Origin of the sequence: Thermus sp. 2.9 (assembly GCF_000794385.1) — a bacterium.
Classification (GTDB): domain Bacteria; phylum Deinococcota; class Deinococci; order Deinococcales; family Thermaceae; genus Thermus; species Thermus thalpophilus.
The window spans coordinates 1-57252 of record NZ_JTJB01000043.1 but is presented as its reverse complement, the minus strand read 5'-3'; the positions used below and the strand labels follow the sequence as shown (position 1 = coordinate 57252).

Below are 57252 nucleotides of genomic sequence, written 5' to 3'. Positions count from 1 at the left end.
CCAGGCAAGGACGTCCTCGGGGCGGATGCTGTCCGCCAGGGAGCAGCCCGCCTCGAGGTCGGGGAGGAGCACGGTCTTTTCGGGGTTCAGGATGGCGGCGGTTTCCGCCATGAAGTGCACCCCGGCGAAGACGATGACCTTGGCCGGAGTGCGGGCGGCCTCCCGGGCGAGGCCCAAGGAGTCCCCCACGAAGTCCGCCACTTCCTGCACCTCGGGGAGTTGGTAGGAGTGGGCCAGGATCACCGCTTCCCGCTTTGCCTTAAGCCTTTGGATCTCTTGGATGAGCGCTTCCTTTCCCATGGTTTCCGCGAAAAGAGCCCTTCCTACCCCCATGGTAGCCCTAGGGCCGCACCACCAGGAGGGAGAGGTCCAGCGCCTTGGCGGAGTGGGTGAGGGCCCCCACGCTCACGTAGTCCACCCCCGCCTCAGCCGCCATGCGGGCTTTTTCTGGGGTCATGTTCCCGCTCGCCTCCAGGGGTACTCGGCCCGCCACGCGGCGCACCGCCTCGAGGATGGCCTCCGGGGAAAAGTTGTCCAGGAGGATGACGTCGGCCCCCGCCGCCAGGGCCTCCTCCAGCTCGGCGAGGTTCGTCACCTCCACCTCCACCTTGAGGTAGTGGGGTGCTCCCGCCTTGGCCCGCCGCACCGCCTCCCCCACACCGCCTGCCGCCCGGATGTGGTTCTCCTTGAGGAGGATGCCGTCAAAGAGGCCAAAGCGGTGGTTCCTCCCCCCGCCCACCCGCACCGCGTACTTCTCCAGGTCCCTAAGACCTGGGGTGGTCTTGCGCGTGTCCAGGACCTGGGCCTTGGTGCCCCGCAGCGCCTCCACGTAGGCCCGGGTCAGGGTGGCGATGCCGGAAAGCCTTTGCAGGAGGTTGAGGGCCAGGCGCTCCCCCGCCAGGATGCCCCGCAAGGGGCCCTCGAGGCGGGCCACCTCCACCCCGGGGGCCACGGGGCTTCCCTCGGCCACCTGAGGTGCAAAGTGCACCCGGGCGTCGGCCAGGTGAAAAACCCGTTCCGCCACGGGAAGTCCAGCGATGACCCCTTCCGCCTTGCTCACGATGACCGCCTCGCCCCAAAGGGCCTCGTCCACCAGCAGGCCGCTCGTGAGGTCCCCATGCCCCAGGTCCTCGGCAAGCCAGGCCCGAAGGCGCTCGTCCAGGTCCTTGGCCACGCCCAACACGCTCCCATTGTAAGGAAGGCCCAGGGGCGCCCTTGGCCCTGCGCTACCCTTAGGGGGATGGCAAACCGGCTTAAGAACGCCCGAAGCCCCTACCTCCTGGCCCACGCCCAAGACCCCGTGGACTGGTACCCCTTCGGCGGGGAAGCCTTCCAAAAGGCCCAGGCGGAGGGGAAGCCCATCTTCCTCTCCGTGGGCTACTATGCCTGCCACTGGTGCCACGTGATGCACCGGGAGAGCTTCCAGGACGAGGAGGTGGCGGCCCTCCTCAACGCCCATTTCGTCCCGGTGAAGGTGGACCGGGAGGAGCGCCCCGACGTGGACGCTGCCTATATGCGGGCCCTGGTGAGCCTCACGGGCCAGGGGGGGTGGCCCATGAGCCTGTTCCTCACCCCTGAGGGGAAGCCCTTCTTCGGCGGCACCTACTTCCCCAAGGAGGACCGCATGGGCCTGCCCGGCTTTAGGCGGGTTCTCCTTGCCGTGGCCGAGGCTTGGCGGGAGAAGCGGGAAGGCATTCTGCAGGAGGCGGAGCACCTAACCCAGGCCCTTTGGCGGAGCCTCAACCCCCCTCCGGGCCCGGTGCCGAAAGAGGCGGAGGAAGAGGCCTTGGCCCACTTGGTCCAGGCCTTTGACCCCGAGTGGGGGGGATTCCTCCCCGCCCCCAAGTTCCCCCAGGGTACCCTCCTCCTCTACCTCCTGGCCCGAGCCTGGGAGGGGGAGGAGAGGGCCAGGGCCCTCCTGCCCAAAACCCTGCGGGCCATGGCCCTCGGGGGCCTCTACGACCAGGTGGGCGGAGGGTTCCACCGCTACAGCGTGGACCGCTTCTGGCGGGTGCCCCACTTTGAGAAGATGCTTTACGATAACGCCCTTTTGGCCCGGGTTTACCTTGGGGCTTACAAGGTCTTCGGCGACCCTCTTTTCCTGCGGGTGGCTCGGGAAACCTTGGACTGGCTCCTCTCCATGCAGGCCAAGGAGGGGGGGTTTTACACCGCCTTGGACGCGGATAGCGAAGGGGAGGAGGGGCGGTACTATACCTGGACCGAGGCGGAGCTCGCCGAGGCTTTGGGGGAGGACTTCCCCCTAGCCCGGCGCTACTTCGCCCTGGGGGAGGACCTTGGGGGGCGCTCCGTCCTCACCGCCTGGGGGGAGGCGGAGGTGGCGAGGGAGCTTGGGGAGGCCTTTGCCCCTTGGCGGGAAAGGGTGCGGCAAAAGCTCCTCGCTACCCGCAGGCGGCGCATGCCCCCAGCCCTGGACGACAAGGTCCTGGCGGACTGGTCCGCCCTGGCGGTGCGGGCCTTGGCCGAGGGGGGAAGGCTTTTGGGGGAAGGGCGCTACCTGGAGGCGGCCCGTAAGGGGGCGCACTTCCTCCTTCAGACCATGCGGAAGGAAGGGCTTCTCCGCCACGCATGGCGGGGAGGAAGCCTGGGGGAAGAAGCTTTTTTGTCCGACCAGAGCTTCACCGCCCTCGCCCTCTTGGAGCTTTACACCGCCACGGGGGAGTGGCCTTATCTAGCCCAAGCGCAGGTGTTGGCCGAGGCCGCCTGGACGGCCTTCGTTGGGGGAAAAGCTTCCCCCAAGCTTCCCCTCCCGGCAGGGGAGGTGGAGGAGGCCACCTTGCCCTCGGGGGAAAGCGCCTTGGCGGAAGCCTTTTTCCGGCTTGGCGCCATCTTCCAGGGCGACTACGTTGAGCGGGCGGAAGGCCTGCTGGAGACCAGGGCCCTTTGGCTTAGCAGGTACCCCCAGGCCCTGCCCGGAGCCCTCCTGGCCAAAAGCCTCTTGGAGAGGGGAACGGAGCTGGCTTTGCCCCTGCCCTGCCCCATGGCGCAAGCGGCGAAGGAAACCTTTTTACCCTTGACCCAAGTGATCGTGGGACCTCCGGGGGCCCTGCCGGCTTTGGAGGGCCGGGAAGCCGGCAGAGCTTACGTCTGCCGGCGGGGGGTGTGCGCTTTGCCAGTTCAGGACTGGGGGGAGGTTCTACGGGAGGTGAGACAGGTGTGATTTATTTCACGATTACACAAGCTCGCGCTATCTCTCTCCCCTCCCCTCCCCTTGACCAACACCCCTAATGTCCGCTAAGCTACTACCGACCGTTCGGTAAGGAGGCCCATATGCCCGAAGCCTGGATCGTGGAAGCGGTGCGAAGCCCCATCGGCAAGCACGGGGGTGCCCTGAGCGCCGTGCGGCCCGACGACCTCTTGGCCCACGTCCTCTCCGCCCTCATGGACCGCGCCGGGGTGCCCAAGGAGGAGGTGGAGGACGTCTACGCCGGCTGCGCCAACCAGGCGGGGGAGGACAACCGCAACGTGGCCCGCATGGCCCTCCTCCTCGCCGGCTTCCCCGTGGAGGTGGCGGGCTGCACCGTGAACCGCCTCTGCGGCAGCGGCCTGGAGGCGGTGGCCCAGGCGGCCCGGGCCATCTGGGCGGGGGAGGGAAAGGTCTACGTGGGAAGCGGGGTGGAGTCCATGTCCCGCGCCCCCTTCGTGGTGCCCAAGCCGGAGCGGCCCTTCCCCACCGGGAACCAGGTGATGTACGACACCACCCTGGGCTGGCGCCTCGTGAACCCCAGGATGCAGGCCCTCTACGGCACGGAGAGCATGGGGGAGACGGCGGAGAACCTGGCGGAGATGTACCGCATCCCCCGGGAGGAGCAGGACCGCTTCGCCCTCCTCTCCCACCAGAAGGCGGTGCGGGCCTGGGACGAGGGGCGCTTTGCCAGGGAGGTGGTGCCCGTCCCGGTGCGGCGGGGGAAGGAGGAGGCCCTGGTGGCGGTGGACGAGGGCCCGAGGCGGGACACCTCCTTGGAGAAGCTGGCGAGCCTCAAGCCCGTCTTCCGGGAGGGGGGCACGGTGACGGCGGGGAATTCCAGCCCCCTGAACGATGGGGCGGCGGCGGTGCTCCTGGTTTCGGACGACTACGCCAAGGCCCACGGCCTGAAGCCCCTGGCCCGCATCCTTAGCATCGCCGTGGCGGGGGTGCCCCCGAGGATCATGGGCATCGGCCCGGTGCCCGCCACAAAGAAGGCTCTGGAGCGGGCGGGGCTCACCCTTGCCGACATCGGCCTCATTGAGCTCAACGAGGCCTTCGCCGCCCAGGCCCTGGCGGTCCTTCGGGAGTGGGGGCTTGCCATGGAGGACCCCCGCCTGAACCCCAACGGGGGGGCCATCGCCCTGGGGCACCCCTTGGGGGCCTCGGGGGCCCGGATCCTCACCACCCTGGTCCACGAGCTGCGGAGGCGAAAGGTCCCCTTCGGCCTCGCCACCATGTGCATCGGGGTGGGCCAGGGAATCGCCGTGGTGGTGGAGGGGGTCTAGGGGGCTTCCCTATCCGGGGGCCAGGGAACCTTCATGTGTAATTTTTCACGATCTTGCCAACACGTGAACCATATCTCCGCTCCAGGCCAGACCTGCCCCAAAAGCCAAAGGTCCTCCGGCACCACCCGCACGGGCATGGCGTAGCCGCCCAAGCTTCCCTTATCCGCCAAAAGGACGAGGGGCCGCCCCGAGGGAGGTACCTGAACCCCTCCCAAGGGCGTGGCCTTGGAAAGCCCCTCTCCTCCCGGCACCTCCGGGCCCAGGAGCTCCACCCCCATGCGGTCCGCCCGGGCCACGCGGAAGGGAACGGAAAGGAAGGCCCCAAGGGCCTCCCGGCTAACGTCAGGCCCCGGGAGGAGGCGGAGGCGGAAGGCAAGGGGCCTCAGGGGAAAGGCAAGGCCGGGGCGGGCCGAGCGGAGCGCCTTTAGGCCAAGCACATCCCCCGCCCGGAGGGGCCGGCCCACCCGGCCCCGGAGGTCGGGGGAAACCGAGCCCCAAAAGGGAAGGGCCTCGAGGCCCCCCGCCACCGCCAAATAGCCCCGCACCCCCTTCCCCTTGGGCCTGAAGCGGAGGGCCTTGCCCTTCGGCCAAAGGAAGCTTCGCCCCGGGGCGATCTCCTCCCCGTCCAAAAGGGCCACGAACCCGTAGCCCGCAAAGGCCGCCACCAAGGCGCGGAGGGCGGTGAGGACCGGCCCCTTGTGGGCGAACTCCAAAAGGGGTGTCCCGGCAGGGTTTCCCACCAGGCGGTTCGCCACCCCGGCGGAATAGGGGTCCAAGGGCCCGGAGCGGGCAAGCCCTAGGTGCCCCGCCCCAAACCTTCCCCCGTCCACCACGAGGTCCAAAAGCCCAGGCTCCTCCACCCGCAGGGCGGGGAAGCGGGGAGAGGGGGGAAGGAGGTCTAGGGGCGCAGGCTCCGGGGGTGGAGGACCCTCCGCCTCCCGAAAGCGCACCCAATCCCCCGGGGAAAGGAGGAAAGCCGGCTCCCGATGGAGGTCGTACACCGCCACCAAGGCTGTGCCCAAAAGGTGCCACCCGCCCGGGGAGGGCAAGGGGTAGATCCCCGTCTGCGCCCCAGCCATGGCCACGCTATGGGCCGGCACCCGGGGCCTCGGGTGCGCGCGGCGGGGCAGGCGCAGGGCCTCGTCCACGGGGGCCAGGAAGGGAAAGCCCGGGGTGAAGCCCAGGGCGTAGACCCGGTAGAGGGGGGCCTGGTGGCGCCGCTTCACCTCTACTTGGGAAAGCCCCGTGCGCCGGGCCACCTCTTGGAGGTCTTCCCCGTCGTAGCGAACGGGGATCTCCACCACCCGCCCCACCCCTTCCTCCTCCGGCGCCAAGCCCCTTAGGCGCCGGAGGAGGGCTTTTCGGGAAAGCCGCTTGGGATCGTACTCCAGGTAAAGGGTGGCGTAGGCGGGCACCGCCTCCAGAAGCCCCGGGGGAGGAGCCTGCCAAAGGGCCCGGGCCAGGCCCTGGGCCAGGCGGTTGGCCTCCTCCGAAAGCCCCTCGCCAAAGACCAGGTAAAGCCCCTCCACCCCTTCACTCTAGCGAGGCCTGAGGGGAAGAACGGCCCTGAAGCTCCCGGTTGGGCAGGAAAAGCACCGCCAAAAAGGCCAAGGCCACGAAGCCCGCGGCGAAGAGGAAGATCCGCTTTAAGGCCGCCACGATGCCCTCCTTTAGCGCTCCCTTCACCTTGGCCTCCACCGCGGTAAGCTCCGCCAGCACCCGCTTCGGCACCTCCCGAAGCGCCTCCTCCTCCGCCCGCTTCAAGGACTCCTGCACTTGAGCCTGGATGCGGATCGCTTGCTCCCTTAGTCCCGCCTCCACCTGGGCCAGGACCTTGGGCCTTAAGCCGGGTGGGGGTGGGGAGGCGAGGAGCCCCTTAAGGGCGGGAGCCAAGGAGGAAGCGAGTAGGGCCTCTTGCGCCCCCTCGTCCCCCTCCCAAGCCCGGGCCAGGAGGTCCAAGGTTCCCCTCACCACACCGCCAGGGAGGAGAAGGCCTTTGAGCTCCGCCGGCAGGGTGGGGTCCTGCAGGAGGGCCTTGCGCGCCGCCTCGTCGCCCGCAAGCGCCTTTTCCACCTCCCCCCGGAGCCTGGCGAAGCGGGCGGGTAGCCCCCCAGGCTCCAGGGTCTTCTTGAAGGCCTCGGGGAGGAAGGGGTCTTGGACCAGGGCCTCGTAGGCGGCGGCGTCGCCGGCAAGGGCCCGGGGAAGGAGCGCCTTTAGCCGGGCGAACTCCCGGTCCAGATCCAGGGCCATCCCCTCCCCGGTTCGGGCCATGGCGGGGGTGCTCCCGCCAGGAAAGGCCGCCTTCAAGTGGTCGGAAAGGCTTCCCGCCAGGATGGTGCCCAGAAGGGCGATGCCCATGGTGGATCCAATCTGCCGGGTGAACTGCACCATGCTGGTGCCGCTTCCCAGGCGCTCCCTGGGAAGGTCGCTTTGCGCCACGATGTTTAAAACGCTCTGCGCCGGGCCGAGCCCGAGGCCCAGAAGGAAGAAGAGGGCGATGACCACGTAGAGGGGCGTGTCCACCGCCAGGACGAAGTGCAGGGTGAGGAAAAGGACGAAGAGGAACAAAGGGCTTCCCAAAAGCAAGGCCTTGTACCGCCCCAAGCGGGCCACCAGCTGCCCTCCCCCGATGCTCCCCGCCATGACCCCAAGGGTGAGGGGAAGAACCGTGACCCCACTTTGGCTGGCGGAAACCCCCTTCACCACCTGGAGGTAAAGGGGCAGGAAGGCCACGGCTCCGAGGAAAGCGGGGCCAAAGAAGAAGGCGGCCAGGGCGGAAAGGGAAAAGGTGGGGATGCGGAACACGGAGAGGTCAAAGAGGGGGTGGGCCACCTTGAGCTCGGCGTAAACCCAGGCGGAAAGGCCCAAAAGCGCCCCGGCCAAAAGGCCCAGGATCACCGGGCTGGCCCACGGGTAGGTGCTCCCGCCCCACGAGAAGGCGAGCATGAGGGGCACGGTCCAAAGGATGAGGAGGAAGGCCCCCAGGAAGTCAAAGGGCTCCCGGTGGGCGGGCTTGAGCCGGGGCATGTAGCGGAGGATGAACCATAGGGCCACCGCCCCCACGGGCATGTTGATGTAGAAGACCCACCGCCAGGAGAGGTGGTCCGTGAGGAGCCCGCCAAGCCAGGGCCCCACGGCGGAGGACAGGCCGAAGATGGCCCCAAAGGCCCCGGCGATCCTCCCCCGCTCCCGGGGCGGGAAGAAGACGGCGATGGTGGTGAGGGCCAAGGCGAAAAGCGCCCCGCCCCCACCCCTTGCAGGCCGCGGAAGAGGATGAGCTCCGCCATGTTCTGGGAAAGGCCGGAAAGGGCGGAGCCCAAAAGGAAAAGCCCCACCGCCCAAAGGAGGATGGCCTTGCGGGAAAAGAGCTCGGTGAGGCGGCCGAAGATGGGGGCGGACACCGTGGAGGTGAGGAGGTAGCTGGTGGTGACCCAAGCGTAGTACTCCGCCCCCTTGAGCTCGCCCACGATGCGGGGCATGGCGGTGGACACGATGGTCTGGTCCAAAGCGGCGAGGAACATCCCAAGCAGGATGCCCACCATGGTGTACCGGACTTCTTGCGGGGTGGGGTTCATGGTTCCTCCAGTTTTTCTAAAAGCCTTAAAAGCGCCTGGACCTCCTCCGGGGAAAGCCGGCTTAGGCGCTTGCGCAGGGCCTCCTCCATAAGGGCCTCCGCTTGGGCCAGGGCCTCTTCCCCCTTGGGGGTCAGGCGGAAGGCGAAGCGGCGGAGGTCCTTTTCGTCCAAGGCCCGGGCCACAAAGCCCGCCCCCTCCAAGCGGCGGAGCATGTGGCTCACCGTGGGGAGGGGTAGCCCCATGCGCCGGGCGGCCTCCGAGGGATGGGGGTGGTGCTTGAGGACGCGCAGAAGCCAGGCCTCGAGGCCCCCAAGCTCCCCAAGCCCCCGCTCCGCCTCCTCGCGGAGGGCCCGCTGCAAGCGCCAGATCCGGCCCAGGACCTCAAAGACCACGGAAGGAGATTATTTCATCTAAAACTATTTGACTGTGAATCACGCCACCTTGACCCTCAGGAGGCCTCGGGGGTAGGTTAGGGCCGGGGGAAGCCGTGAAGCTCTTGTATAGCCAGGGCGAAGATCACTACGCTTTAGACCCGGATCTAAGGGCGATCTTAGGCACCTTCTCCCCCGGTCTGCCCCAGGAGGAGCTTTCCGCCTTCGGCCGGCTCGTGGGGGAGGAGGTCTTGGAGGTGGCCCACCACGTGGACCAAATGGCCCACCCCCGCCTCCAGATGCACGACCTGAACGGCAACCGCGTAGACCGGGCCCTCCTCTCCCCCGCGCAACGGGCGCTTCTAGAGAAGCTCCGCCCCATGGTCCGCCCCGCCTACGAGGGGCGGGGCTGGCCCCTCCACTACGCCATGGGCTACCTCCTGGCGGACGGGGGGCTTTACTGCATCCTCACCATCACCCACCAGGTGGCCTACGCCCTCCACAAGTACGCCCCGGAGCACGCGGGCGTGAAGCGAGCGCTCCTCTATGGCCCCGCCTTCGGCGCCACCTGGATGACGGAAATCCACGGGGGAAGCGACCTGGGGGCGAACCGCACCCTGGCCCGCAAGGAAGGGGAGGCCTACCGGCTTTACGGGGGGGACAAGTACTTCGCCTCCGGGGCGGGCCTAGCGGACTACGCCCTCGTCACCGCCCGGCCGGAAGGGGCCCCGGAGGGCCCCAAGGGGCTTGGCCTCTTCCTCCTGCCGCGGGAGGTGGAGGGAAGGCTCAACTTCCGGGTGCGCCGCTTCAAGGAAAAACTCGCCACCCGGGCCGTGCCCTCGGGGGAGGTGGAGCTGGAGGGAAGCCTCGCCTACCCCATCGGAAGGCTTGAGGAAGGCATCTACTACACCCTGGAAAACCTGACGGTGAGCCGCCTGGCCAACGCCGCGGCCGCCATGGGCCTCGCCAAGAAGGCCCACCTGGAGGTCCTCTTCCGCGTGGGGCGGCGCACCGCCTTCGGGAAAAGGCTCGTGGAGCACGAGCTGGTGCAGCGGGACCTTTTGGAAATGCGCCTTAGGCAGGTGGGGGGCACCGCCTTGGCCTTTTACGCCGTGGCCGCCTTTGACCGGGCCTGGGAGGAGCGTCCCCCCTACTCCGAGGCCTACCACCTGGCCCGCCTCCTCTCCCACCTGGCCAAGGGGCGCACGGCGGAGCACGGCACCGCCATCACCGCCTTGGCCATGGAGCTTTTCGGCGGGATCGGCTTCCTGGAGGACTACGGCGTGGCCCGCTTCCACCGGGAGGCCCTCATCACCCCCATCTGGGAGGGCCCCGCCAACATCCAGGCCCTGGACATGGCGGAGGCCATCGCCAAGAAGCGGGCCCACGAGCCCCTTTTGGAGGCGCTTAAGGCCACCCCCCTGGCCTTCGCCCACGCGGAAAGGGCCCTCAAGCGCCTGGCGGAGGAAGGCCCCTGGTACGCCAAGGAGGCCCTAAGGCGCCTGGCGGACGCCGTGGCCGTCCACGCCCTTTCCCAGGTGCCCCAAGCCCCCTTCCCCGAGCTGGCCCAGCTCTACGCCCAGGCCTTCCTGGAAGGGGAGGCCCTGCCGGCAAGCGCCCGAAGGCCCGCCCTCTTCCACCCCTGGGAGGGCTAGCGCACCTCCAGGGCCCTAAGCCGGTTCACCGCCGCCCCGAGCTCCAGGGGGCGGAGGGCGGCGAGCTCGGGGGCCTCCTCCAGGGAGAAAAGGTCCTCCACCGCAAGCGCCTTCTCCACCAGGTCCTTGAGGGGAGTGTTGCCGTCCGCCAGCCGCTGAAGGCGCTGGAAAAAGGCCCCGATGGCCCGCACCTGGGCGTTTTCAAAGAGGTCCAGGGCGGAGAGGTCCACCACCCCTTCCCCGTAGACGAGCTCCCGGAGGCCCCGCCCCTTCACCCGGGCCTTCCGCCCCCGCCTTGGGTCAAAGCTTTCCGGCAAGGGGATCCTCGGGCGCACCGCCAAAGGGTAGCGGGGCTCGCCGAAGGTCCGGCCCGTGGGGTGGGCCTGGGCGATGGCCCGGGCCTCCTGCGTCACCTCCTTGGCCCGGTACTCTTCCATGAGGACCACGGTGTCCGCAAGCTCCAAATAGTCCCCCACGCCCCCCACCACCAGGACGAGGCTTACCCCGAGGGCCTTGAGGTCCGCCACCCGGTCCAAAAGGGGGGTGAGGGTTTCCCGGCGCACCAGGGCCTGCATGCGGGCGTCCCGCACCAGGAGGTTGGTGGCGGAGGTGTCCTCGTCCAGGAGGAGGAGGCGGGCCCCCAGTTCCAGGGCCTCGAGGATGGCCGCCGCCAGGCTGGTGGAGCCCGAGGCGTCCTCGGTGGAGAAGAAGCTCGTGTCCTGGCCCAGGGGAAGGTCGTGGACAAAAGGCCTCAGGTCCACCCCCCTCACGCTCCGGCCGTCCTCGGACTGCACCCGCCCTGCCCAGGCCTCCGTCACCACCCACTCCCGCCCGTCCCCCGGCACGTGGGGGTAGACCCCGTGGACCAGGGCCTCGAGGAGGGTGGTCTTGCCGTGAAACCCCCCGCCCGTGATGAGGGTGAGCCCCTGGGGAAGCCCCATGCCCACCACCTCCCCCGCGTGGGGCACCCGGAAGGCCACCTTGAGGCTTGGGGGGCTTTGGAAGGGAATGGCCCCCTTCAGGGGCCGCTGGCTCACCCCGCTTTCCCGGGGAAGCACGCTCCCCTCCCCCACGAAGGCCACGAGGCCCCGCTCGGCAAGGCGCTCTTGGATATAGGCGAAGTCCTCCGCCTGGTGCACGTGGGACAGGAGCGCCCCCTCGTCCAGCTCCAATAGGAAGCCCCTCAGGTGCTCGGCCAAAGCCCGGAAAAGCCGCGCCGCCTCCCGCCCCAGGATGCGCCGCCCCTGGGCGGGAAGCCCTAGGCGGAAGCGGAGGGAAAGCCCCTCCTCCCCCAGGTGGGCCCCCGCCCGCTTCAGCACCTTGGGGCTTTCCACCTCCACCCTAACCTCCCCAGAGTGCCCCATGCCCCCGATGTGGGGAAGCGCCTTTAGGCGGGCCTTTAGGCTCCTTAAGAGGAAGTCTTCCACCGCCACCCGGCCCGCCTCGAGGCCGTAGACCCTAAGGCGCGCCAAGGCCTCCTTGGGGTAGCGCACCTCCAGCACCGAGGGGCTCGCAAAGGGGTCTCCCTGCACGTGCACGAAGCGCAGGACGAAACCTTCCCCTTGCCAAAGGCCCTTCAGGTCCTTGTAAAAGGGGTAAGGTTTCCCCTCTAAGGAGGTCAAAAGAGAATACAGGTCCGCAAGCCGCCGCACCCCTAAAGCCTACCCCAAGGCCTCCACCTCCACCCGCCTTAGGGCGCGGGAGAGGCGCTCCACCCCCTCCAAGAACTCCTCCTCCCGGATGGTGAGGGGCGGGGCCACGATGAGGACATTGTGCTTGGCCAAGACATACACCCCTTCCTGGAAAAGGGCCTGCAAAAGCCGCTGCATGGAGGGGCTGAAGGGGGCGTGCCAGGGGGAAAGGGGTTCCTTGGTCCTCCGGTCCCTCACCAGCTCCAGGCCGAAGAAGGCCCCAAGCCCCCGCACCTCCCCCACCAGGGGGTGCCTTTCCCGGAGGGCCGAAAGCGCCTCCCGGAAAAGGCCCTCCAAGGCCAGGGCCCGCTCAAAGAGGCCCTCCTCCCGGTAGGCCTCCACCGCCGCAAGCCCCGCCGCCACCGCCAGGGGGTGGCCGGAGTAGGTGTGCCCCGTGGGCAAAGGGGTGTCGTCAAAGCGCCGCGCCAGGCCTTCCCGCACCAGGACGCCGCCGAGCGGCACGTAGGCGGAGGTGGCCCCCTTGGCGAAGGTGATGAGGTCGGGGACCACGCCCAGGCGTTGGGCGGCGAAGGCCGCCCCCACCCGGCCGAAGCCCGTCATCACCTCGTCAAACACCAAAAGGATTCCGTGGCGTTGGCAAAGGGCCCGCACCCCCTCCAGGTACCCCTCGGGGTAGACGATGACCCCGTTGGAGCCCACCACGGGCTCCAGGAAGATGGCCGCCACCCGGTGGGGGTCCTCGTGGAGGAGGACCCTTTCCAGGTGGTCCAGGGCCCTTGCCACCTCCTCCTTGGGATCATCCGTGTAGAAAGGGCTCCGGTAAGGGAAGGGAGCGAAGAAGTGGACCACGCCCGGGATACCCGGCTCGGCGGGGAAGCGGCGGTTCTCCCCGGTGAGGCTTGCCGCCCCGTGGGTGGCCCCGTGGAAGGAGCGGTAGGCGGAAAGAACCTTAAACCGCCCCGTGAGGTGGCGGACGAACTTGATGGCGTCCTCGTTGGCCTCCGCCCCCGAAGGGGTGAAAAAAACCCGGGCCCCTTCCGGCCAGGGGGCGAGGTCGGAAAGGGCTTGGGCGAGGAGGGCCCGCTTGTCGTAGAAGAGGCTCGGGGCGGCGTAGGCCAAGGTGGCCGCCTGCTCGGCGATGGCCTTCACCACCTTGGGGTGTCCGTGCCCCAGGTTCACCGCCACGAGCCCGGCGGAAAAGTCCAGGTAGCGGTGGCCCTCCGCATCCCAAAGCCAGACCCCTTCCCCCCGGACCACCAAGGGGGGGTTCAAGGAAGCCTGGGCCACCCACGGGGTGAGGACGTGCTTCTTGTGCAGGGCTTTGAGGTCCATTTACGCCGATTATACCTTTGCCCGAAGGTGGGGGCTTGTGCTTCTATTGAAACTGCGTTATCATTCTTGGCATGTGGCGTCCATGGCTCCTCTTCCTCTTGGCCCCCGCCCTGGCCCAGGTGCAGGTGGCGGCCACCACCCCCATCCTGGCAGACCTGGTGCGGCAGGTGGGGGGCGAACGGGTGGAGGTGGTGGCGGTGGTGCCCCCCGGGGCCGACCCCCACACCTTTGAGCCCACCCCGGGCCTGGCCCGGGCCCTAGCGCAAAGCCAGCTCCTCTTCGCCAACGGGCTCGGGTTAGAACCCTTCCTGCCCAAACTGCAAAACCTCCTCCCCAAGGGGGCCCGGGTGGTCCTCCTGGGGGAAGGGCAACCCGGCCTCATCTGCGAGGAACCCGGCCAGGAAGCCCACGACCACGGCCCCTGCGACCCCCACCTCTGGCTGGACCCCACCTACGCCGTGCGCTACGCAAAGCGCATCGCCGAGGAGCTCGGCCGCCTGGACCCCGAGGGGAAGGGGGCGTACGCGGCCAACCTGGCCCGCTTCCAAAGCCAGGTGGAAAAGCGGGACCAAGCCTTCCGGGCCTGCGGCCTAAAGGGGACCAAGGTGGTGGCGCAGCACGACGCCTTCCGCTACTTCGCCCGGCGCTATGGCCTGGTGGTGGTGGGCACCCTCGGCCAAAGCGGGGCGCAGGAGGTGGGGAGCCAAAGCTTCCTCGCCCTCTTGCAAAGGGCGAAGCGGGAAGGGGTGAAGCTCCTCTTGGCCGAACCCCAGTTCCGCGGCACCGCTTTGAAGGCCCTGGCCGAGGCCCTGGGCGCGCGGGTGGCGGTGCTTTACACCGACACCTTGGACGCCAAGGTGCCCACCTATCTGGCCCTTCTGGACCACAACCTGAAAGCCCTTTGCCCATAATAGGGGCATGGGCTATCAAGAAGTCTTCGGCGCCCTGCCCGAGGCCAGCGCCAAGGCCCCGGGGCGGGTGAACCTTTTGGGGGAGCACACGGACTACCAGGAGGGCTACGTCCTGCCCACGCCCCTTCCCTACTTCACCCAGGTGGAGGCGGGGCGGGCCGAGGGCAGGGTGGAGGCCTATAGCGAAGCGCTGCGGGAGCTTCGCGCCCGGCCCCTGCAAAGCGGCCCGCAAGGGGACTTCCTGGACTACCTCTTGGGCGTGGTCTGGGCCTTGCGGGAAGCGGGGCACGGGGTGCCGGGGGCACGGTTTTTCGTGCGGAGCCAGGTGCCCATGGGGGCTGGGCTTTCCAGTTCCGCGGCCCTCGAGGTGGCGGCCTTAAAGGCCCTTCGGGCCCTCTACCGCCTGCCCCTTAGCGACCTCGAGGTGGCCCTCCTGGCCCAGAAGGCGGAGGTGGCCTACGTGGGGGTCCGGTGCGGGATCATGGACCAGATGGCGGCGAGTCTGGGGGAGGTGGGCAAGGCGCTCTTTTTGGACACCAAGACCCTGGCCCACGAGAACCTGCCCCTCCCCCCGGGAAGCCGGGTGGTGGTCCTGGACCTGGGCCTGAAGCGCCGCCTGGCGGAGGCGGGCTACAACGCCCGCCGCCAAGAGGCGGAGGAGGCGGCAAGGCGGCTTGGCCTGGCCTCCTTGCGCCAGGTGCAGGACCTCTGCCTGGTGGAAAGCCTCCCCGCCCCCCTGGACAGGCGGGCCCGGCACATCGTGAGCGAAAACCTGCGGGTGCTTAGGGGGGTGGAGGCCCTGAGGCGGGGGGACGCCAAGGCCTTTGGCGAACTCATGACGCAAAGCCACCGCTCCCTTTCCCGGGACTACGAGGTGAGCCTTCCCGAGCTGGACACCCTGGTGGAGGCGGCCCTGGCGGCGGGGGCGTATGGGGCCAAGCTCACGGGGGCGGGCTTCGGCGGGGCGGTGGTGGCCCTGGTGCCCGAAAGGGGCCTGGAAGGCTTCCGCCAGGCCCTCCTGGAACGCTTTCCCGGGCTCCGCCTCCTTTAGGCGTAAGCTTAAGCCATGGAAAACCCGAGCCTCCTCCCCCTCCTGGACGCCCGCATGCCCCTCACCGAGGAAAAGGTGGCCGAGGCGGCGCGCCTCGCCGGGGTGCCCCTGGCCCAGGCTTGGGGGGTGGTGCGCTACTACCCCCGCTACCGCGGCCTACCCCAAGGCCGCCTCCTGGTGGACGACCCCGTGGCCCGGTCCCGGGGCTTCGCCCGGCTGCGGGAAGCGGCGGACGGGACCTACCCCCCTTTGGGCCTCGAGGCCTTCTCCCCCATCCACGTGCGCTTCACCCCCGAGGGCCGCTTCGTGGAATGGGCGGGAGGCCTGGTGCCCTTTAGGGACTTCCGCCTACCCTTCGCCATAGGCCACGGAAGCCGTCTCATCCCCCCGGAGCCCATCCTGAGCCTGGCCCAGTACCGCGCCTTGGGCGGGCTCAAGGCCCTTTCCGCCTTACGGCAAGGGCAAGGGAGCCCGGATGGGGTCATCCGGGCGGTGGAGGAGGCCGGGCTCCTGGGCCGGGGCGGGGCCGCCTTCCCCGCCCACGTGAAGATGCGGGCCGTGGCTAAAGGGGCCTCGCCCAAGTACCTGGTGGTGAACGCCGACGAGTCCGAGCCCGGCAACTTCAAAGACCGCTTCCTCCTGGAACACCACCCCTTCTTGGTCCTGGAAGGGGCCCTCCTCGCTGCCTTGGCCGTGGGGGCGCAAAAGGTCTACCTCTACGTGCGGGAGGAGTTTGAAGCGGCGCAAACGGGCCTTCTAAGCGCCACCCGCGAACTGGAGGAAGCCGGCCTCCTCCCCGTGCCCACGGAGGTCTTCCGAAGCGGCGGGCTTTACATCTGCGGCGAGGAAACCGCCCTTTTGGAGTCCATGGAGGGCAAGCGGGCCGAGCCCAGGCTCAAGCCCCCCTTCCCCGTGGAGCAGGGCCTTTGGGGAAGGCCCACCCTGGTGCAGAACGTGGAAACCCTGGCCAACCTGCCCCTCCTCCTGCAAGAAGGGCCCGGGGCCTGGCGCGCGCGGGAGCCCAAGCTCTTTTCCATCAGCGGGGACGTGGCCCGCCCGGGCCTTTACGAACTCCCCCTGGGCACCCCGCTGGGCGAGGCCTTGCGCCGGGCCGGGGGGGAGCCTGAGGAACTCCAGGCGGTGCTCCTGGGGGGAGCGGCGGGGGTCTTCACCCGGGATTTCGCCTTTCCCTTGCGCTTCAAGGAAAGGCTTCCCCTGGGAGCGGGGGCCTTGGTGGCCTTCGGGGGCGGGGTGGACCTGTGGGAGGTGCTCCTGGGCCTCGTCCACTTCCTGAAGGAGGAGTCCTGCGGGAAGTGCTTCCCCTGCCCCTTGGGAACGGCGGTGCAGGTGGAGCTGGTGAAGCGGCGGGAGCGGAACCGGGCTCTGGTGCGGGATTTGGCGGAAACCCTAAGGGGAAGCCTCTGCGGCTTGGGCCAGTCCGCCTACTGGGCCTACCAGAGCCTCCTGGAGGTGGAAGGTGCGGCTTAGGGTAGACGGGAAGGACGTGGAAGTCCAGGAAGGGACCCTTTTGCTCCAGGTGGCCCGGGTGCCCACCCTCTGCCACCACCCCCACACGGAAACCCGGGGCCTCTGCCGGATTTGCCTGGTGGAGGTGAATGGGCGCCTGCAACCCGCCTGCGCCACCTTGGCCCAGGAGGGGATGGAGGTGAAGACGGAAACCGAAGCCCTCCGGCGCCTGAGGAAGACCCTTTTGGAGTGGCTCGCCCTCACCACCGACCTCTCCCAGGCGCCTGAACTCCTCGCCCTCCTGGAGCGCTATGGGGCCGAGCCCGCCCGCTGGCCCGAGGTGGAGGGGCGGAAGGAGCGGGAAGCCGTAGAGGACAACCCCTTCTTCCTGCGGGACTACGCCAAGTGCGTGAACTGCCGCCGGTGCGTGGACGCCTGCGGGGATGGCGTCATGGGGGTGTACGCCCTCACCCTCGAGGGCCGGGGCCTCTTGGCCCACCCCACCACCCCCCTGGGCCGCCCCTTGCCGGAAACCCCTTGCGTCTTCTGCGGCAACTGCGTGCAGGTCTGCCCCACGGGGGCCCTTCGGCCCCTTGCTCTGGAGGTGGCGTGATGCGCACCACGTGCCCCTACTGCGGCGTGGGTTGCCAGGTGGAGCCCGAGCTAAAAGAAGGCCGGGTGGTCCGGGTCCTGGCCCCGGACATCCCTCCCAACCACGGGGCCCTTTGCGTCAAGGGGCGCTTCGGCCTGGACTTCCCCTTCTCCGGCAAGCGCCTCCTTCACCCCCTGGTGCGGGAAAGCCTGAACGCCCCCTTCCGCAGGGCCACCTGGGAGGAGGCTTTGGACTTCGCGGCGGAAAGGCTTCTGGATGTGCTAAGGCGAAAAGGCCCCGAGGCCATCGCCGTTTTCCCCTCGGCCAAGACCACCAACGAGGAGGTGTACCTGGCCCAGAAGCTAGCCCGAGCCCTCCTGGGCACCAACAACGTGGACCACTGCTCCCGGCTTTGCCACTCCTCCTCCACCGCCGCCCTTTCCCGCTCCCTGGGCGGGGCCAGCATGACCAACCCCATAGAGGACATCTGGAAAACCGACCTCTTCCTGGTGGTGGGCTCCAACACCACGGAAACCCACCCCGTCATCGCCGCCATGATCAAGAAGCGGGTGCGCCAGGGGGCGAGGATGATCGTGGTGGACCCCCGGTACACGGGCATGGCCGAGGCCGCCACCTTGTGGCTTAGGGTGCGCCCCGGCACCGACCTTTTCCTCCTGAACGCCATGGCCCGGTACATCCTGGAGGCGGACCTTTGGGACCGGGCCTACGTGGAGGCCCGGACGGAGGGTTTTGAGGCATGGCGAGCCTCCTTGGAGGAATACACCCTGGAAAGGGCGGAGGCCGTCACCGGGGTGGAGCGGGAGAAAATCGCCCTGGCCGCTCGGCTCTACGCCACCACCGAGCGGGCCGGGGCCTACTGGGCCATGGGGGTAACCCAGCACACCAAGGGCACGGCCACGGCCCAGGCCCTGGTGAACCTGGCCCTCCTCACGGGCAAGGTGGGCAAGGAAGGGGCGGGCCTCAACCCCTTGCGGGGCCAGAACAACGTGCAAGGGGCCGGGGACATGGGGGCCTTACCCGACGTCTACCCCGGCTACCTCAAGGTGGCGGAGGAGGGGGCCAGGGCCCGCTTTGAAGCCCTGTGGGGCGTGCCCCTCAACCCCAGGCCGGGCCTACGCATGACGGAGGTCTTTGAAGCCATTCCGGAGGTGGAGGCCATTTACCTCATCGGGGAAGACCCCGTCACCAGCGAACCCTATCAGGACCACCTGAAGGCCAAGCTCGCCGCCCTTCCCTTCCTCATCGTCCAAGATATCCTGGAAAACGAAACCACCCCCTTCGCCCACGTGGTCTTCCCCGCCGCCAGCTTCCTGGAAAAGGACGGCACCTTCACCAACACCGACCGCAGGGTGCAGCGGGTGCGGAAGCTCCTGGAGCCCCCCGGCGAGGCCCGGCCCGACTGGTGGATCACCCAGGCCCTCGGCCAGCGCCTGGCTCAGGCCCTGGGGCGCCCCTGGCCCACCTACCCCGGCCCCGGGGCCATCTGGGAGGAGGTGCGCCGGGCCATCCCCGAGCTCATGGGGGGGATCGCCTACGCCCGCCTCGAGGCGGCGGGGGTGCGGTGGCCCTGCCCCCGGGAGGACCACCCCGGGGAGGCGGTGCTCTTCCGGGAACGCTTCAACACCCCCACGGGCCGGGCCCGCTTCCACCCCGTGGACTACACCCCTCCGGCGGAACCCCCTTCGGAGGACTACCCCTTCACCCTCTCCACTGGCCGGGTCCTCTTCCACTGGCACGGCGGAACCCTAAGCCGCAACAGCCGCCTGCAGGAAGCCTACCCGGAGCTCAAGGTGGAGGTGAACCCCAAGGACGCCGAACGGCTCGGCCTCCAAGACGGCGAGCCCATTTACGTGGTGAGCCGCCGGGGCCGCATCCGCGCCCGGGCCTGGGTGACGGAGCGCACCCCCGAAGGGGTGGTCTACGCCCCCTTCCACTTCGCCGAGGCCCCCGCCAACCGCCTCACCCTGGACGCCCTAGACCCCATCAGCCGCATCCCGGAGTACAAGGTGAGCGCCGTGCGGCTAGAGAAGGTGGACTAGGTGGCGGGGAAGGCGAAGGTCTCGTAGGCGAGCTCGGCCACGCCAAACCAGCGGTACTGCTCTTCCCGGAAGGCCCAGTAGGCGGTGTAGACCTTCCTGTACGTGGCGTCCTTGGCCGCCTGCTCCTCGTAGAGGGCCCGGGCCTCCTCCAAGGCCTTCTTCATCACCTCCGTGGGCCAGCGCCTCAGGCGCACCCCGGCGGCGAGGAGGCGCTTTAGCGCCTTGGGGTTTTGTGCGTCGTACTTGGCCATCATGGTGAGGTTCACCTCCTGGGCCGCCACCTGGAAGGCCTCCTGGAACTCCTGAGGGAGCCGGGCCCACTCCCGTTGCGAAACCAGGAAGGAAAGCTGCGCCGAAGGCTCCCAGAAGGAGGGGTAATAGTAGTAGCGGGCCACCTTGTAAAAGCCGAGCTTCTCGTCGTCGTAGGGCCCAGAGAACTCGGTGGCGTCAATGGTGCCCCGCTCCAAGGCGGGGTAGATGTCCCCGGCGGCCAGGGTCTGGGGCACCACCCCAAGCCGGCCCATCACGAGCCCGCCGAGGCCGGGGATGCGCATGCGGAGGCCCTTTAGGTCACCGAGGGACCTGATCTCCTTGCGGAACCAGCCCCCCATCTGCGCCCCCGTGTTCCCGCCGGGGAACTGGAGGACGCCGAAATCGGCGTAGACCTCCCGCAGGAGCTCCAACCCCCCGCCGAAGAGCATCCAGGCGTTGTGCTGGCGGTAGGTGAGGCCAAAGGGCACCCCCCCGTCAAAGGCCAGGGCCGGGTTTTTGCCCACATAGAAGGGGCCGTAGGTGTGCCCCGCCTCCACCGTGCCCTGCTGCACGGCGTCCAGCACCTGCCCCCCGGGGACGATCTCCCCCGCTTGGTACACGCGGATCTGGAACCGGCCCCCCGTGAGGTCCGAAACCCGCTTGGCCAAGTCCTCCGCCCCGCCAAAGAGGGTGTCCAAGCTCCTGGGGTAGCTGGACACAAGCCGCCAGCGCACCTGGGGCTGGGCCTGGGCGTGTGCGGAATAGGTGAGGCTCGCCGCCAGGCCCACGCCCATCTTCTTCAGAAAGCTCCTCCTTTCCATACCGCCTCCTCAGGTGCCCTTAGGATAGCAGACTACGTCCCTTCCTCCAAAAGCTTAGCCACCTGGGCGAGGAGGGTTTGGGCGTCAAAGGGCTTGCCCAAGAAGCCCTTGGCCCCCGCCGCCAAGGCCTCCTCCCGGCTCCTGGCGGAAACGCTGGCGGACAAGGCGAGGACGGGAGGCCCCCCGCGGCGCTTGACCTCCCGGATGACCTCGAGGCCGGAGACCCCCGGCATCACCAGGTCGCAGAGCACCAGGCCGTAAGCCCCTTCCCCCAGGCGCTCCAAGGCCAGCTTCCCTGAGGGAGCCCAGTCCACCACATGCCCGGCCCGCTCCAAGATGCGGCGCACGGTGTGGGCCACCAAGGGTTCATCCTCCACCAGCAGGATGCGGGCCATATAGGGGTAGGATAACCCGGAAGAGGCTTCCCTTGCCCTCCTCCGTCTCCACCTCTATCCGGCCCCCGTGGGCCTCCACGATGTGGCGGGAGATGTAAAGGCCAAGCCCGGTGCCCGCCACCCCGCGGGCGCTGGCGTTTTTGGCCCGGGCGTAGCGCTGGAAGAGCCGGGGAAGCTCCTCCTTCGGGATGCCGGGCCCGGTGTCCGCCACCTCTAGGACTAAGGCCTCCCCCTCCCCCTTGGCGGAAAGGCGCACCCGGCCGCCTGGGGGGGTGAACTTGAAGGCGTTGGAGAGGAGGTTGCCCACCACCTGCACCACCCGCTCGGGGTCCGCCTCCACCACGGGAAGCTCGGGGATTTCCACCTGGAACTCAACCCCAGCAAGCCGGGCCACCCCTTGGAAGCTCCGGGCGATCTCCAGGAGCTTGGGTCTCAGGTCCACCGGGCGGCGGTTCACCTCAAAGCGGCCCGCCTCGAGGCGGCTCGTATCCAAAAGGTTGTCCACCATGGTCTTGAGGCGGAAGGCGCTTTCCAGGATAAGATCCACGGACTCCTCCGCCCCGGGGGAAAGCCCCTCCTCCTTGAGGAGCTCCGCCAAGCCCATGATCACGGCCAAGGGGGTGCGGAGCTCGTGGGAAACGGCGGCGATGAACTCGCCCTTCAGGCGTTCGGCCTCGAGGCGGGGCCTCAAGTCCCGTAGGTTCACCACCACCCCCCCCACCCGGGGCTCGTGGAGGAGGTTCCGCCCCCAGGCCTCCATGGGAATGGGCGTTCCGTCGGCGTGAAGGACGCGGAACTCCCCCGTGCGCACCTCCCCGGGGTGGGCCAAAAGCTCCCGGAAAAGCCCCTCCGCCAAGGAGCGGTCCTCGGGGTGGACGAAGTCCAAGGCGTTGAGGGGGGTCCGCTTATACCCCTCGGGATCATAGCCCAACACCCCCCGCACGCTGGCGCTTACGAAGCGGACCCCGCCCTCCCCGTCCAGGACGTAAACCACGTCCTGGGAGTGCTCCAAGAGCGCCTTAAGCCGCTCCTCCTCCGCCTCCAGGAGCTCCAGGAAGCGGGCCTTTTCCAACACCAAGGCCAAAAGGGTCCCCACCTGGGCGAGGCGGGCGAGGAGGCGCTCCCCGAAGCGGCGCCTTCGCCGGTAGCCGAGGAGGAGCCCGCCCCGGAAAACCCCGGCGCGAAAGGGCACCACCAAGGCGCTGTGAAGGCCCAGGGTAGCGGCGATGGCACACTCGCTAGGACGAAGCTCCTCCACCCCCAAGGGGCTTTCCTCGGCCAAGGCCCGCTCCAAGAGGTTGGGCTGGGGCAGGGAGGGAGGCAGGGGGCAGGTGGCGAAGAGAACCCCTTCCCCTTCCGCCACGAGCACGCCCTCTTCCGCGGCGAAAAGGGACTGGAGGCGGCGCACGATGGCCTCGGCCAGGCCCTTCAGGTTCTGCTCCCTTAGGGCGGCTTGGGCCAGGTCCACCAGGGCCTGGGTAAAGGCCACCTGTTCCCGCAAGGCCCGCTCCATGCGCACCCGCTCGCTGATGTCGTGGAGCACCAGGATGCGCATCTCCCCCACCGCCCGGCCCCGGACGCTATAGCTCCGCCCGCCTAAGGAAAGCTCCAGCCTGCCCCCCTCTAAAGCCGGGCCCAAGGCGGCGGGGAGGTCCTCCAACGCCACCTCCGGTCCCAGGCCCAACGCCTCCTGCGCCCGGGGGTTGGCGAAGCCCCTTTCGCCAAAGAGGACCACCACCCCATCGGGGAGGTCTTCTAGTACCTGGGACAACCGCCTTCGCTCCGCCGCCAGGGCCAAGGAAAGCTGCGTCTTTTCCCGGTAAAGCTTGGCGTTTTTCAGGGCCACCCCGGCCACCCCAGCCAAAAGCTCCACGTAGCCCACCTCCTCCGGGCTCACCGGGCCCCCTCCCGGGCCGTGGTCCACCGCCACCACCCCCAAAGGCTCGTCCTCGGCCAGGATGGGCACGTAGGCCACGCTGGCCCCCACGCCTTGGCCCACGGCCGCGGGAATCTGGTCTTTAGGGAGAACCAAGGTCCTCCGCTCCCGCACCGCTCGGGCCATGGGGTCCGGGGAGGCGTCCACGGCCAGGTGGATCCGGCTCCTGCCCTCCGTCCAGAACACCTCCTGACCCCGCACGGTGAGGTGCCCCTCCAGGCGGCCTTCCTTGACCAAGGCCACGGTAACCCGGAAAAAGCCAAAGCGCTGGGATAGCGCCCGGGCCAAGGTTTCCAACACGGCCCCCGGCTCCAGGGAGCGGGCCACCTCCCGGGCCAGGGCGCTCACGTGGGAGAGGGCCTCCACGTGGCGGGAGAGCTTTTCCAAGGCGGCGTTCCGGCTTGCCAAAAGCTCCCCGTTTTTCAGGGCCAAGGCGGTGAGCTGGGCGAGGAGGGGCAAGGTGGGCTGGAGGGCCTGGGGCACCCCCTCGAGGCTCAGCACCCCCTTGGCCCCAAAGCGGGGGCAGCTGGGGCAGACCAAGGCCCGGCTTTCCCGGGTGGCCCGGGGCCTTTCCTGGCAGCGGGCCTCGGGGTCGCTCCAGCAAAATAGGGCCTCCTCCCCCACCACGGGCAAAAGCCACTCCTCCCCCCTCTTAAGCGGCCCTTCCGCGAAAAAAGCCTCCTGCACCGGCCCCTTGCTGTAAAGGGGTAGGGCGATGGCGGAAACCGTGTAGTGCCGCCCCCTCCCCGAGGCCACCTCGCCCACCAGTTCCCGAGTGGAGGGGTGGTAGAGGAAAAGGGCGGCCCGCTCCACCCCCTCTTCCGTGGCCACCTCCAGGAGGTTGCGAAGAATCTGCACGGGTTCCAAATCCTTTAGAAGGGCCCGCTGGAAGCGGGCCAAAACCCCAAGCTGACCAACCAATCTCATCTGCCTCCAATGGTAGCATGGGGCCTGGGTTGCAAGGGGAAGGGCAAAATCTTAGACTTGGTCAAAGAGTGGGCCCCTTGCCCAGGGGAGGTCGGGTATGCCCGTGGACTTTAGCCTAACGGAAGAGCAAAAGCAACTCCAGGCCCTCGCCCGCCGCTTCGCCAAGGAGGTGATCCTGCCGGTGGCGGCGGAGTACGACGAGAAGGAGGAGGTCCCCTGGCCCGTGATTGAAAGACTTCACGAGGTGGGCCTCCTCAACGCCATCATCCCCGAGGCGTACGGGGGCATGGGCCTCAAGATGCTGGACGAGGTCATCGTGGGGGAGGAGCTGGCCTACGCCTGCATGGGCATCTACACCATCCCCATGGCCAGCGACCTGGGCATCACCCCCGTGCTCCTGGCGGGCACCGAGGAGCAAAAGCGGCGCTTCCTCACACCCCTCACGCAAAAGCCCGCCCTGGCCGCCTTCGCCCTGAGCGAGCCCGGAAACGGCTCCGACGCCGCCGCCCTCAGGACCCGGGCCGTGCGCCAAGGGGACCACTACGTCCTGAACGGCACCAAGATGTGGATCTCCAACGGGGGCGAGGCGGAGTGGGTGGTGGTCTTCGCCACGGTGAACCCCGAGCTCCGCCACAAGGGCGTGGTGGCCTTGGTGGTGGAAAAGGGCACCCCAGGCTTCCAGGCGGTGAAGATTCACGGCAAGATGGGGCAAAGGGCGAGCGGCACCTACGAGCTCATCTTTGAGGACGTGAAGGTGCCCGTGGAAAACCGCCTGGGGGAGGAAGGGGAAGGGTTCAAGATCGCCATGAACACCCTGAACAAGACCCGCATCCCCGTGGCGGCGGGAAGCGTGGGGGTGGCCCGCAGGGCCTTGGACGAGGCCAAAAAGTACGCCAAGGAGCGGGAAGCCTTCGGCCAGCCCATCGCCAACTTCCAGGCCATCCAGTTCAAGCTGGCGGACATGATGATCGGCATTGAAACGGCCCGCATGTACACCTACTACGCCGCCTGGCTCGCCGACCAGGGCCTACCCCACGCCCACGCCAGCGCCATCGCCAAGGCCTACGCCTCGGAAATCGCCTTTGAAGCGGCCAACCAGGCCATCCAGATCCACGGGGGTTACGGCTACGTGCGGGAGTTCCCAGTGGAAAAGCTCCTTAGGGATGTGAAGCTCAACCAGATTTACGAGGGCACCAACGAGATCCAGCGGCTCATCATCGCCAGGCACGTCCTGGCGGAGTGAAAGGAGGCAGGATGAAGTTCGTTGCGGTGATCCGGCAAGTCCCCGACGGGGAGAGCAGGCTCAAGATCCAAGGGAACCGGGTGGACCTTTCCGGGGCCACCCTCATCCTGGACCAGATGGACGAGTACGCCGTGGAGGAGACCCTGCGCCTCAAGGAAAAGCACGGGGGCGAGGCCATCGTGGTGGGGTTTGGCCCCGAGCGCACGGAGGAGGCCATCCGCACCGCCTTGGCCATGGGGGCGGACCGGGGCATCCACGTGGTCTATGAAGGCTTCGCCGACCCCGTGGCGGTGGCCGAGGCTTTGGCTGGGGTCATCCAGGAGGAAGCCCCCACCCTGGTCGTCACCGGGGGGCAGCAGGCGGACTGGGACAGCCAAGCCCTGGGCGCCGCCTTGGCGGAGGCTTTGGGGGTGCCCGTGGTGTCCTGGACCACCGCCTTGGAGCTGGAGGGCGAGACCGCCAAGGCCAAGCACGATCTGGACGAGGGGGCGGAATGGGTTAGGGTGCGGCTTCCCGCCGTCTTCACCACGCAGCAGGGCCTGAACGAGCCCCGCTACCCCACCCTGCCCGGGATCATGAAGGCCAAGAAGAAGGAGGTCAAGAAGGTGGCCTTCCAGGGCGCGCCTAAGGTGGAGATCCTGGAGGAAACCATCCAGGAGAAGACCCGCCTGCAAAAGATCCTGGACGGCAAGGACCCCGTGGCGGCGGCGGAGGAGCTGGTGCGGCTCCTCCACGAAGAGGCCAAGGTCCTCTAGGAGGTGGCTATGGTGCTGGTGGTTTTGGACCACGATGGGAACAAGCTGCGGAAGGGAAGCCTCGAGGCCCTCACCCGGGCCCGGGCCCTGGCGGAGGCCCTGGGGAGCAAGGTGGTGGGGGTTCTTCTGGCGGAGGAAAAGGCCCCGGCGGAGGAAGCCCTAGCCTACGTGGAAACCCTTTACACCGCCACCCTAGGCCCCTACACCGCGGAGAAGTGGGCGGCCGGGGTCTTGGCGGCGGCGCGGCAGGTGGGGGCCCAGGCGGTGGTGGCCCCCTCCTCCCGGCAAAGCCGCACCTATTTGGGCCGGGTGGCCTACGCCCTTAAAGCGGGGCTTCTAGAGGACACCCTGGAGAGCACGGTGGAGGGCGGGGCGGTGGTGGCCACCCGCTACGCCTACCTGAACCGGGTGACGCAGAAGGTGCGGGCCGCCTTGCCCGTGGTCCTCACGGTAAAGCCCAACACCACTCCCCTGGCGGAACCCCTCCCGACCCGGGGAGAGGTGAAAACCCTGGAAGTGCCCTCCGTGCCCACCGTGGAGGTGCTGGAACGCCTCCAGGAGGAGAAGAAGGGGGTTTCCCTCACCGAGGCGGACATCGTGGTCACGGGAGGCCGGGGCATGGGGAGCGCCGAGGCCTTCCGCCTGGTGGAGGAGCTCGCCGCCCTCTTGGGCGGGGCCGTGGGGGCTACCCGGGCCGTGGTGGACGCGGGCTGGCGGCCCTACAGCGAGCAGGTGGGCCAGACGGGCAAGACGGTGCAGCCTTCCCTCTACATCGCCCTGGGCGTCTCGGGGGCGGTGCAGCACCTGGCGGGGATGAACAAGAGCAAGTACATCGTGGCGGTGAACAAGGACCCCGAGGCCCCCATCTTCAAGCACGCCGATTACGGCATCGTGGGAGACGTGCACCAAGTGGTGCCCGCCCTCATTGAGGCGGTGAAGAGGCTAAAGGACTGAGGCAAAAGCCAACCCGCCGGGGCGGTCCCCGGCGGGGCTTTTTATCCCTAGCGGCTCGAGGGCGGGGGAGGTCCCCCCTCCTCGGTCATGCGGGAAGCCTCGAGGTCCTCGGGGTTTGGGGTGGGCGCGGAGGCCTTGGCCGCCTCGTGCCCCCGCAAAAGCCGCAGGAGGAGGTACAAGAGCAAAGCCGCCGCCACCACGCCCACGGCGTACGGCCACACGGGAGCACCACCTCCCGCCGGCACCTCCGGCAGGGATAGGGGCGGGGCGGGAGCCTTGAAGACCTCCTCCTCCAGCTTCCCCACCCGCTCGGCAAGCCCCTTCACGGCCTCTTCCTGGGCGCTCACCCGGGCCTCCAGGGCCGCCACCTTAGCCTTCAGCCCCTGATAGGCGGCGTACACCGCATACCCTCCCCAGGCCAAAAGCCCCGCGAGGAGGAGCGCTAGGAGATACCAAAACCACTTTCGCACGCTTCACCTCCTTCCCAGGCGGCCTTTCCTGGAAGCCTGCCCGGTTTCTTATTGTATCATGACGGCCAGTATGGCGGACAACGCCCGGCTCATCCTGGACGAGCTCTTGGCGGAGCTTGAAGAGCGGCGCAAAAAGGTGCTTCTGGGCGGGGGAAGGGAGCGCATAGAAAAACAGCACCAGCAGGGCAAGCTCACCGCCCGGGAGCGGATTGACCACCTCCTGGACCCGGGGAGTTTCGTGGAGCTCATGCCCTTCGCCGAGCACCTGGAAACCGGGCTCATGGAGGGCCTCGAGGCCCCCGCGGACGGGGTGGTCACGGGCTACGGCACCATCGGGGGGCGCCTGGTCTTCGTCTTCAGCCAGGACTTCACCGTCCTTGGCGGCTCCCTGGGCAAGATGCACGGGCGCAAGATCGCCAGCCTCATGGACCTGGCCGCCAAGGTGGGGGCCCCCATCATCGGCCTCAACGACTCCGCCGGGGCCCGCATCCAAGAGGGGGTGGACAGCCTCTCCGGCTACGGGGAGGTCTTCTACCGCAACGCCATCTACTCCGGGGTGGTGCCCCAGATCTCCGCCATCCTGGGCCCTTGCGCCGGGGGTGCCGTCTACAGCCCCGCCATGACCGACTTCATCCTCATGAGCCGGGGCACCAGCTACATGTTCATCACCGGGCCCGAGGTGATCAAAAGCGTCACCCGGGAAGAGGTAAGCTTTGAGGAACTGGGCGGGGCCGACGTGCACATGGAAAAAAGCGGCGTGGCCCACCTGGAGGGAAAGGACGACCAGGAGGTCTTGGACCTCATCAAGAAGCTCCTCTCCTACCTGCCGCAAAACTCCCGGGAAAAGCCCCCGGTATTGCACCCCAAGGACGACCCCTTCCGCCCTACCCCGGAGCTTCTGGAAATCGTCCATCCCGACGCGAGGCGGCCCTACAACATGCACCAGGTGATCCGCACCCTCCTGGACGAGGGGGAGTTCTTGGAAATCCAGCCCGGTTTCGCCAAGAACATCATCGTGGGCCTGGGGCGGCTCGGCGGCTACCCCGTGGGGGTGATCGCCAACAACCCCCGCTTCATGGCCGGGGCCCTGGACATCAACGCCTCGGATAAGGCCGCCCGCTTCATCCGCACCATGGACGCCTTCAACATCCCCCTCCTCACCCTGGTGGACGTGACGGGCTTCCTACCGGGGGTAGCCCAGGAGCACGGGGGCATCATCCGCCACGGGGCCAAGATGCTCTTCGCCTACGCCGAGGCCACGGTGCCCAAGATCACCCTCATCGTCCGCAAGGCCTACGGCGGCGCCTACCTCGCCATGAACTCCAAGGACATGGGGGCGGACGTGGTCCTGGCCTGGCCCACCGCCTCCGTGGCGGTGATGGGAGCGGAGGGGGCGGCCAACATCATCTACCGCAAGGAGATCCAGTCCTCCCCCAACCCCGAGGAGACGCGCCGAAGGAAGATAGAGGAATACCGCAAGGCCTTTGACAACCCCTGGGTGGCGGCGGCCCGGGGGTACATTGACGACGTGATAGACCCCAAGGACACCCGCCGCCTCCTCCACCTGCACCTACGGATGCTCTGGGACAAAAAAGAAGAAAGGCCGCCCAAAAAGCACGACAACATCCCCCTTTGAAGGCCTTTTAAGCCCCTTGTGGGGCCTCCCAGTTAGACTGGGAGCTAGGACATGGTCAAGGTCTGGCTTCAGGTTGCTTTGAAGGCATACCAAGAGGCGCTGGAGGCCGTCTTGCGGTCCTTGGACCTAGAGGTTGTCGCCCATCCCCTCCAAGCCCAGGTGGGCCTGGTGGAGGCCGATCGGGAAATACCCGCCCCGCCGCCCGTGCCCACGGTGATCCTCCTCCGGACCAAGGACCAGGCGGCCCAGGCCCTAAAGAAGGGGTACCGGGGCTACCTCTACCCGGAGCAGGGCCTCGAGGTCTTGGCGAAGGCCTTGGCGGCGGTGGCCCGGGGCGAGGTCTGGGCGGAAAGGCGGGTGGTGGCCGCCCTGGTGGGTGAACCCTTCCCCAACCTCACCCAGCGGGAAAAGGAAGTGGCGGCCCTTGCTGCCTTGGGCCTTACCAACGAGGAAATCGCCAAGGAGCTCGGCATCTCGGTGAAGACGGTAAAGGCCCACCTCTCCTTGGTCTTCCAAAAGCTTGGGGTGAAGAAGCGGAGCCAGCTCGCCCACGTGCACTTCCTAGCCTAGACCCTAGGTCCAAGGGTCTTAAGCCTTTCTTCGGCAATGGCTTAGGACTCTTTACCACACTAGACCTAAGCCAAAATCCGTTGCCGCTGCCCTCCCAAAGCACCATCTTGAAGGTGGAAAGGAGGGCAGTTATGCGGCTATCAGGTCAGTATTTTTGGATTTTGGGCTTCGCTTTGGCCCTGCTCCTCGCCACCTGCGGGGGGCAGGGGGGCCAATCGGGCCCCAGCGCCAAGGTGGGGGTGGCTAGCAGCGTCACCCCGATTCCCTACATTCCTTGGCAGGCAGGGAGCGCCGAAACCGAGTGCGCCCAGGCGGGTATTCCCTTTGGCGGCGCCTACAAGGTGGACCCCCCAACAAGCGGTACCTCCAACGTGGACGCTTACGGCCACTACGTCACCGTCAGCTTCTCTCAAGATGGGCGGTACGTGGATTGGAGCTCCAACCTCGCCATCTCGGCGGTGATCGTGAAGGGAGGTCCCAACGCCAACGTCTACATCTACAATCCCCCCGCCACCTCGGACACGGGCCTCCGGGCACCCGACCATCCTAGGGAAGGGCAGATCCCTGCCATAAGCCACGTCACCTTCTGCTGGGAATACCGCTTGGACATGGAGAAGACCGCTCGCACCACATACACCCGGCAATACTTCTGGGAAATCCACAAAAGCGGTGACCAGCAAAACCTCACCCTTTCCCCGGGCCAGGTCTTCCCCGTGAACTACCAGGTGGAGGTAAAGGTAAGCCGGTACGAGGACCGGGACTTTGCCGTGAGCGGGGACATCACCATCCGCAACAACACCCCCATCACCTTCGTAGTCCAGGGCGTGAGCGATGTGGTTTCCCCTGACATCCAGGCTAACGTGAGCTGTGGAAACCTGCCCCAAACCCTAGCCCCCGGGGAAACGCTTACCTGCACCTACACCGCCAGCCTGCCGGACAAGGCCGAGCGTACCAACACCGCCACCGCGACCTACGTCCGCCAAGGGCAAGATAGGGTGCGCACCGCCACCGCCACCCGCCCCGTGACCTTTGGCGAGCCCACCGAACTGGTGGACGAAGCGGTAAGCGTCAGCGACGATCGCTACGGTCCTTTGGGCACGGTATCCGCGGCCGAAGCCCCGCGCACGTTTACCTACACTTTGAACGTGGGACCTTACGCATGCGGTCCACAGGATAGCGAGTACACGTTCACCAACACCGCAACCCTAACCACCAACGATACCCAGAAGCAAACCAACTCTTCTTGGACGGTTTCCGTCCGGGTGCCCGCGTGCGCCCAAGGGTGCACCCTCACCCAGGGCTACTGGAAGACCCATACCAAGTACGGGCCGGCCAAGCCCCGGGACGACGCCTGGGACCTCATCACGCCAGACGGCGAGGATAGCCCGTTCTTCCTCTCCGGCCAGAGCTACTACCGCGTGCTCTGGACGCCCCCCTCCGGCGGCAATCCCTACTACCAGCTGGCCCACCAGTACATCGCCGCCAAGCTCAACGTGCTGAACGGGTCCGCCGCTCCTTCGGAGGTGGGAGCGGCCTTGGCCTGGGCGGAGAACTTCTTCGCCACCCACACGCCTTCCGGCCCCTTTAGCAAGACCGAAACCAACCAAGCCCGCGCTTACGCAGACCTCCTCGGCCAGTACAACGAAGGGTACATCGGTCCCGGACACTGCAGCGAATAAGCGCCCACCCCCTACCCCCGGGCCTCGTGCCCGGGGGGTATGCTTTTCCCGTGGATGGCCTCACCCGGTACCAAGAGGCCCTCTTGGCCTGCCGCCTCTGCCCCAGGCTTGTGGCCTGGCGGGAAGGGGTGGCGGGAAGCAGGCGGGCCTTTCGTCAAGAAAGCTACTGGGCTAAGCCCGTGCCGGGCTTCGGAGATCCCAAGGCCAAGCTCGTCCTCTTCGGCCTCGCCCCCGGGGCCCACGGCTCCAACCGCACGGGCCGCCCCTTCACCGGGGACGCCTCGGGGGCCTTCCTCTACCCCTTGCTCTTTGAGGCGGGGCTTTCCAGCAAGCGGGAAAGCGAGCCTGGGGATGACCTCAGGCTTTTCGGCGTCTACCTCACCGCGGCGGTGCGTTGCGCCCCACCCGAGAACAAGCCCACGCGGGAGGAAATCCGAACCTGCGCCCGCTGGACGGAGGTGGAGCTCGGCCTTCTCCGGGAGGCCCGGGTCTACCTAGCCCTAGGGCGCATCGCCCACGAGGCCCTTTTGGCCTACTTCGGCCTTCCCAAACGGGGCCACCCCTTCTTCCACGGGGCCCACTATCCCATTCCCGACGGGCGGCACCTCCTTACGAGCTACCACGTCTCCCGCCAGAACACCCAGACGGGAAGGCTCACCCGGGAGATGTTCCTGGAGGTGCTCCTCAAGGCGAAGGCCCTCGCCGGGCTTTGAGCCAGGCGAGGAGGTCCTCGTAGGAGAGCACGTTCAAAACCCTCTCCGGGCCGATCCAGGCCCTTTGGGCGGTGCCCACGGCGAGCTCCATGAAGCGGAGGTGCTCGGTCTGGTGGGCGTCGGTGGAAAGGCTCACCCAAAGCCCCATCCCGTGGGCCGTGCGGGCCAGGTCGTCGGGGAGGTCCATGCGGTCGTAGTAGCCGTCAATCTCCACCGCCACGCCCCTTTCCTTGGCCTTTTGGAAGATGGCCTCCCAGTCCGCCTCAATGGGGGGACGGCGGCCGATGAGCCTGGCCGTGGGGTGGGCGAGGACGTGGACGAAGGGGTTGTCCAAGGCCCTCAGGATGCGCTTGGTTTGCTCCGCCTTGGAGAGCTTGAACTGGGAGTGGATGGAGATGAGGACCAGGTCCAGCTCCCGCAGGACCCAGTCCGGGTAGTCCAGGCTCCCATCGGGCCGGATGTCCACCTCGGCCCCCGCCAGGAGGTAAGGGGGGCCGTGGGTCTCGTTGAAGCGGCGGATGGCCTCCACCCGCTTGAGCGCCTCCTCCGGGGAAGGCCCCCCCGCCACCCGCACCGCCGGGGAGTGGTCCGTGACCCCAAGGTACTCGTACCCCAGGGCCTTGGCCGCTTCCCACAGCTCTTCCAAGGTGTTCTGCCCGTCGGAATAGGTGGAGTGGACCTGGAGATCCCCCTTCACCTGGGAAAGCTCCACAAGCCGGGGAAGCTCGCCTCTTAGGGCCGCTTCTATCTCCCCATGGTCCTCCCGCAGGGGCGGGGGGATGTAGGGGAGGCCCAAGGCGGCGTAGACCTCTTCCTCCGTTTCCCCCGCCAGGCGCGCCTCTCCCCGGAACACCCCGTACTCGGAAAGCTTGAGGCCCCGCTCCTGGGCCAAGGCGCGGAGCTTGATGGAGTGAGCCTTGCTCCCCGTTAGGTACTGGAGGCCGGCGCCAAAGCTTTCCGGGGGCACCACCCTGAGGTCCACCTGCAGGCCGTTTTTCAGGAAGACCGTGGCCCGTTCCCTGCCCTTGGCGTAGACCTCCTTCACCTGCGGCAGGGCCACGAAGCCCTCCACCACCCGGGCGGGCTCGAGGCTCGCCGCCAGGTAGTCCAAATCGCCCACGGTGTCCTTGTAGCGCCGGGCCGAGCCGCAAAGCTCGGCTCCCTGCACCCCCGGTAGGGCGCGGAGGGCCTCGAGGAGGTTTCTGGCCAGGGAAAGCACCGCCCCCAAGGGCCGCCGCTTCCCCGCGGCCTGGGCCAAGGCCAAGCCCTCCCGGATGCGCTCCGCCTTCTTGGGGCCAAAGCCCTTGAGCTTTAGGAGGTCGCCCTGCTCCAGGGCTTCTTTGAGCTTTTCCAGGGAGTCTATCCCGAGCGCATCGTAAAGCTGCCGGGCGGTCTTGGGGCCCACCCCGGGCACCTCCATGACCTCGAGGACGCCCCGCGGCACCTTCCTCGCCAGTTCCCCGTGCTTGGCGATTTTCCCCGTATTCAAAAACTCCAAAATCTTCTCCGCGAGATCAGGCCCGATACCGGGAAGCTCCAGGAGGGCTTCCTTGCCCCTTTTGGCGACCTCCTCAATGGGGGTGTCCAGGTCATAGAGGGTGCGGGCCGCCTGGTGGTAGGCCCGGACCCGGAAGGGGTTATCCCCCAAGAACTCGCTCATAAGCCCGATCTCCTCAAAGAGGCGGGCAAGCTCCTGGTTTCGCATGCCCTCACTATACGGGTATACTGAGGCCCCATGCCCAGGCCGGACCGGTTCCGCAAACGGGTGGTGGCCCTCCTTAAGGAGGCGGGGCGGCCCCTGCACTACACCGAGGTGGGCCGGCGCCTGAAGGAGGAAGGCTTTTGGCAGGCGGTGCGGGAGCCGGAGAAGATCGCCAAGGTAAGGCTTTCCGCCTTGGCCCGGTGGGAGCGAAGCCCGGTGGTGGCCCTGGGAGGCGGGCTTTACGCCCTCAGGGAAGAAGCCGGTACGAACCCAGAACCTTGAGGTAGTTGGCCCGCTCCAAGGCGGCGGGCTCCGCCACCTTCTGGTAGCTCATCACCCCCCGCATCTCCGCCACGCTGGCGTATTCCTTCTCCTCCATGAAGGCCTTTAGCTCGGCCAACACCGTGCGGAAGTGGCCCGGGCCCCGCTCCAGGATGGCCGAGGTCATCATCACCACCTGGGCACCGGCCAGGAGGCCCTTCACCGCCTCCTTGCCCGTGTGGACACCCCCGGTTAAGGCCAGCTCCAGCCCCACCCGGCCATAGAGGAGGGCGATCCAGTGGATGCGCAGAAGCGCCTCGTAGGGCCGGGACAGGGAGAGAGTGGGGACCACGGACAGGGTTTCCAGGTCAAAATCCGGTTGGTAGAAGCGGTTAAAGAGGACAAGCGCCTTGGCCCCCGTGCCCTCCACCCGCTTGGCGAAGTGGGCGAAGGCGGTGAAGGCGTGGCCCACCTTCACCGCCACGGGCACCCGGACCGCCCCCACCACGGCCCGGATGGTGGAAAGGTACACCTCCTCCACCTCTGCCCCGGACAGGGCAGGGTCCGTGGGGATGTAGTAGAGGTTAAGCTCAATGGCGTCCGCCCCGGCTTCCTCCAAAAGCCTTGCGTACTCCACCCAGCCCCCGGGGCTAATGCCGTTGAGGCTTGCGATGATGGGCACGGAAACCCGCTCCTTAGCCCGGGAGAGGAGGTCCAGGTGCCGCTCCGGGGTCAGGCGGTACTCGTGGGCGCGGGGAAAGTAGGTGAGGGCCTCGGCGTAACTCTCGTGCCCGTAATGCAGGTAATGGTCCAGCATCTCCTCCTCGAGGGCCACCTGCTCCTCAAAGAGGGAGTGCATGACAATGGCCGCCGCCCCGCCGTCCTCCAGCCGCAAGAATCCCTCCAGCTTCTCCGTGAGGGGCGAAGCGGAGGCCACCAAGGGGTGTTCCAGGGTCAAGCCCAGATACGTGGTCTTCAGGTCCATGCCGCCCTCCTAGCTCGCCGGAATGGCCGTGTGGCCCGCAAGCCGTTCTAGCCTTTCCCACCGCGCCCGCACCGCCTCCTCCGCCGCCTCCAAGAAGGCCTCGGCCTCCTCGGGGTGGGTCTGGAGGAGGAGGCGGTAGCGGTTTTCCGCATAGAGGTAATCCCGGAGGGGCAAGGTGGGGGGCTTGGAGTCCAACTTTAAACCCTCCCCAGGGATATACCGGAAAAGCGGCCAGTACCCCGAGCGCTCCGCCAGCTTCTGGTGGTCCATGCCCTTGGCCATGTCAATCCCGTGGGCGATGCAGTGGCTGTAGGCGATGAGGAGGGCGGGACCCCTATGGGCCTCCGCCTCCAAGAAGGCCCGCAGGGTGTGGGCGTCGTTCGCCCCCATGGCGATCTGGGCCACGTACACGTGGCCGTAGCTCATGGCCATGAAGGCCAGGTCCTTCTTGGGGGTGGGCTTGCCCGCCATGGCGAACTTGGCCACCGCCCCCAGGCCCGTGGCCTTGGAGGCCTGCCCCCCGGTGTTGGAGTAGACCTCCGTGTCCAAGACTAAAACCTTCACGTTCGCCCCCGAGGCCAGGACGTGGTCCAGCCCCCCGTAGCCGATGTCATAGGCCCAGCCATCCCCGCCCACAATCCAGACCGAGTGGGGGATGAGGGCGTCCGCCACCGCCAGGAGGTCCCGGGCCTTAGGGTCATCCAGCCCGCTAAGCCGCTCCCGCAAGAGGACCACATCCCTTCGCCGCTCCGTCACGCCCTCCGGCCCCACCTCGGCAAGAAGCCGCGCCAAGAGATCTTCCCCGAGCACCTCACGGAACTCCGGCAGGAGCTTTTTGGCGTGCTCCGCCTTCTTGTCCAGGGCCAGGCGCATGCCCAGGCCGAACTCGGCGTTGTCCTCAAAGAGGGAGTTGGCCCAGGCGGGGCCCCGGCCTTCCTTGTTCTTGCTCCAGGGGGTGGTGGGGAGGTTGCCCCCGTAGATGGAGCTGCACCCCGTGGCGTTGGCCACGATGAGGCGGTCGCCAAAGAGCTGGGAAAGGAGTCTAAGGTAGGGGGTCTCCCCGCACCCGGCGCAGGCCCCGGGGAACTCAAACAGGGGCTCCAGGAGCTGCACGTCCTTGACCGCGTGGAGCTTGAGGCCGGCACGTGGGGTTTCCGGTAGGGACAGGAAGAAGTCCCAGTGCCGGTTCATGGCCTCGCGGACCTCGAGGCGGGGCGCCAGGTTCAAGGCCTTGCGGCTGGGGTTGCGCTTGTCCTTGGCCGGGCAGACCTCCACGCACAAGGAGCACCCCGTGCAGTCGTCCGGGCTTATGGCGAGGACGAACTCGCCAGCAAGCTCCTTCCACATGGCCTTGCGGTGGGGAAACCCCTCCGGAGCCCCCGAAAGCGCCTCCTCCGGCACCACCTTGGCCCGCACCACGGCGTGGGGGCAGACCAGGACGCACTTCCCGCACTGCACGCAGACCTCGGGGTCCCAGGTGGGCACGAACTCAGCGATGCCCCGCTTCTCGTAGCGGGCGGTGCCCGTGGGGTAGGTGCCGTCCACGGGAAAGGCGGAAACGGGCAAGACGTCCCCCAGACCCAAGGCGATGGGGCCCAGCACCTCCTTCACGAAAGGAGGCGGGTCCCCCACCATGGGCGGCACCAGACCCTTTTCTGAGGTGGGGCGCCCAGGAATGGGGAGGGGCTCCACCGCCTGGAAGCCCAGCTCCACCGCCTGGAAGTTCTTCTCCAGAACGCTTCTCCCCCGCTTGCCGTAGGTCTTTTCAATGGCCTTCTTGATACGGGCCTTGGCCTCCTCCTCAGACAAGACCCCCGAGAGCTTGAAGAAGGCCGCCTGCATCAGGACGTTGATGCGGCCCGGAAGCCCCACCCTGCGGGCGAGCTCGTAGGCGTTCACCACGTAAACCTTCAGGTTCTTGCGCAGGATCTCCTCCTGCACGGGCCTGGGCAAACGGTCCCAGACCTCCTCTTTGGGGTAGGGGCTGTTGAGGAGCACCGTGGCACCTTCCTCCGCCACCTCCAGCATGGGGAAGCGCTCCAGAAAACCCCACTGGTGGATGCCCACGAAGTTGGCCCTGCGGATAAGGTAGGGCTTGTTCAAGGGGTTGGGGCCGAAGCGAAGGTGGCTGATGGTGCGGGAGCCGGACTTCTTGGAGTCGTATACGAAGTACCCCTGGGCGTAAAGGGGCGTTTCCTCCCCGATGATCTTGATGGTGTTCTTGTTGGCGGAAACCGTCCCGTCCGCCCCCAAGGCGAAGAAGACCGCCCGCACCGAGGCAGGGTCTTCAAAGTCCACTTCGGGGTACGGGAGGCTCGTGTGCGACACGTCGTCTTGGATACCGATGGTGAAGCCGTGGCGGGGCTTCTCCCCCTTTAGCCCCTCGTAGACCCCCAGGGCCATGGCGGGGGTGAACTCCTTGGAGGAAAGCCCGTAGCGCCCACCCACCAAGAGGGGAACCTCCCCGCCTTGCAGGGCGAAGGCCGCCGCCACCTCCTGGAAAAGGGGCTCCCCCACCGCCCCGGGCTCCTTGCCCCGGTCCAAGACCGCCACCCGGCGCACGCTTTTGGGGAAGGCGGCCAGGAAGTCCTCCAGATGGAAGGGGCGGTAAAGCCGGACCCGCACCATGCCCACCTTCTCGCCCCGCTTGAGGAGGTATTCCACCGCCTCCTCCACCGCCAAGGAGGCGGAGCCCATAACCACCACCACCCGCTCCGCCTCAGGGTGGCCGAAGTACTCGTAGGGGGCATAGCGCCGCCCCGTCACCCCGGCAAAGCGGTTCATGGCCTCCTTGACCGCCTGGGGAAACCGCCGGTAGTAGGGGTTGATGGCCTCGCGGTTTTGGAAGTAGTGGTCCGGGTTCTGCGCCGTGCCCCGGATCACCGGGGCCTCAGGGGTGAGGGCCCGCTTGCGGAAAGCCTCCAAGGCGGGAAAGGGGAAGAGCTCCTTTAGCTCCTTGTCGGAAAGGGGCTGGATCTTCTGCACCTCGTGGGAGGTGCGGAAGCCATCCATGGCGTGGAGGACGGGAAGGCTCGCCTGTAAGGCCACCACGTGGGCGATGGCCGCCAGGTCCTGCGCCGACTGCACCGAGTCGGAAACCAAAATCCCCCATCCCGTGGGGCGCACAGCGTAAAGGTCCTGGTGGTCGCCAAAAATGGAAAGGGCGTGGGTGGCGAGGGCGCGGGCGGCCACGTGGATCACCCCAGGCAAGGCCTGCCCGGCGATCTTGTACATGTCGGGGATCATGAGGAGCAAGCCTTGGCTTGCGGTGAAGGTGGTGGCCAAGGCCCCCTCCTGCAAGGCCCCGTGCAAGGCCCCCGCCGCCCCCCCTTCCGACTGCATCTCCACCACCTTGGGCACCAGGCCGAAGAGGTTGGGCTCGCCCCTGGCCGCCCACTCGTCGGAAAGCTCCGCCATGGGGCTCGAGGGGGTGATGGGGTAGATGGCGATGACCTCGGAGAGGCGGTAGGCGACCCGGGCCACCGCCTCGTTCCCGTCCACGGTAATGGAACGCATAGGCTTCACCTCGCCTCCACCTTAGCCCCCAAAAGGGGTGAGGAATGTCCCAGGGCCGCGAAGGTAAGATGGAAACATGGCCGCTTGGGTGCGCTACCTTGTAACCCTGGTCCTTCTCCTTCTGGCCCTGGTCCTGCCCGACCACCGCCCCTTCCTCCTCCTCCTGGCGGGCCTAGCCCTCCTCCTCAGCCGGCCCCGCGCCTGCCCCCGGGCTTGACGGGAAGCCCCAGGGGGAAAAGACTTGGGGGCGTGGACGCTTTTAAGGAACAGCTAGAGAAGCTCGCCGAGCTGGCCATCCGCGTGGGCCTAAACCTGGAAAGGGGCCAAGAGGTCATCACCACCGCCCCCATTGAGGCTTTGGACTTCGTCCGCCTCCTGGCGGAAAAGGCCTACCGGGAAGGGGCAAGCCTCTTCACCGTGATCTATGGGGACAACGCCCTCTCCCGCAAGCGCCTCTCCTTGACCCCGGAAGAGGGCTTGGATAAGGCCCCCGCCTGGCTCTACGAGGGGATGGCCAAGGCCTTCCGGGAAGGGGCGGCCAGGCTTGCCGTCTCCGGCAACGACCCCAAGGCCCTAGAAGGCCTTCCCCCCGAGCGGATTGGTAAGGCGCAGCAGGCCAACGCCCGGGCCTACAAGCCCGCCTTGGAGGCCATCACCGAGTTCGTCACCAACTGGACCATCGTCCCCTTCGCCCACCCGGGCTGGGCCCAGGCGGTCTTCCCGGGGCTTCCCGAGAAGGAGGCGGTAGGGCGGCTTTGGCAGGCCATCTTCCAGGCCACCCGGGTGGACCAAGAAGACCCCATCGCCGCCTGGGAGGCCCACAACCGCTTCCTGCACGAGAAGGTGGCCTACCTGAACGCCCGCCGCTTCCACGCCCTCCACTTCCGGGGCCCCGGCACCGACCTGGTGGTGGGCCTCGCCGAGGGGCACCTTTGGCAAGGTGGGGCCACGCCCACGCAGAAGGGGCGGCTTTGCAACCCCAACCTGCCCACGGAGGAGGTCTTCACCGCCCCCCACCGGGGGCGGGTGGAAGGGGTGGTGCGGGCCTCGAGGCCCCTAGCCCTCGGGGGCACCTTGGTGGAGGGCATCTGGGCCCGGTTTGAGGGGGGCGTGGCCGTGGAGGTGGGGGCAGAAAAGGGAGAAGAGGTCCTAAGGAAGGTCCTCGCCACGGACGAGGGGGCGAGGCGCCTTGGGGAGGTGGCCCTGGTCTCCGCCGACAACCCCATCGCCAAGACGGGCCTGGTCTTCTTTGATACCCTCTTTGACGAGAACGCCGCAAGCCACATCGCCTTCGGCCAGGCCTACCAGGAAAACTTGGAGGGCCGCCCTTCCGGGGAGGGGTTCCGGAGGCGGGGCGGGAACGAGAGCCTGATCCACATTGACTGGATGATCGGCTCGGAGGAGGTGGACGTGGATGGCCTCCTCGAGGACGGCACCCGCACACCCCTCATGCGGCGGGGGGTCTGGGTGGTGTAGGTCCGAGGGGCTTTCCCACCCCGCCACAGCGGCGGGATATGTTCTTTTCTTCACGATAAAATCCGCTTGTGCTTTCCCTCTCCCCTCAGACCGCGGCCAAGGCCTCGCGGAAAAGCGCCTCCAGGTCCCCGGCGTCCTCCAGGCCCACGGAAACCCGGATGAGGCCTGGGGTAACCCCGGCCTCGAGGCGGGCCTCCTCCTTCAGGCGGCTATGGGTGGTGGTCCAGGGGTGGACGAGAAGGGTGCGGGCGTCCCCCACATTGGGCGCCTTGAGAAGGCGGATGGCGCTAAGGAAGCGGCTTGCCGCCTCGAGGCTTCCCAGGTCCAAGGTGAAGATCCCGCCCCCGGCGGCCAAGTACTTCCTGGCGTGGGGGTAGGCGGGGTCTTCGGGAAGCCAGGGGTAGCGGAGGGCCTTCACCTTGGGGTGGCCCCGCAAGGCTTCCGCAAGCCTGAGGGCGGTCTCGCTCATGCGCCTCACCCTGAGGGCCACGGTCTCCAGGCCTTGGAAGAGGAGGTAGGCGTTAAAGGGGGAAAGGGCCATGCCCGCCAGGGAGAGCCCCAGGGTGCGCACCCTTTCCGGGAAGCACCGGGGCCCCAGGGCCTCCCAGGGGACCTGCCCCTTGAGGTCGGGCTCCAGGAAGTGGGGAAAGCGCCCCCATAGCTCCGTTTCCCGGGAAAGCGCCGCCCCGCCCAAAACCGAGCCATGGCCCGAGGCCCACTTGGTGAGGCTTTGCACCACGGCGTGCGCCCCCCACCGGAGGGGCTTAGCGAGCGCCCCGGCAGCGCCAAAGGTGTTGTCCACCACCAGGGCCACGCCCCTCTCCTCCGCCAAGGTGGCCAGGGCCTCGAGGTCCGGCACCAAAAGGGCGGGGTTGGCCACGATCTCCACGAAGACCAAGCGGGTCCTTTCCGTGAGGGCCTCCCGCACCGCCTCCGGGGTGGGATCCACATAGCGCACCCGCACACCCCATGGGGCCAAGACCTGGTTAAAAAGCCCAATCGTCTGGCCGAAAAGCCCCTTGGCCGCCACCACCTCGTCCCCGGGGCGCAAAAGGGCGAGCAGAGCAGCGAAGGTGGCCGCCTGGCCCGTGGCCAGGGCCACGGCGTCCAGGGCCTCTTCCAGGGCCTTTAGCCGCTCCTCCAGGGCCCGGGTGGTGGGGTCCTTCTGCCGGGCGTAGACGTACCCTTCCCCCGTGGCGAAGCGCTCCTGCCCCTCTTCCAGCGTCTTGAAGCCATAGGCCGCCACGGCGTAGATGGGCAGGCCCACCGCCCCAAAGGGGTCCTCTGGTAAGCCGGCAAGCACCGCCAGGGTCTCGTACTCCACGGACTCCTCCTAGCGCACCAAGAGCACGGGACAAGGGGCCTCGGCCACCACCTTCTGGCTTTGGCTCCCCAAGAAGAGGCTTCCCAGGGCCCCAAGCCCCCGGGTGCCCATGACGATGAGGTCCGCCTTTTCCCCCAAGGCCGCCTGCAGGATGGCGGAGGCGGGCTCCCCTTCCAGAAGCAAGGCATCCGCTCGCGACACCCCAGTGAGGGCCACCGCCTCGGCCAAGACCTTTTCCGCCCGCTCCAGGCGGCGCTTGAGCGCCTCCTCAAAGAAGGGCTCCCCCAGGTAGTCGGGCACGGGCTCGTAGGCGTGGACCACGACAAGCCTTGCCCCGTGGGCCTCCGCCTCGGCTTTGGCCACCCTTGCCGCCCGCTTGGCGTGCTCCGAGCCGTCGTAGGCCAGGAGGATGGTCCTGAACATGCCTAAAGCTTACCCCACTAGGCCTGGGCCCGCCCCGCTGGGAGCTCCACCTCGCGCCCGCAGCGGCAGGTGTCCCCCTCTATGCGAAAGACCGTCCCGTCCGCCTTGGGGTAAAGCCATAGCGCTCCGCAGTCGGGGCAGCGCACCTCCGCCACCAGGGCGCGGATCTCCTCGGGGGAGAAGCGGTAGACCTCGCCGCACCAGTGGCAGACCACCTCCGCGCCCCCGTCTTGGACGATCATCTCCTCCCGCTCCTCGGGGGTGAAGAAGACCAAAGCCTCCAAGGCCTTTTCCCGGTTGCAGCGGCAGCGGAAGCGGGCGGGGATCTCGTTCGCCCCGTAGCCCAAGGCCCTGAGGTCGGTGCGGGCGAAGCCGAGGCCGGCCAAGAGGTCCTCCAAAGCCCCCTCCAAGCCCTTTTCCCTGAGCAGGGGGGTGATGCCGGGAATGCCCTTAAGGTTGGCCTCGAGGCGGCTCAGCACCTCCTCGGAGGCCCCGGGCATCACCTGCACCGCCACCCCTCCAGCCACCTCCACCTCCCCTTCCCCCTTGACCCGAACGCCCAGGAGGATGGCGGAAGGCACCTGCTCGGACTGCCAGAGGTAGTGGGCCAGGTCCTCGGCGATCTCCCCGGAAACCAGGGGCACGGTGCTGGTGTAAACCTCCCCACTGGGCAGGCTCCGGTCCACCCGCAAGACCCCAGCCCCGATAAGCTCGCCCACGTTGAGCTTGCCGTCTTCCCGCAAGGGCACCTCCGCCCTGGGGTTTTGCACATACCCCCGCACGTTCCCCAAGGCGTCCGCCTCCACCACCAGGCCCCCCAAGGGCCCCGTGCCCTCCATGCGCAAGGTGATGCGCTCCTTGGGGGTCTTGAGGAGGAGCTGGGCCAAAAGGAGAGCCCCGGTCATGGCCCGGCCCAAGGCGGCGGTGGCCGTGGGGGAAAGGCCGTGGCGGCGCCGGGCTTCCTCCACGATATCCCCCGTTTCCGCCGCCACCACCCTAAGGTTTCCCTCCCCCGCTAGGCCCCGAAGGATCCTTCCCATACCCCGCCATTATGCCACGAAGCCTATAATCCTCCCTATGGGCCTTGTCCTCTACGATACGCTCAGGCGAAAGAAGGTGCCCTTTGAACCGGCCACGCCCGGGCACGTGGGCATCTACGTGTGCGGCCCCACCGTCTACTCCGACCCCCACCTGGGCCACGCCCGGGGTCCGGTGGTCTACGACGTCCTCCGGCGCTACCTCCTCCATCAGGGCTACAAGGTGCGCTTCGTCTCCAACATCACCGACGTGGGCCACCTCACCGACGACGCCGACCAGGGGGAGGACAAGATCGCCAAGCGGGCCAAGCTGGAGCAACTAGAACCCATGGAGGTGGCGGAAAAGTACATGTGGAGCTACTTTGACGCCATCCAGGCCCTGAACGTCCTCCGCCCCTCCATCGCCCCGCGGGCGAGCGGCCACATCCCGGAGCAGATTGAGCTCACCGAGCGGCTTCTAAACCTGGGGTACGCCTACGAGCGGAACGGAAGCGTCTACTTCCGCGTGCGGGCCTTCCCCGAGTACGGCAAGCTTTCGGGCAAGCGCCTGGAGGAGCTACGGGCCGGGGCCCGGGTGGAGGTGCGGGAGGAAAAGGAAGACCCCCTGGACTTCGCCCTTTGGAAGCGGGCAGAGCCCGGGCACCTCATGCGCTGGAAAAGCCCCTGGGGGGAAGGCTACCCAGGGTGGCACATTGAGTGCACCGCCATGAGCCTCAAGTACCTGGGGGAAGGGTTTGACATCCACGCGGGGGGGATTGACCTGCAGTTCCCCCACCACGAGTGCGAGATCGCCCAGGCGGAGGCGGCGGGCTACCGCTTCGCCCGGCACTGGATGCACCACAACCACGTCCTCCTGGAGGGGGAGAAGATGGCCAAGAGCACGGGGAACCTGGTCCTCCTCCACGACCTCCTGCAGGCCCACGAGCCCATGGCCCTCCGCTTCTACCTCCTCCAGACCCACTACCGAAGCCCCATGGACTTCACCTGGGAGGGGCTGGAAAGCGCCAAGCGGGGCTACGCCCGCCTCCTCCAGGCCTACCGGGAGGTGCGCCAAAGGCGGAAGGGTGCTCAAAGCGGCACCACCCCCGAGCTGGAACGGGCCCTAGACGCCCTGGAAAAGGCCTTCTTCGCCGCTTTGGAGGACGACCTCTCCACCCCCGAGGCCCTGGCCGCCTTCTTCACCTTCCTGCCCGAGCTCAACCGCCTCCTACCCGAGGCCAAAGGGGATAGCCTGGCCCGGGCCGAGGCCCTCTTGCACACCTTGGGGGAGGGCATCCTGGGCCTCTTCCCCCCACGGGTCTTGGAGGACAAGCTTTCCGGGCCCCTTCTGGAAGGCCTCATCGCCCTCCTTCTGGAGCTCCGGGAAGAGGCCAGGAGGGCTAAGGACTTCGCCAAAAGCGACCGCATCCGCGAGCGGTTAAAGGACCTTGGGGTCATCGTGGAGGACACCAAGGAAGGCCCCAAATGGCGGCTGGAGCTAACCTAAAAAGCCCCCGGGGTACCCCGGGGGCCAAACGCTTGGGAGGCTAGCGGGGGATGGGGTAGCCCCCGGCCTCGAGGACCGCTCCCGCAATCTCCCTCCTCAGAGCAATCATATCCACGGCGGGCCGCTTTGTAAGCCGGCGCACCGCCGAGAGAATGAAGCTTTGCTCATCCCCCTGCGCCAACCGGGGTACCACCTGGCTGGCCCGCACCTGTGCCCGATCCGCTGCCTGGTAAAGGTACAGTCGGGCCATCTTTTCCGCTACCCCTCCAAGCCTACGGGCCCGCAACAAGGCGCTTTCCGCCGCATAAATATCAATGAGCAGGTCCGCAGCGGCAGCCAAGAGTTCCTCCTCCTCCTCAAGCCTCTGCTGAAAACGCATGGCCCCCAGACCTGAGAGCATGAGGGCTAGCTTTTTCAAGCTTTGGATCAGGGCTGCCTCCGGGTCCTCCGGTTCGTCAAAGCTGGGGGACATGAGCTCATCTTGAAGCTTGGTAGCCGCCTGCACCAAGGGCAACTCCCCCTTCATGGCCCGTCTAAGGAGCATGCCCGGGATCAAAAGGCGGTTGATCTCGTTGGTTCCCTCAAAGATACGGTTAATGCGAGCATCCCGGTAAGCCCGCTCTATGGGGTACTCCTGAGAATACCCGTAGCCACCGTGGATCTGTACCCCCTCATCCACAGCGTAGGCCAAAACCTCCGATCCGAGCACCTTGATGATACTGGCCTCTACAGCATACTCCTCAATGCCAGCCATCACCGCCTCAGGGCCTTTCTTATCGCCAATGGCCTCATCGATGAGGCCCATGGTGCGGTAAACGGCGCTCTCCCCGGCGAAGGCCCGTGTGGCCATCTCGGCCAATTTCTCTTGGATGAGGCCGAACTGGGCGATGGGCCGACCAAACTGCACCCGTTCCTTGGCGTACTTGGTGGAAATCTCCAGCGCTAGCTTTGCTCCACCAATGGATCCCGCCCCAAGCTTGTAACGGCCAACATTCAAAATGTTAAAGGCGATTTTGTGGCCTTTGCCAATCTCGCCCAACACATTTTCCACGGGCACCTTGACATCTTCTAGGATCACCTGCCTGGTGGAAGAGGACTTAATGCCCATCTTCTTCTCTTCGGGACCCACCTTCACCCCGAAGCTCCGCTCCACGATGAAAGCGGTGAACTTCTCCCCATCCACCTTGGCAAAAACGATGAAAACATCCGCGAAGCCGGCGTTAGAGATCCATTGCTTGACGCCGTTCAGTATGTAGTACTTCCCGTCCTCCGAAAGGGTGGCCCGGGTCTTACCGGAAAGCGCATCCGAACCCGCACCAGGCTCGGTAAGGCAGTATGCGCCCACCCACTCGCCCGCTACCATCTTGGGCAAATACTTTTGCTTCTGGGCCTCGCTGCCAAAGTAGATGATGGGAAGCATAGCCAAGGTGGTATGGGCCCCATGGGTAACGGCAAACCCCCCTAGCCCCGCAAGGTTTTCCGCAATCACCGTGGAAACGGTTTTGGGAAGGTCAAGCCCCCCATACTCCTCTGGCGTTTCAGCACCCAAGAGGCCCAACTCCCCCGCTTTACGGAGCAGGTCGCGGTTCAGCTCCAGCTCGCCGTGCTCCAGGCGCTCCAAGAGAGGGAGAACCTCCCGCTCCGCAAACGTCCGGGTCGTTTTGGCTATCTCGCGGATCGCGGAGTCAAAGTCCTCCGGCGTATAAATCCGCTCCGGTGCTTCCAAAAGCCACCCACCACCCTTTTGCCAAAGCTTCCTTTCCTGAACCATACGCTCCTCCTTCTAAGCCGGGTACACCTCAAAGACACCAGCAGCCCCCATGCCGCCGCCGATGCACATGGTGACAAGGCCGTAGCCCCCCCCACGACGGGAAAGCTCGCTGATGAGCTGGGCCGTGAGCTTGGCCCCCGTGGCCCCCAAGGGGTGGCCCAAGGCGATGGCCCCGCCATTCACGTTGGTCTTCTCCTCCGGCATGCCCAGGGTGCGCATCACCGCCAGAACCTGGGCGGCGAAAGCCTCGTTGAACTCTATGAGGTCAATCTGGTCCAGGGTGAGGCCCGCCCGCGCCAGGGCCTTGGGCACCGCCTTCACCGGACCGATGCCCATGACGTCGGGCTCCACCCCCGCCACGGCGAAGCTGACAAAACGGGCGAGGGGCTTTAGGCCCAAGGCCTCCGCCTTTTCCCGGCTCATGACGATCACCGCCGCTGCCCCGTCGGAGTAAGGGCTGGCGTTCCCCGCGGTCACCGTGCCCCCCTTCTTGAAGGCGGGGCGGAGTTTGGCCAGGGCCTCGAGGGTGGTATCCGGACGAACGGTTTCATCCACCTGCACAACCGCTTCCTCCACCACCTTTTTAGACCCCTGGAAGCTCACCTTGGGAACGCGGATCGGTACGATCTCGGTAAACTTTCCTTCCCGTTGCGCCTTGGTGGCCAACTGATGGCTCCGATAAGCCCACTTATCCTGATCGTCCCGGGATATTCCGAAGCGCTCCGCTACCCGCTCGGCGGTGTAACCCATACCTATGTAGGTGGAGTAAGCCTCCGGGCTCCAGGTATCCGGGGTCAGGTCAGGGTGCAAACGGGTAACAAACCCCGACATGGGAACCTGGCTCATCACCTCCACACCCCCCGCAAGCACCGCATCCGCCATTCCCGTCATGACAGCCTGAGCTGCCATGGCGATGGTTTGCAATCCCGAGGAGCAAAAACGGTTAACGGTTGCCCCCGACACTTCTATGGGGAAACCCGCCCTCAAAAGGGCCAACCGCGCGATGTTAAGCCCTTGCCCCGCCTCAGGGACCGCGCAACCCCAGAGGACATCCTCCAGCTCCCCTGGATCAAGGCCAATCCGCTCCACAGCACCGCGCATCACCTGCGCAGACAGATCCACCGGATGCAGATTCGCAAAAACGCCGTCCCGCTTTCCCCGCCCAACGGGGCTCCTAACCGCACTAACAATGACCGCCTCGCGCATTTTCTATCCCCCTAACGCCACCTAGTTCCGCAGCGGCTTACCCGTCTTCAGGGTGTAAGCGATGCGCTCCTGGGTCTTCCGGGTTCCCAAAAGCCGGACAAAAGCCTCGCGCTCCAATTCCAGCAGGAAGTCTTCCGTCACCTCACGCCGCGGCCCACCTCCACCAGAAAGAACCCACGCGATTTCCTGACCAATCTTGACCTCGTGGTCTGTAATTTCTCCCGCTTCCCGGAACTGCCAAACAGCGTACTTTAAGTTCCCTAGAGCTTCGTCCCCCAACACGGTAATCCTTGACGGAAGGGGAGGCCTGTAGTCCACGGCAAGCTCTAACACTTTACGCTTTGCATCCGCGATGAGGAAATCGCGATTCATCGTTATGCCATCCCGATCCCGAAGGAAGCCAAACTTCTTGGCCTCGAGGGCACTCGTTGCCACTTTAGCAGTGGCAATAAGTTCAAAAGCTCTGCGCACACCCTCAAATAAGTCCGCCTGAGCGAAGCCAGAAAGCTCCCTAGTGAAGCGCAAAAGCATTTCCTTTGTGCCGCCGCCCGCGGGCAACAAACCAACCCCCGCCTCCACCAGGCCCGTGTATAGCTCCGCGTGGGCCTGCACATGGTCCGCATGGAGCATGAACTCAGCTCCCCCGCCTAAGGTCAGGCCGAACGGGGCCACCACAACCGGGAATGGGGCATACCGAATGGCTTTGGTTGCTTGCTGGAAGAAGTAGGTGGCACGCTTAAGCTCAGCCCAATCTCCTTCCTGGGCCAGCGACAAAATCAAGGCGAGGTTAGCGCCAGCCGAAAACGCCCGGGGATCCTCGTTGCCGATGACCAAGCCCAAATACTCCCCTGCCTCCACTATGCGCAACGCCTTCTCTAACGTTCGGAGGACCCCCTCGCCGATGGCGTTCATCTTGCTGTGGAACTCCAGCAAGAGCACCCCATCGCCCAAATCCAGAACAGAAGCCTCCGAAGTAGAATGGAGGATCTTGCCTTCCCGCTTCAGGGGCTTCAGTTGTATGACATCGGGACGGCTCGGCAGAGGATGATAAACCCCGTCAAAGCCCAGGAATGTCCCGTTGCGGTAAAAGCGCTCTTTACCTGCGATCCAGTCTGGTTCCTGAAGCCCAAATTCCTGGAATACCTGGCGCACATAATCCAGGCCAAGGGCGTCCATGTTCTTAAAGGGTCCCTCTTCCCACCCGAAACCCCACTCCAAGGCCTGATCTACCCCTACCAGGTCATAGGCGATCTCGGGGGCCTTGGAAACCGTATAGTGGGCTGTAGAGGCGAAGAGTTCCTTCAAGAAGGCTCCGTATTTTCCAGGCAATTGCTGTGCGCCCCGCAGCCGCTCCTCTAAGGGCTTGTCCTTTAAAGCCCTTAATTCGGGCAACTCTAACTTCTGACGCGGGCGATATTCCAATGTCTTGTAATCCAAGGTGTATCGTTCCCCATTTTCCTTTTTGTAGAAGCCTGCCCCCGTCTTATCCCCTAAAAGCCCACGCTCCACAATCTGGTAAAACCACGCAGGAAGCGTAAAGTCTTCCCCAGTAGCCTCCGCGAGCTCTTCCGCCACCAGCTTCAAGACATCCAAACCCGTGAGATCCGCGGTGCGGAAAGTGGCAGAATTCGGGCGCCCTAAGAGAGAACCTGTGAGCGCATCCACTTCGTCAATGGTGAGGTCGTGCTTTTCCATAAGCCGCATCGCCTGCACCATGCCGTACACACCCAGCCGGTTGGCGATGAAGCCCGGGCTATCCTTGGCCAGGACCACCCCCTTACCCAAGATGCGCTCACCAAAATGGCGAATGGCGGCCACCACGCTGGCATCCGTTTCAGGCGTGGGAATGATCTCTAACAAATGGAGGTAACGCGGCGGGTTAAAGAAGTGCGTCCCCAAAAAGCGGCGCCGGAACTCATCTGTACGCCCCTCCAGCAAAATCCGCATGGGAATACTGCTCGTGTTGGAGCTAACAATGGCTTCCGGATGGAGCACAGACTCCAATCGGCCGTAAAGCGCCCGCTTCGGCTCCACTTTCTCTACAATGGCCTCTACCACCCAATCACAATCCCGCAGCATGTCCAGATTGTCTTCAATATTGCCTACCTCTATGTACGAGGCCAAGTCCTTGTCCATGAACGCGGGAAACTTTGACTTCAAAGCCCGCTCAATGCCCTGCTTCGCCGGGGCATTCCGATCATCCTGTCCCGGGATATCCAAAAGCACCACGGGAACACCTGCGCTAATCACCAAAGCCGCAATCCCACTACCCATGGTTCCGGCCCCTATGACCCCTACCTTTTTTATCCGACGCATCTTTGCCTCCCTAAACTTATACTCAGTCAAAGTTTACGCTCACAAGCCGTCAACGTCAAGACTTAACCCCTCCCTTGTCAAGGTTCACCCATCTGTCCGCTGCTTACAAAGCTCCAAGAACGCCCGCCTGAGCTCCCTAACCTCCTCACGAAGTGCGCCCAGCTCTTTTTCCACTTGCATTAAGCGGCTCTCCAACGATCCCTGGCGCATCTGTCGGCGCATATAGAATTCCGCTATAAGCCGCATGCTTGGATCCTCCATTAACCAGCGCATAAAGGCGTCTGTCAAGGTCTCCCGTCGTCCAGGAACACCGTGGTCCTTACCATATAGCAAATGCCGCTCTATCAACTCCGGAATTCTTGGATTTAACGGGCCACCACTTTGCCTGTAAAAAGCGCGTATCCGCTCTTCCATGCTCAACCCGTTTTTTTCCCTCATGCACCCCTCCTAAATACGCTGACGCACAACCCTGTAGACCAAGTACGCTGAAAGGAGCAACCCTCCCCAAAGCCCAACCTGCCCAGCGAACCGTACCATGGAAGGATTGCCCGGGACCCCCCCGCCAAACGCCAGCAGAATTGCACCTCCTAAAAACAGCCCACTGGCTAACATGCCCAGGGAAAGGCGGTTAACCAACCGTGAGATCAAGCGTTCTTGGTCTTGGGCAAGCCTTCCCTCCAGAACCAATCTCAGCTCATTCCAAGCCAGATTTTCTAGAATTTCTTTGACTCTACGTGGAAATGTGGCTAAAAATTCCAACCCCTCAGCCAACAAGCTCGCATTTGTCCGGTAGTTAAAGCGGCGCTTAAGCCAGCTTTCTATGATACGTATATCTGCCGATTCCACCACATGGTGGAAGCTAATCTCCGGGCAGATCCAGCGCGCCGTGCCTTCCGCCGCAGACCATCCCTTCGCCCATAAGGCGAGTCCGGAAGGTATACGGCAGTGGTTCTGGAAGGCGATCTTTATAGATCGAATCAGAAAATCACCCCAATTTCGTAGGCTGCCCTGCTCAGAGTTTACATAGTGAATACCCAAGGCACGAAGCTGATCCCGCAGTTTTCCCCGATCCGTAAAAGCTGTGGGTTCGTACACCTCCATAATCGTTTCGGCTGCGTCTTTTGCCTGACCAGATCGCACGTGAAGCAATGTGCGAAAAATCGCTTCAATGTGTGTTGCATCCATGCGCCCCATCATACCCCAGTCAATGATGTAGCACTTGCGGTTATGGCGATGAATCATTAAGTTCCCCCCGTGAGGGTCTGCATGATACAGGCCCTCCAGGAAGGTTTTAATGTAGATGTGGGCTAAATCCAACATGATTTCCAAACGCTCCTCAAAGGTGAAAAAATCCACTGGAAAATCCTTCAAATTCCAACCATCTACAAACTCCATCACCAACACGCGCTGGGTCGCCAGATATACCTCGGGGACAGCTAACGTAGCAAACTCCTCGGCCATCCGTCGCCCTTCTTCGGTATTGCGCGCTTCCAAGCGCATATCTAGCTCTGAGAGTGCGCTGGAATAATAGTCCTCCAATATGCCGGGCAGATCTACCGAAGCAGCAACTGGAGGAGGCAAAAGGCGCTGGATCCGTGAAGCGAGCCGCTTTATGACACCAATATCGGTTTGGAATAGCAAGTCAACCAGAGGCCTTACCACTTTAACTGCGCAAGCCCGGCCATCCCGCAATTCCGCCCGATACACTTGAGCCACCGAAGCAGAGGCCAGGGGTTGTGGGTCAATCCAATTAAAGGTATCCAACCCGTCCGGAAGTTCCTCTTGAAGCACCAAAGCGATGTACGGAAACGGCATGGGAGGAACTTCATCTAGCAAGGTTTTCAATTCGTCGGTAAACGGATCGGGAAAGAGCTCTTGTCGTGTAACCAAAACCTGACCCAACTTTATGTAAGTGGGGCCGAGTTCTTGGAAAGCCTGTTTTACCCGGCGCCCCAGAGCACGCCACCCCTCCTCCGTCCTGGGCACTCCACCTGCGAGGATCTGGGACAACCCATATCTGGCTATCACGCTCATGACCGCACGCATCCGGGCCCGCGGCGTGATAGCTTTCGCCTTCAGGTCCAACTCCTTCTTCAGCCGCTTGCGCTCCTCTTCGGACAGATGGTACCGCCGCGCCGAATCTACCATTCCAACCCCCTACTTCAACACCGCCGCCAGCTGAAACTCCGTGCCCCTAGCACCCAGTACGAAACCTCCACGCTGGAGCAGACCAAAGCGCAGTTCCGCTCCAGGCCATTCCCATCCAACACGCAAACCCAACGCAAATCCCGAAGGACCTCCCAAGCCCACTTCCACCCCCATCGGAACTTGAGGGAAAACCCGGTAAGATGCACCCAAACCTATCCGCCAGCCTTCTTCAAGCGGCCCTCCCAATACCCCCCGAGCCCGTGCCATAAGAAACACTGGATCACCCTCTCCAAGAAAAAGCGGGTAGTAAGCGTAGGCATCCACCTCCGTGGGTAAGGACAGGGATTCGGATACCTGGTTGGTCTGCGAAACGCAGCTAACCTGGGCATTGCTTGTGGCATTACGAAGGCAATCCACAATATCCAACGCCGTTGCATCCGTGGCTTGCATCATCACCGCTGTGCGTTCGCCCGCATAGCTGAGCCTTCCCAAAAACCTGATACGAACCCCCGCACCCAACGTGGGCAAACGTGTTTGCAGACCAAGCCCCAGTTGATAACCGAACCCACCCCCCCCACGCACCGCCTCGAGGCCCACCATGCCATCGTATCCGTTGGCATCGTAATAGAGATTCCCCCCCAAGGTTGCCTGGGCCAAGAACCTTGTATACAGGAGCGATATTTCTGTACCCGCTACAACGAGCCCATCCAAGATAGGCAAGGCTGCTTGAAGCGTCAACCGGTCAAAAACCGTACCTATACCTTGGGTGCCATCCAACACGAGCGCATCTCCCGGCTGCGCGCCGTCTTGCGCCAAGGCTACCAAATCCTTACCGATGTTAAGTAAACCTCGAGCTTCAATACCGTAGGAAAGTCCTAGGCTAAAAGCTGCCGAACCTGTTAGCGGATCTATCCCAAAAGGCCAAGCTAACGCAAGCACCTGTCCCCGCCCTTGTAAAGTAGCCACCGAATTCACACCCTTGGGTACCCTGGCAGCAAGGAGAAGGATGTCCGTCGGTTGCGGATCCTTTAATAGCGCAGCCACATTGACTAAATCGGCCAGCGTCAGCGTGTTGTTATCAACATCCAGCTCCATACTCGGAAGGCCAATCCTCATGCCCCCCTCCATCGGCAGGACTTGCGGGCCTTCCGGATAAAAAGCGGGCTGCCCCAAAGCCACAACCCCAAGTGCTAGCCAACATCCAACCACCCAGCGAACACCTCGCATCGTTTTACCTCCCAATTCGCAACCTTGCTGTACCCTTGGCAAAAATACGCAATTGGTCTTCTGCTTTGAAGCGAAACACCCCCTGGCTTCCTTGGGGTCCCTGGAGGCGCAAACGCGCTGCCACGTGAACGTTCTCCTGTCCCAATAGACCTAAGAAACGCTTGGTCTCTTCCTGAGTTAACTCCACGGTGATTACCTTGCGGGAAACCCCCAACGAACGGCCGTCGGAATCCACCTGCGGAGCGGGTATTGACTCAGATGTCGTATAAACGAAATCCTGCGGCAAAGGTGCATCAAACCGAGGATTATCTCCTGATCCAGCCCACAAGGTCACCCCTAAAACCTCCGTGGGCAGACTGGACTCGAGCTCCAAGGTAAGGCCTAATTTCTCCGTGTAGCGCTTAAGCTCCTCCACAGTGCTCGTTGGCAGTGCACCCAAAGGCGAAGCAAGCGCCTTCGTGGCGACCTCCAAGGGACTCGAGGCCTTAGCGCCAAAGGGAGCTAAAACCCGAGCCCCTGTAACGCTTTGCTGTATGTTGCATCCTGTTATGCCGCATCCCCTTTGCCCTACATACGCAATGAGATCCCCAAGATCCGCCAATGGGGTAAGTTTAAGATCCACCCCCACTGCGCCTTCAAACACGGATGTTCCTAAGGCATTGAGCAAGGCGCTCGCCTCGGCCACCACCTCTACGGGCTTCCCCGTCTCAAAGCGGAACTCCGTGTTTCCATCAGCAACCCGGCTTAAAAAGCTTGTGCACGAATTACCCCCTCGCACACAAACCGCAATGTCCTTCGCCCGCACATACCCCTCGGGTAACGTCAGGGTGAGGGTTTGCAAAAGATAAGCCTCGGGAAGCTGCGCCTGTCTCAGGAGATTTTGCAAAGAGTAGTTCACACCGCCAATTTGGGGTAGAGAAACCTCTTTCCTTACTGGCCGGTTAAGCTCTAGCGCAGAAACAAAAAACGCTAGTTCAAAATCCGGGACCCCAATCTCTAAGGCCATATCCCCTTGACGGATCCCGCCCCTTTCCCCTTCCCTATCCATAACAAAGAGGCGAACATTGGGGCTTTCGCCAAAAAGGAGCCCATAAAGGTCCTCTACGCCCAGCTGCACCCTGGCCAAAGGAATGTCCCGATACTCTGGCGTAAGGGGAGTTTCCGGAGCCAGATTCCTCCTAGCCTCATCCGGACTTGGAAGGCCACACGCTCCCAAAACCCCCCCTAAGGTGAGCCAAACCCAAGCACGCCACCCCTTCATAACCCACCTCCCTTTCCCCCTTCTTCCCGCAACACCCGCCGGAGAACCTTTCCAACCAAACTCTTCGGCAATTCCTCACGAAATTCCCATTTTCTCGGAACCTTGTACACAGCCAGGTGCTTACGGCAATACTCTTCCAATTCCTGCTCTGTCACCTGCCCGCGTGCTTCTGGCCTCAAGACCACAAAAGCCTTAACAGTCTCTCCCCGATAAGGATCGGGAACACCCACTACCGCAACTTCTAAAACTCCAGGATGGCTGTAAAGAACCTCCTCTACTTCCCGCGGGTAAATGTTGTAGCCACCCGCAATGATCAAGTCTTTTTTCCGATCCACGATGTAAAAGTAGCCTTCTTCATCCATCCGGGCCATATCGCCGGTATAAAGCCATCCATCCCTCAAAACCTGCGCCGTCTCTTCAGGCCTCCGCCAGTACCCCCGCATAACATTGGGACCTCGGACCACTAGCTCTCCCACTTCTCCAGGAGGCAGCTCCTTGCCCGCTTCATCCACCACCTTCGCCTCTACGCCGGGAAGGGGCAAACCTATGGATCCCACCTTGCGCTTACCAAAAAGGGGGTTGGCGTGGGTCACGGGGCTCGCTTCAGTCAGGCCATATCCCTCTATGAGCTTGGCCCCGGTTACCTCCTCAAACCGCTTCGCCACCTCCACAGGGAGAGGAGCCGCCCCCGAAATGCAAAACTTGATAGAAGAAACATCTCTTTTTGCCAAGTTTGGCACTTGCAGGAAACCCACGTACATTGTGGGTACCCCAGGGAAAAGGGTCACCCGGTGATCCTCCACATGATCCACCAATTCCTTGGACTCAGGCCGAGGCACCAGGATGAGCTTCCCCCCCCCTTTGATCCCCAAGTTCAGGGCCACGGTCATCCCATAGACATGAAAAAAGGGCACCGCACACAAGCCCACCTCATTGCCCTCCTCCAAGCGGAACTTATCCTGCCTGAAACGACCCGCTTCCATCCACGACCAAACCTGGTAAACGTTGGCCACCAGGTTCCTGTGCGTAAGCATGGCTCCCTTAGGGGAACCGGTGGTGCCCCCGGTGTACTGCAGCAATGCCAAATCATCCGGATGTACTCCTACTGGTTGAGGTTCTCCTGCTTCTAAGAGAAGGGCAAAATCCTTTCTCTTGGGATGCTGTGGCAATTCCTGCCAAATCCCCTCCTGCTTAGCCTTTGCCACATACAAAACATTGAGGGGAGGGGGTAGGTAATCCTGAATCCCCGCGGTAAACACCTGCTCCACCGACGTTTCTCCTTCAATTTCTAGATAACGCGGGAAAGCGAGGTCCAAGATAATCAAAAAGCGAGCCTCAGTATCTTGAAGTATAGTCCGCATTTCCCGGGGTGTGTAGAGCGGGTTCATATTAACCACAACCCCTCCGGCGCTTAGCACCCCATAGTAGGCAATCACGTACTGAGGGGTATTCGGTAACATCAACGCTACTCGCTCTCCCTTTTTCAAGCCCAGGCGCTGTAAATTGGCCGCAAGTCTCTGAGAAAAGGATAAGAGCTCTGCGTACGTGATCTTCGTGCCGTAGAAGAAGAGGGCTTCCTTTGAGGGCCATTTCCGCGCAGACTCCTCCAGAAGAGCCTGAACAGGCACTTCGGGATACTCAAGCTCCAGCGGAACCCCCGGGTCATAGAACTTGAGCCAAGGTTTTTCCTCCGCCCGCGTCATTTCGCTGTCCCCCTCTTGCGGTTAAGCTCCTCCATCAGCTTGCGAGCCCGCTCGTGCTCATACTTGTCTTCAGCCGTTTTGGCTGGGGTCGCTAGCGCCGTGGTCAAGCCGCGCTCGGATTCCTGGAAATCTCCGATCAGCAAGTTCGCATAGCCCCCATCCACGTAACCCAAGACCACTCGTTTGGAATTGCTACGCTGGCTCTCAGCCTTATCTAAGAACACCCGCACTTGATCCCGCTTACACCCAAAGATTAAGCATATGTTGCGCGAAACCCCCTCCGCATGCCACAACGCCATACCAATATATGGATCTGGGAATTGCGGGGCCAACTCAATCGCCTTACTGAAAGCAGAGCGAATCTGGTTCACCAAGAGCGCTTGTGTGAATAGACCTGCATACTGAACGTACCTTCCCAAGGCTTGTCCCAAGGCGAAGTAAGCCTTTGCCTCGGCACTCACGTCAAAAGACGCCTTGCGTTTCTCTTGAGGAGAGAGCTTTATCGCCTCGCGGGCCGCATCTGCAGCGCGCCTAAACCAATCTTGACGTTCGGCATCCTGTGCCTGGTAACGGGCGTAGTTTGTGGCGCTATAGGAGGCTAGGATAAAACCCCAGGCGTCCTTTCGCGCAAGCGCCTTTTCGTAGACCTCCCGGTAACGTCCCGCATCGTGGAGCGCCTCGAGGTCCGCCAACTCCACCGGGAAATCGGGGGGAGAAGCCACCCGGAGATCGCCTTGTGCCGCTACTGTCAACGAGGACACCCACATGGCGCTAACCGCTATACCTGCCAGGGCCTTCCGCATGCCAATCAGCATCTGCTTTGCCTCCTTCCCAACACCCTTGCCACGTATTGGATACGTTGTGCACTAACCTAGGACGTACTCCCAACCACCGTCAATTGGGGGAAAGAAAAACTATCACACTACACATACTCGAAGTTCACATTGTGATACTCGCTCCCTTTATATCCTAGCCAACTTTCTGGGACAAACACCCTTTTAGCCTGATTCCTTCGTGTGCTACCTCATAGCTCCACCCCGGCCATCCTGAGAAGCACCCGGCTACGTATGAGGTTGTGAACAAGCAGGATGAGGTTCACCCGGGCCACCAGCCCCCAGTAGGACCGGGCCTCTATCCGATGAAGCCCCAAAGACCGCACCATCACGCTGAAGCGGGTCTCTATCCAGTTCCGTACCCTTCCCATCCACCCTCTCCACCCCGTCTCCACCACCCTTCCTCCCCTGACCCGATAGGGTGGTGTCTTGACTCCCTGGACCCAACGAAAGCCCCGGTCCCCGAGGACCGCGGGCAGACCGTCCAGCAGGTCCCTCCCCCAGGTCTCCCGGGCATTACCGGGGAGAATGGCCCAACGAAAGAAGAGACCCCGCTCGTTCATCACTGGCATGAGGACGTAGCCCGCGAAAGCCCCCAGAGGTCCTACCCCCATCGCGGCCTCGGGAAGAGAGAGGCCGTGGATGCGGTGGCCGTGGGCCAGGGGGATAGGCTTGAGGTCCACCACCTGCAGGAGGCCTTGTCCCCCAGAGAGCCTCATGGCCAGGTGAGCCAACAACCCCTGGGCCTTCTGAAGGACCCGGTAGAAGCGGGAGAGGTGGGGGAGGGAGGGGAAGTAGGCCTTGAGGGTGGTCTTGGCGGCCAAGTAGCCTTTGGCGAGGTCTTGGCCTTGCAAAAGGAGAAAGATGGCGAGGGTTAGGAGCTCGGCCAGGGTAGCCTTCTGGTGCTTTTGCTTTGGGGGGAGCTTGAAGTCCTGAGCTTGCAAGGCCTTGAGTTCGTCATCCACCCAAATGTAGGTAGCCACCAGAAGGGTTTCCGCGTCAAGATAGTAAAGGGGGTGCTCACGATCTTGCTGCATAGCACCCCCTCTTTTTTCACATCCCGAGGGTC

Annotated in this window: 45 protein-coding genes and 1 pseudogene (1 of these 46 only partly in view); 19 read left to right on the top strand and 27 right to left on the bottom strand. The window is 65.1% G+C overall.

What is annotated here, in order from left to right; all coding sequences use genetic code 11:
* Together nadA and nadC are read right to left on the bottom strand one after the other, a co-directional pair.
* Positions 1-300: the beginning of a quinolinate synthase NadA gene (gene nadA / locus QT17_RS11185; protein ID WP_039460045.1), read on the bottom strand. It extends 624 nt beyond the left edge of the window; only the first 300 of its 924 coding nucleotides appear in the window; the start codon lies at positions 298-300; its stop codon lies beyond the left edge, outside the window.
* Positions 301-340: 40 nt separating this feature from the next.
* The gene (nadC, locus tag QT17_RS11180; RefSeq protein WP_039460036.1) at positions 341-1183 is read right to left on the bottom strand and encodes a carboxylating nicotinate-nucleotide diphosphorylase; all 843 of its coding nucleotides are present in this window, start codon (positions 1181-1183) and stop codon (positions 341-343) included.
* A 57-nt stretch (positions 1184-1240) separates the two neighbouring features.
* Between nadC and QT17_RS11175 the strand changes: the two genes are divergently transcribed.
* A complete protein-coding gene (locus QT17_RS11175) occupies positions 1241-3178 on the top strand; it encodes a thioredoxin domain-containing protein (protein ID WP_039460044.1) in 1938 nt (645 codons plus the stop codon).
* 110 nt (positions 3179-3288) lie between these two features.
* Positions 3289-4491 carry a thiolase family protein gene (locus QT17_RS11170; protein ID WP_039460035.1) on the top strand — a complete coding sequence of 401 codons (1203 nt, stop codon included), beginning with the start codon at positions 3289-3291 and terminating at the stop codon, positions 4489-4491.
* On the opposite strand, the gene pxpB is transcribed toward QT17_RS11170, so the two are convergent.
* The 3 genes and pseudogenes from pxpB to QT17_RS11155 form a co-directional block, all read right to left on the bottom strand.
* The gene (pxpB, locus tag QT17_RS11165; protein WP_039460034.1) at positions 4488-6020 is read right to left on the bottom strand and encodes a 5-oxoprolinase subunit PxpB; all 1533 of its coding nucleotides are present in this window, start codon (positions 6018-6020) and stop codon (positions 4488-4490) included. The genes QT17_RS11170 and pxpB overlap by 4 nt on opposite strands.
* 4 nt (positions 6021-6024) lie before the next feature.
* Positions 6025-8066 (bottom strand): annotated as a pseudogene (locus QT17_RS11160) (DHA2 family efflux MFS transporter permease subunit).
* Positions 8063-8458: a MarR family winged helix-turn-helix transcriptional regulator gene (locus QT17_RS11155; RefSeq protein WP_039460032.1), complete on the bottom strand. Its 396-nt coding sequence runs from the start codon at positions 8456-8458 to the stop codon at positions 8063-8065. Before QT17_RS11155 ends, QT17_RS11160 begins: the two are co-directional and overlap by 4 nt.
* A gap of 95 nt (positions 8459-8553) precedes the next feature.
* Here QT17_RS11155 and QT17_RS11150 point away from each other — a divergent pair, with 95 nt between their 5' ends.
* Positions 8554-10092: an acyl-CoA dehydrogenase family protein gene (locus QT17_RS11150; RefSeq protein WP_039460031.1), complete on the top strand. Its 1539-nt coding sequence runs from the start codon at positions 8554-8556 to the stop codon at positions 10090-10092.
* On the opposite strand, the gene QT17_RS11145 is transcribed toward QT17_RS11150, so the two are convergent.
* Both QT17_RS11145 and QT17_RS11140 read right to left on the bottom strand, forming a co-directional pair.
* A complete protein-coding gene (locus QT17_RS11145) occupies positions 10089-11744 on the bottom strand; it encodes an ABC-ATPase domain-containing protein (protein WP_039460030.1) in 1656 nt (551 codons plus the stop codon). The genes QT17_RS11150 and QT17_RS11145 overlap by 4 nt on opposite strands.
* 9 nt (positions 11745-11753) lie before the next feature.
* Complete coding sequence (locus tag QT17_RS11140) at positions 11754-13076, bottom strand: aminotransferase class III-fold pyridoxal phosphate-dependent enzyme (protein ID WP_039460028.1); 1323 nt, start codon at positions 13074-13076, stop codon at positions 11754-11756.
* 71 nt (positions 13077-13147) lie between these two features.
* Here QT17_RS11140 and QT17_RS11135 point away from each other — a divergent pair, with 71 nt between their 5' ends.
* The 5 genes from QT17_RS11135 to fdhF are packed head-to-tail and all read left to right on the top strand — an operon-like array spanning position 13148 to position 19157.
* Positions 13148-13987: a metal ABC transporter substrate-binding protein gene (locus QT17_RS11135; RefSeq protein ID WP_039460026.1), complete on the top strand. Its 840-nt coding sequence runs from the start codon at positions 13148-13150 to the stop codon at positions 13985-13987.
* Between the two features lie 7 nt (positions 13988-13994).
* Positions 13995-15038 (top strand): galactokinase, encoded by a 1044-nt coding sequence (gene galK / locus QT17_RS11130; RefSeq protein WP_039460024.1) that lies wholly within the window; start codon positions 13995-13997, stop codon positions 15036-15038.
* 15 nt (positions 15039-15053) lie between these two features.
* Positions 15054-16526 carry an NADH-ubiquinone oxidoreductase-F iron-sulfur binding region domain-containing protein gene (locus QT17_RS11125; protein WP_039460023.1) on the top strand — a complete coding sequence of 491 codons (1473 nt, stop codon included), beginning with the start codon at positions 15054-15056 and terminating at the stop codon, positions 16524-16526.
* Complete coding sequence (locus QT17_RS11120; RefSeq protein ID WP_039460022.1) at positions 16516-17118, top strand: 2Fe-2S iron-sulfur cluster-binding protein; 603 nt, start codon at positions 16516-16518, stop codon at positions 17116-17118. The genes QT17_RS11125 and QT17_RS11120 overlap by 11 nt, the downstream gene beginning before the upstream one ends.
* Positions 17118-19157 carry a formate dehydrogenase subunit alpha gene (fdhF, locus tag QT17_RS11115; RefSeq protein WP_039460020.1) on the top strand — a complete coding sequence of 680 codons (2040 nt, stop codon included), beginning with the start codon at positions 17118-17120 and terminating at the stop codon, positions 19155-19157. The genes QT17_RS11120 and fdhF overlap by 1 nt, the downstream gene beginning before the upstream one ends.
* Here the strand turns inward: fdhF and QT17_RS11110 are convergent.
* Genes QT17_RS11110 through QT17_RS11100 form a run of 3 tightly spaced genes read right to left on the bottom strand, consistent with a single transcriptional unit; the run spans position 19154 to position 23488 of the window.
* Positions 19154-20230 (bottom strand): TRAP transporter substrate-binding protein, encoded by a 1077-nt coding sequence (locus tag QT17_RS11110; RefSeq protein ID WP_039460019.1) that lies wholly within the window; start codon positions 20228-20230, stop codon positions 19154-19156. The genes fdhF and QT17_RS11110 overlap by 4 nt on opposite strands.
* Positions 20231-20262: 32 nt before the next feature.
* On the bottom strand, positions 20263-20625 hold the full coding sequence (locus QT17_RS11105; protein ID WP_039460018.1) for a response regulator: 363 nt from the start codon (positions 20623-20625) through the stop codon (positions 20263-20265).
* Positions 20597-23488 carry an ATP-binding protein gene (locus QT17_RS11100; RefSeq protein WP_039460017.1) on the bottom strand — a complete coding sequence of 964 codons (2892 nt, stop codon included), beginning with the start codon at positions 23486-23488 and terminating at the stop codon, positions 20597-20599. The genes QT17_RS11105 and QT17_RS11100 overlap by 29 nt, the downstream gene beginning before the upstream one ends.
* Before the next feature lie 97 nt (positions 23489-23585).
* Between QT17_RS11100 and QT17_RS11095 the strand changes: the two genes are divergently transcribed.
* The 3 genes from QT17_RS11095 to QT17_RS11085 are packed head-to-tail and all read left to right on the top strand — an operon-like array spanning position 23586 to position 26440.
* The gene (locus QT17_RS11095; RefSeq protein WP_039460016.1) at positions 23586-24731 is read left to right on the top strand and encodes an acyl-CoA dehydrogenase family protein; all 1146 of its coding nucleotides are present in this window, start codon (positions 23586-23588) and stop codon (positions 24729-24731) included.
* An 11-nt stretch (positions 24732-24742) separates the two neighbouring features.
* Positions 24743-25486, top strand: a complete 744-nt coding sequence (locus QT17_RS11090; protein ID WP_039460014.1) for an electron transfer flavoprotein subunit beta/FixA family protein — start codon at positions 24743-24745, stop codon at positions 25484-25486.
* Positions 25487-25495: 9 nt separating this feature from the next.
* Positions 25496-26440, top strand: coding sequence for an electron transfer flavoprotein subunit alpha/FixB family protein (locus QT17_RS11085; protein WP_039460012.1), 945 nt, complete (start codon positions 25496-25498; stop codon positions 26438-26440).
* A 47-nt stretch (positions 26441-26487) separates the two neighbouring features.
* Here the strand turns inward: QT17_RS11085 and QT17_RS11080 are convergent, their stop codons facing one another.
* A complete protein-coding gene (locus QT17_RS11080; RefSeq protein WP_039460010.1) occupies positions 26488-26910 on the bottom strand; it encodes a hypothetical protein in 423 nt (140 codons plus the stop codon).
* A 70-nt stretch (positions 26911-26980) separates the two neighbouring features.
* Here QT17_RS11080 and QT17_RS11075 point away from each other — a divergent pair, with 70 nt between their 5' ends.
* From QT17_RS11075 to QT17_RS11060, 4 genes are all read left to right on the top strand, one after another.
* The gene (locus QT17_RS11075) at positions 26981-28546 is read left to right on the top strand and encodes an acyl-CoA carboxylase subunit beta (protein WP_039460042.1); all 1566 of its coding nucleotides are present in this window, start codon (positions 26981-26983) and stop codon (positions 28544-28546) included.
* Positions 28547-28597: 51 nt separating this feature from the next.
* The gene (locus tag QT17_RS14915; protein ID WP_039460009.1) at positions 28598-29116 is read left to right on the top strand and encodes a response regulator transcription factor; all 519 of its coding nucleotides are present in this window, start codon (positions 28598-28600) and stop codon (positions 29114-29116) included.
* Between the two features lie 131 nt (positions 29117-29247).
* Positions 29248-30795 carry a hypothetical protein gene (locus QT17_RS11065; protein ID WP_039460008.1) on the top strand — a complete coding sequence of 516 codons (1548 nt, stop codon included), beginning with the start codon at positions 29248-29250 and terminating at the stop codon, positions 30793-30795.
* Positions 30796-30845: 50 nt separating this feature from the next.
* Positions 30846-31508 (top strand): type-5 uracil-DNA glycosylase, encoded by a 663-nt coding sequence (locus tag QT17_RS11060; RefSeq protein WP_039460041.1) that lies wholly within the window; start codon positions 30846-30848, stop codon positions 31506-31508.
* Here the strand turns inward: QT17_RS11060 and polX are convergent.
* Positions 31480-33213 (bottom strand): DNA polymerase/3'-5' exonuclease PolX, encoded by a 1734-nt coding sequence (polX, locus tag QT17_RS11055; protein WP_039460006.1) that lies wholly within the window; start codon positions 33211-33213, stop codon positions 31480-31482. The two genes, QT17_RS11060 and polX, sit on opposite strands and share 29 nt — an antisense overlap.
* A 30-nt stretch (positions 33214-33243) precedes the next feature.
* On the opposite strand from polX, the gene QT17_RS11050 reads away from it, so the two are divergent.
* The gene (locus QT17_RS11050; protein ID WP_039460004.1) at positions 33244-33492 is read left to right on the top strand and encodes a hypothetical protein; all 249 of its coding nucleotides are present in this window, start codon (positions 33244-33246) and stop codon (positions 33490-33492) included.
* On the opposite strand, the gene QT17_RS11045 is transcribed toward QT17_RS11050, so the two are convergent.
* Together QT17_RS11045 and nifJ are read right to left on the bottom strand one after the other, a co-directional pair.
* A complete protein-coding gene (locus QT17_RS11045) occupies positions 33458-34456 on the bottom strand; it encodes a dihydroorotate dehydrogenase-like protein (RefSeq protein WP_039460002.1) in 999 nt (332 codons plus the stop codon). The two genes, QT17_RS11050 and QT17_RS11045, sit on opposite strands and share 35 nt — an antisense overlap.
* 9 nt (positions 34457-34465) lie before the next feature.
* The gene (gene nifJ, locus QT17_RS11040; RefSeq protein ID WP_039460000.1) at positions 34466-37972 is read right to left on the bottom strand and encodes a pyruvate:ferredoxin (flavodoxin) oxidoreductase; all 3507 of its coding nucleotides are present in this window, start codon (positions 37970-37972) and stop codon (positions 34466-34468) included.
* 76 nt (positions 37973-38048) lie between these two features.
* Between nifJ and QT17_RS14095 the strand changes: the two genes are divergently transcribed.
* Both QT17_RS14095 and QT17_RS11035 read left to right on the top strand, forming a co-directional pair.
* Positions 38049-38189 (top strand): hypothetical protein, encoded by a 141-nt coding sequence (locus QT17_RS14095; protein ID WP_200883401.1) that lies wholly within the window; start codon positions 38049-38051, stop codon positions 38187-38189.
* Between the two features lie 32 nt (positions 38190-38221).
* Complete coding sequence (locus QT17_RS11035; RefSeq protein WP_039459998.1) at positions 38222-39448, top strand: aminopeptidase; 1227 nt, start codon at positions 38222-38224, stop codon at positions 39446-39448.
* 85 nt (positions 39449-39533) lie between these two features.
* Here QT17_RS11035 and QT17_RS11030 read toward each other — a convergent pair whose 3' ends face one another.
* Genes QT17_RS11030 through hslO form a run of 3 tightly spaced genes read right to left on the bottom strand, consistent with a single transcriptional unit; the run spans position 39534 to position 42235 of the window.
* Positions 39534-40772, bottom strand: a complete 1239-nt coding sequence (locus QT17_RS11030; protein WP_039459996.1) for an aminotransferase class I/II-fold pyridoxal phosphate-dependent enzyme — start codon at positions 40770-40772, stop codon at positions 39534-39536.
* Between the two features lie 9 nt (positions 40773-40781).
* A complete protein-coding gene (locus QT17_RS11025) occupies positions 40782-41195 on the bottom strand; it encodes a universal stress protein (RefSeq protein WP_039459994.1) in 414 nt (137 codons plus the stop codon).
* 17 nt (positions 41196-41212) lie between these two features.
* A complete protein-coding gene (gene hslO / locus QT17_RS11020) occupies positions 41213-42235 on the bottom strand; it encodes an Hsp33 family molecular chaperone HslO (protein WP_039459993.1) in 1023 nt (340 codons plus the stop codon).
* Positions 42236-42272: 37 nt separating this feature from the next.
* Between hslO and cysS the strand changes: the two genes are divergently transcribed.
* Entirely contained in the window at positions 42273-43718 is a 1446-nt protein-coding gene (gene cysS / locus QT17_RS11015; protein WP_039459991.1) for a cysteine--tRNA ligase, read from the top strand.
* 40 nt (positions 43719-43758) lie between these two features.
* Here cysS and QT17_RS11010 read toward each other — a convergent pair whose 3' ends face one another.
* The 10 genes from QT17_RS11010 to QT17_RS10975 all read right to left on the bottom strand — a co-directional run bounded on the left by QT17_RS11010 (position 43759) and on the right by QT17_RS10975 (position 57220).
* Positions 43759-45489, bottom strand: coding sequence for an acyl-CoA dehydrogenase family protein (locus QT17_RS11010; RefSeq protein WP_039459989.1), 1731 nt, complete (start codon positions 45487-45489; stop codon positions 43759-43761).
* Positions 45490-45501: 12 nt separating this feature from the next.
* Entirely contained in the window at positions 45502-46695 is a 1194-nt protein-coding gene (locus QT17_RS11005) for a thiolase family protein (protein ID WP_039459987.1), read from the bottom strand.
* A gap of 21 nt (positions 46696-46716) precedes the next feature.
* Positions 46717-49011, bottom strand: coding sequence for a 3-hydroxyacyl-CoA dehydrogenase/enoyl-CoA hydratase family protein (locus tag QT17_RS11000; RefSeq protein WP_039459986.1), 2295 nt, complete (start codon positions 49009-49011; stop codon positions 46717-46719).
* An 84-nt stretch (positions 49012-49095) separates the two neighbouring features.
* On the bottom strand, positions 49096-49449 hold the full coding sequence (locus QT17_RS13425) for a hypothetical protein (protein WP_081995814.1): 354 nt from the start codon (positions 49447-49449) through the stop codon (positions 49096-49098).
* A 9-nt stretch (positions 49450-49458) separates the two neighbouring features.
* Complete coding sequence (locus tag QT17_RS10995; protein ID WP_039459984.1) at positions 49459-51159, bottom strand: AarF/ABC1/UbiB kinase family protein; 1701 nt, start codon at positions 51157-51159, stop codon at positions 49459-49461.
* 9 nt (positions 51160-51168) lie between these two features.
* A complete protein-coding gene (locus QT17_RS13705; RefSeq protein ID WP_152607395.1) occupies positions 51169-52275 on the bottom strand; it encodes a hypothetical protein in 1107 nt (368 codons plus the stop codon).
* Between the two features lie 115 nt (positions 52276-52390).
* Positions 52391-53392 carry a hypothetical protein gene (locus QT17_RS13700; RefSeq protein ID WP_152607394.1) on the bottom strand — a complete coding sequence of 334 codons (1002 nt, stop codon included), beginning with the start codon at positions 53390-53392 and terminating at the stop codon, positions 52391-52393.
* A gap of 251 nt (positions 53393-53643) precedes the next feature.
* Entirely contained in the window at positions 53644-55350 is a 1707-nt protein-coding gene (locus QT17_RS10985) for a long-chain fatty acid--CoA ligase (protein ID WP_039459981.1), read from the bottom strand.
* Positions 55347-56165 (bottom strand): hypothetical protein, encoded by an 819-nt coding sequence (locus tag QT17_RS13095; RefSeq protein ID WP_052155209.1) that lies wholly within the window; start codon positions 56163-56165, stop codon positions 55347-55349. The genes QT17_RS10985 and QT17_RS13095 overlap by 4 nt, the downstream gene beginning before the upstream one ends.
* Before the next feature lie 209 nt (positions 56166-56374).
* Positions 56375-57220, bottom strand: a complete 846-nt coding sequence (locus tag QT17_RS10975) for a transposase (RefSeq protein ID WP_014628970.1) — start codon at positions 57218-57220, stop codon at positions 56375-56377.
* Positions 57221-57252: the final 32 nt, after the last annotated feature.

What these genes read in the sequence shown, in the direction of transcription:
- QT17_RS11045 (WP_039460002.1), bottom strand. Translation starts at nt 34,456, where the DNA reads ATGGACCTGAAGACCACGTATCTGGGCTTGACCCTGGAACACCCCTTG.
- QT17_RS13705 (WP_152607395.1), bottom strand. Translation starts at nt 52,275, where the DNA reads ATGAGGATTGGCCTTCCGAGTATGGAGCTGGATGTTGATAACAACACG.
- nifJ (WP_039460000.1), bottom strand. Translation starts at nt 37,972, where the DNA reads ATGCGTTCCATTACCGTGGACGGGAACGAGGCGGTGGCCCGGGTCGCC.
- hslO (WP_039459993.1), bottom strand. Translation starts at nt 42,235, where the DNA reads ATGGGAAGGATCCTTCGGGGCCTAGCGGGGGAGGGAAACCTTAGGGTG.
- QT17_RS13095 (WP_052155209.1), bottom strand. Translation starts at nt 56,165, where the DNA reads ATGCTGATTGGCATGCGGAAGGCCCTGGCAGGTATAGCGGTTAGCGCC.
- QT17_RS11090 (WP_039460014.1), top strand. Translation starts at nt 24,743, where the DNA reads ATGAAGTTCGTTGCGGTGATCCGGCAAGTCCCCGACGGGGAGAGCAGG.
- QT17_RS11050 (WP_039460004.1), top strand. Translation starts at nt 33,244, where the DNA reads ATGCCCAGGCCGGACCGGTTCCGCAAACGGGTGGTGGCCCTCCTTAAG.
- QT17_RS11110 (WP_039460019.1), bottom strand. Translation starts at nt 20,230, where the DNA reads ATGGAAAGGAGGAGCTTTCTGAAGAAGATGGGCGTGGGCCTGGCGGCG.
- cysS (WP_039459991.1), top strand. Translation starts at nt 42,273, where the DNA reads ATGGGCCTTGTCCTCTACGATACGCTCAGGCGAAAGAAGGTGCCCTTT.
- QT17_RS11075 (WP_039460042.1), top strand. Translation starts at nt 26,981, where the DNA reads ATGGCGGACAACGCCCGGCTCATCCTGGACGAGCTCTTGGCGGAGCTT.
- QT17_RS14915 (WP_039460009.1), top strand. Translation starts at nt 28,598, where the DNA reads ATGGTCAAGGTCTGGCTTCAGGTTGCTTTGAAGGCATACCAAGAGGCG.
- QT17_RS11135 (WP_039460026.1), top strand. Translation starts at nt 13,148, where the DNA reads ATGTGGCGTCCATGGCTCCTCTTCCTCTTGGCCCCCGCCCTGGCCCAG.
- QT17_RS11065 (WP_039460008.1), top strand. Translation starts at nt 29,248, where the DNA reads ATGCGGCTATCAGGTCAGTATTTTTGGATTTTGGGCTTCGCTTTGGCC.
- QT17_RS13425 (WP_081995814.1), bottom strand. Translation starts at nt 49,449, where the DNA reads ATGAGGGAAAAAAACGGGTTGAGCATGGAAGAGCGGATACGCGCTTTT.
- QT17_RS11105 (WP_039460018.1), bottom strand. Translation starts at nt 20,625, where the DNA reads ATGGCCCGCATCCTGCTGGTGGAGGATGAACCCTTGGTGGCCCACACC.
- polX (WP_039460006.1), bottom strand. Translation starts at nt 33,213, where the DNA reads ATGCGAAACCAGGAGCTTGCCCGCCTCTTTGAGGAGATCGGGCTTATG.
- QT17_RS11140 (WP_039460028.1), bottom strand. Translation starts at nt 13,076, where the DNA reads ATGGACCTCAAAGCCCTGCACAAGAAGCACGTCCTCACCCCGTGGGTG.
- galK (WP_039460024.1), top strand. Translation starts at nt 13,995, where the DNA reads ATGGGCTATCAAGAAGTCTTCGGCGCCCTGCCCGAGGCCAGCGCCAAG.
- QT17_RS11000 (WP_039459986.1), bottom strand. Translation starts at nt 49,011, where the DNA reads ATGCGTCGGATAAAAAAGGTAGGGGTCATAGGGGCCGGAACCATGGGT.
- QT17_RS10985 (WP_039459981.1), bottom strand. Translation starts at nt 55,350, where the DNA reads ATGACGCGGGCGGAGGAAAAACCTTGGCTCAAGTTCTATGACCCGGGG.
- QT17_RS11010 (WP_039459989.1), bottom strand. Translation starts at nt 45,489, where the DNA reads ATGGTTCAGGAAAGGAAGCTTTGGCAAAAGGGTGGTGGGTGGCTTTTG.
- QT17_RS11125 (WP_039460023.1), top strand. Translation starts at nt 15,054, where the DNA reads ATGGAAAACCCGAGCCTCCTCCCCCTCCTGGACGCCCGCATGCCCCTC.
- fdhF (WP_039460020.1), top strand. Translation starts at nt 17,118, where the DNA reads ATGCGCACCACGTGCCCCTACTGCGGCGTGGGTTGCCAGGTGGAGCCC.
- QT17_RS10995 (WP_039459984.1), bottom strand. Translation starts at nt 51,159, where the DNA reads ATGGTAGATTCGGCGCGGCGGTACCATCTGTCCGAAGAGGAGCGCAAG.
- QT17_RS10975 (WP_014628970.1), bottom strand. Translation starts at nt 57,220, where the DNA reads ATGCAGCAAGATCGTGAGCACCCCCTTTACTATCTTGACGCGGAAACC.
- QT17_RS11170 (WP_039460035.1), top strand. Translation starts at nt 3,289, where the DNA reads ATGCCCGAAGCCTGGATCGTGGAAGCGGTGCGAAGCCCCATCGGCAAG.
- QT17_RS11100 (WP_039460017.1), bottom strand. Translation starts at nt 23,488, where the DNA reads ATGAGATTGGTTGGTCAGCTTGGGGTTTTGGCCCGCTTCCAGCGGGCC.
- QT17_RS14095 (WP_200883401.1), top strand. Translation starts at nt 38,049, where the DNA reads ATGGCCGCTTGGGTGCGCTACCTTGTAACCCTGGTCCTTCTCCTTCTG.
- QT17_RS11175 (WP_039460044.1), top strand. Translation starts at nt 1,241, where the DNA reads ATGGCAAACCGGCTTAAGAACGCCCGAAGCCCCTACCTCCTGGCCCAC.
- QT17_RS11085 (WP_039460012.1), top strand. Translation starts at nt 25,496, where the DNA reads ATGGTGCTGGTGGTTTTGGACCACGATGGGAACAAGCTGCGGAAGGGA.
- QT17_RS13700 (WP_152607394.1), bottom strand. Translation starts at nt 53,392, where the DNA reads ATGGCCTTAGAGATTGGGGTCCCGGATTTTGAACTAGCGTTTTTTGTT.
- QT17_RS11025 (WP_039459994.1), bottom strand. Translation starts at nt 41,195, where the DNA reads ATGTTCAGGACCATCCTCCTGGCCTACGACGGCTCGGAGCACGCCAAG.
- QT17_RS11095 (WP_039460016.1), top strand. Translation starts at nt 23,586, where the DNA reads ATGCCCGTGGACTTTAGCCTAACGGAAGAGCAAAAGCAACTCCAGGCC.
- QT17_RS11005 (WP_039459987.1), bottom strand. Translation starts at nt 46,695, where the DNA reads ATGCGCGAGGCGGTCATTGTTAGTGCGGTTAGGAGCCCCGTTGGGCGG.